Raw genomic sequence first — 57,203 nt, 5'->3', positions numbered from 1 at the left:
TATTGCCGATCGTATTGATCAGGGCGATGCCGGCCGCAGCCGCCGGCCCGGCCAGGAAGCGGGACGGAATGGCCCAGAAGTTCGGCAGGGCGGAAAAAATCGCGCAGGCTGTCAGCGTGATCATGACGATCGTCGCTTCGGGCGAGCCCATAAAGAGCGCGGCCGGAATGCTGAATGCGCCGACCAAGGCCGGAATGCCGATATGCCACGGCCGCACGCCGCGCCTGGATGCATCGCGGCTCCAGAACAACAGGGCAACGGCTGCCGGCAGATAGGGAATGGCCGTGATCAGGCCCTTGTCGAAAACGTCGAACTTGGTGCCGAACTTCGTCTCGAAACCGGCAATGATGGTCGGCAGGAAGAAGGCCAGCGCATAGAGGCCATAGATCAGGCCGAAATAGATCACCGACAGCAGCCATACGCGGCCATCCGTCAGGGCGAGACCGGTCATCTTGCCATGAGCGGCCGCCTTTGCCTTTTCCTCGCCGGCAAGCTCCCGGTTCAGCCAATCCTTCTCCGTCTGCGTCAGCCATTTGGCATCGTCGGGTCGATCCGCGAGATAGAACCATGCAACGATGCCGATGACGATGGCGGGAACCGCAACGCCGAAGAACATGACGCGCCAGCCTTCCAAGCCGAAGAGGCCGTGCATCTGTATTAGCATCGCCGCAAAAGGTGCACCGACGACTGTCGTCAGCGGCTGGGCGAGATAGAACAATGCCAGGATCTTGTTGCGATGCTTGGCGGGCACCCACATGCTTAAGAAAAGGATCGCGCCCGGAAAGAAGCCGGCTTCGGCAACCCCGAGGAGGAAACGCAGCGCGTAGAGCTCCGTCGCGCTCGACACCCAGGTGAACAACAGCGCCACAATGCCCCAGCTCACCATGATGCGGGCAAGCCAGCGACGGGCGCCATATTTGTGAAGTGCCAGATTGCTCGGGATTTCGAGCACGATATAACCGAAGAAGAAGATGCCCGCGGCGAAGCCGAACTGCGCCGCCGTCAGCGCCAGATCCGTCGTCATGCCGTTCGGGCCGGCAAACGAGATCGCGGTACGGTCAAGGAAGTTGATGAAGAACATCAAGGCGATAAACGGCACCAGCCGCTTCGACACCTTGGCGATGGCCGAACGCTCGACCTGTGACATTTCCTGATTAGCAGGCTGCAATAGAAATCCTCCCCCAGTCCTGAAACTCCAGCGCCGCAGCGATCCGCTTGCGTCGCTGACAGAACGGAAACTCCGACTTCCCTTCCAGTCCCTGCCTTTGATCGCATGCGCCTTCGAATGACCTCGATCTCTAGCGGTATGGACAAGCCGCAGGCAAACGATTTAATCTCCCCATCATGTGAGGAAAAGTCACATCATATTATCGCAGGACTGGAAAATGAGCGGCCCTCTTCCATCGTTGAATGCCCTGAAGGCTTTCGAAGCGACCGCACGGCACAGGTCGATGACGCTGGCTGCCGACGAGCTTTGCGTCACGCATGGCGCAATCAGCCGGCACATTCGTGGTCTCGAACAGACCTTGGGCGTCATTCTCGTCAACCGCCGGGCGCATTCCACCGAGCCGACGCCGGAAGGGCTGCGGCTGGCCGAGGGGCTGGCAAGCGCCTTCGGCCTGATGCAGGCGAGCGTCGAGCGTGTTCGCCCCGGCCCGCTGACGCTTTCCTGCTCCTCATCGATCATGATGGGATGGATCATTCCCCGCATCGGCCAATTCCACGAACGCCATCCGCACATCGCCCTGCAATTCAACATGAACTACGATCAGGTCGATTTCGTCCGGGACAAGATCAGCCTCGCGATCCGCTCGAGCATCATCGAACCGCCGAAGGATGCGATCATCCGCGAATTGGGCGGCGAGGCGATCGGTCCGGTCTGCTCGCCGGAATATCTGAGCCGCTCCGGCATTCTTTGCCCAAGCGACATGGAGCATGCGGCGCTCCTGTCCACACGCACGCGCCCGCAGGCCTGGAGCGACTGGCAGGCGATCGCGGGTAAGTCGGATCTGCAGCTAGGGTCCCAGTCCGCATTCGACCATTTCTACCTGCTGATCCAGGCTGCCGCCTGCGGTCTCGGTATTGCCGTTGTTCCGCAGATGCTGGTGCTCGATCAGCTGGCCTCGGGGCGGCTGGTGGCACCATTCGGCTTCCTGCCCGGGCCTAGGCGCATGGTGCTCTGGATCGCCCCGCATATTGCGGGCAGGCCGGATGCATTGGCGCTCGAGCGATGGCTGACGGCCGAAATGCACGCAAGGCCGGACACCTGACGTCCCGATCGGAACCGGCGCCGAATTGACGGTCGCCAGGGTCACGATCGGCAATTTGCCGCCGCTTCATATCGACGCGAAACATTCGTGGCGGATTCCGCCTATGTTACTTGAAATACATTGAAATCGCCGAATTTTCTCTCTGCACTTCGCCATGGGGAGTATGCTATGAATCTTTGCAAGCATGAGCGAACCGGACAATTCTCGCAGGCCCGGCCATCGCTCAAGGGAGGGTCCATCCTGAACATCGAGGCAAGTCATACCGGCGAAATGGCAGCACTCATCTCTGGCCTCGATTGGGCAGCGACCAGTCTCGGCCCTCGATCGACATGGCCTTCCTGCCTCACAGTCGCGGTCGATATCATGCTGTCGTCACAGGCCCAGATCGTCATGTTCTGGAGCAGCGACTTCGTTGCCCTTTACAACGATGCCTATGCCGCCACGATAGGCGATAAGCATCCGCGGGCCTTGGGGCGTCCCGCGCGGGAAAACTGGGCGGAGCTTTGGAGCGATCTGGAGCCACTTCTGCGCTCCGTCCTGCAGGATGGCAATACGGTCGCCGCCAAGGACCGGCTGTTCTATATCGAGCGTCACGGCTATCCCGAAACGGTCTATTTCGACATTTCCTATTCGCCCGTTCGCGATGCGGATGGCGGGGTGCTGGGTGTCTTCTGCATCGTCAATGAGACGACGGAACGCGTTCGCTCCGAACAGGCATTGCGCGAAAGCGAGGAACGGATCCGCGCCGTCATTTCCCAATCCGCGACGGGAATGGCGCAATGCGAGCTCGACGGCCGCTTCGTTCAGGTGAACGCGCGCTTCTGCGAGATCGTCGGCTACTCCGAGACGGAACTTCTCGGCATGCGGATGGACGAGATCACCTATCCGGACGACCTACCTGAGAACACGCGCCTGTTCGAGACGATGATGGCGACCGGTGAAAACTTTGAGATCGAAAAGCGCTATATCCGCAAGGATGGCAGCCTTGTATGGGTCGCAAACGCCATCTCCGGCCTGCGGGACAGTTCGGGACACATCCAGCGGGTCGCCGGGGTCGTCACTGATATCACCGAACGCAAACGGGTGCAGCAAGTGGAACGGCGTCTGGCGGCCATCATCGCCTCGTCGGACGACGCGATCCTCAGCATCGATCTCAATATGGTGATCACAAGCTGGAACACGGGGGCGGAAAGGCTTTACGGCCACTCCGCCGAAGAGGCCGTCGGCAGATCGGTCACGATGCTCCTTCCGGACGACCGCAGTGAAGAGGAATCCACGATCCTCGCCCAGATCCGCGCGGGTCAGAAGGTCGAGCCCTATGAGACGAAGCGGCGCTGCAAGAACGGCGAACTTGTCGACGTCCTGCTCAGCGTCTCCCCGATCTATGACGCCTATGGCCGGATCGTGGGGGCTTCGAAGACGGCCCATGATATCAGCGCGAAGAAGAAAGCCGAACGCCTTAAGACGCTGCTAGTCGGCGAACTCAATCATCGCGTCAAGAACGTGCTTGCAACCGTCATGGCCATATCACGTCAGACATTGGGACGCGACGAGGTCGACAAGGCGGCCGTCGAGACATTCGAGGCGCGGCTGGCTTCGATGGCACGCGCGCATGACCTGCTGATCCATGGCAAATGGGAAGAAGCAGACCTCTTGACCGTCATCGGCCAGGCACTGTCGCTCTATCCTAAGGAGAGGTTCGAAATTTCCGGTCCGGCGATCAAACTGCCGCCGCGAACCATTGTCTCCATATCGCTTGCGATGCACGAGCTTGCAACGAATGCCGCCAAATACGGCGCGCTGTCGGTGCCTGATGGCCGTGTCGCCATCCACTGGTCTCTGGAACCGGGCAAGACCGACCGGCTGAGCCTGCGCTGGCAGGAAACGGGAGGGCCGACCGTCAAACCGCCCACGCGCAAGGGGTTTGGCTCCAGGTTGATCGAAAGCCTGTTGGCGGCCGAACTGAACGGCCAGGTCAATGTCAGTTACGAGCCGAGCGGCGTGATCTGCGAGGTACATGCCGCGACAGGCATCGGCCAGGATCAGGCCTGATAGAGAACGACCTGAATATGCGCAGAGCAGACCGCTTGTTCAGCGCGGATTTTTCGGCCGCGTCGCAAGCACATTGCGGATCGAGAAGCTCGAATGGATCCGCAGCACCCCTGGCATGGTCGAAAGAATATCCTTGTGGATGCGCTCGAAATCGCCTGCTGTGGCAACCTCGACACGCAGGAGATAATCGGACCCACCCGTCATCAGGAAGCACTCCTTGATCTCAGGATGCTTGCGCACCGCGGCCTCGAAACGATCGAGGTGATCCTCCGTCTGCCGCTCGAGCGTAATGTTGATGATGACGGCGATCGTGGCTTCCGCCTGGGAGGTATCCACCAGGGCCGTATAGCCCCTGATGACACCGGCCTGCTCCATCAGTTTGATGCGTCTGAGGCAGGCCGACGGCGACAATCCCACCTCTCCCGCCAGCCTCGCATTGCTGAGGCGGGCATCGAGCCGAAGCAGGCGGAGAATATTGCGGTCGATGGCATCGAGGGCAGACATATCAATTCTTTCAAAAATTCGCAGTTCGTTTCAATATCAGCGCAATTACACAATAATCAATCGCTCTTTGATAGGCAATTTCACGATCATTTCAATAATCTGCACTTGAGAAACGAGGGCGGACATGAACGGCGGCACAGTGGATTTGCGGGCGCCAAAATTGGCGATCGACGGCACAGCTTGTGGTTATCTAACGATCGATCTGGCAGCCCTCTGCCGGAACTACGACAAACTATCTGCAATCGTTGCACCGGCGCGCGCAGCCGCGGTGGTGAAGGCCGATTCCTATGGACTCGGCGCAAACCAGATCTCCAAGGCTCTCTATGCACGCGGTTGCCGCCACTTCTTCGTCGCCCACTTCATAGAGGCACTGCGACTGCGTCCGCAATTGCCCGACGATGCGGCAATCTTCGTGCTGAACGGCCTGCTGCCCGGTAACGAGGCAGCCTGCGCCGATGGCGGCATCGTGCCGGTCGTCAACTCGCTCGATCAGCTGCAGCAATGGGCGGAGACCGCACACGCCCTCCGGTGTAGGCTGCCGGCGGTTCTGCAATTCGATACCGGCATGTCACGGCTTGGCATCCCGCCGGAAGACAGAGGCGCCGTCTTGGCTCATCTGCAAACATCGGACGATCTCGACATCCTGTTCGTCATGAGCCACCTCGCCTCCGCCGACGAAGTCGACAACGGCCAAAATGCCGATCAGCTGGCGGAAATGCGTCGCGTCGCAGCGGAATTCCCGAGCTACGACGTTTCGTTCGCGAATTCCGGCGGCATCTTCCTCAGCGCCGATTTTCACGGCGTGCTGGCGCGGCCGGGCATTGCCCTTTATGGCGGCGCCCCCACGAGCGGCGCAGCCAACCCTATGGAAGCCGTCGTCCGGCTCGATGTCGCCGTGGTGCAGACCCGAACGGTTTCGGAAGGCGCGCGCGTCGGCTATGGCGGCGTGCACGTGACGAAGACCCAAACCCGGCTTGCGACGATCGCCGCCGGCTATGCCGATGGCCTTCCGCGCAGCCTCAGCGATCGCGGCGCGGTTTTTTACGACGGTATCCGCCTGCCGATCGTCGGCCGCGTGTCGATGGACAGCGCGACAATCGATATCAGCGCTCTGCCCGAAGGCGCCCTGCCTATCGGAAACATGGTGGAGGTTCTCGGAGATCACCAGACCCTGGAGGATCTTGCGCGGGATGCCGGCTTGATTTCCTATGAGATCCTGACCAGTCTCGGCCATCGCTTCCACCGTCAATACCGCTGACCTTCCTATCTCTCATTTCTCTCTGAGGACATCATGAAAGTCGTCGTTCTGGGTGCCGGCATTATCGGCGTGACATCCGCCTATCAGCTTGCCAAGGCGGGCCACGAAGTTACGGTCGTCGACCGGCAGCAGGGTCCGGCGCTGGAAACGAGTTTTGCCAATGCCGGCGAAGTCTCCTTCGGCTATTGCTCGCCCTGGGCCGCACCCGGTATTCCCATGAAGGCGATCAAGTGGCTCTTCATGCACCACGCCCCGCTCATCCTGCGTCCGAAGGTCGATCGCGCCATGCTCTCATGGCTCGTCAAGATGCTGTCGAACTGCACCTCGGAACGCTATGCGATCAACAAAAGCCGGATGCTGCGTCTTGCCGATTACAGCCGCATTTCGCTTGCCCAGCTTCGCCAGGAAACCGGCATCGCCTATGACGAACGTATGCAGGGCACGCTGCAGTTGTTCCGCACGCAGCAGCAGCTGGATGCATCAGCCAAGGACGTCAAGGCTCTGGCAGCCGACGGCATTCCCTATGAGGTACTGGATCGCGACGGCTGCGTCCGTGTCGAACCGGCGCTCAGGCATGTCCGCGAGAAGATCGTCGGCGGCCTGCTGACGCCGAAGGACGAGACCGGCGACTGCTTCAAGTTCACCAATGCGCTCGGCGCGAAGGCGGTCGAGCTCGGCGTGAAGTTCCAATACGGCACGACGATCAACGGGCTCGACGTCGAGGGCGGGCAGGTGCGCGCCGTCATGACCGACCGCGGGCGGTTGGACGCCGATGCGATCGTCGTCGCGCTCGGCAGCTATTCGCCGCTATTGCTGAAGCCGCTCGGCATCAGCCTGTCCGTCTATCCGGTCAAGGGCTATTCGCTGACGATTCCGATTACCGACACATCACGGGCGCCGGAATCGACCGTCATGGACGAGACCTATAAGATCGCCATCACCCGGCTTGGCGATCGTATCCGCGTCGGCGGCATGGCCGAAATCTCCGGCTATACCAACGATCTCGGCCTCGCCCGGCGCCAGACGCTCGAGCATTCCGTTACCGACCTATTCCCCGGCGGCGATGTCGCCAAGGCTTCCTTCTGGTCGGGGCTGCGGCCGATGACGCCGGACGGCACGCCAGTCATCGGGCCAACGAAGATCAAGGGCCTGTACCTCAATACCGGCCACGGCACGCTTGGGTGGACGATGAGCTCCGGTTCGGCGCGCGTCGTCAGCGATCTCGTCAGTGGCCGCAAGCCTGATATCGACGCAACCGATCTCGCCATCAGCCGCTACGCCTGACGGCAACACTCGGCATATAGGTTTTCATGCAGAAAATCGGCGAGCGATACGCTCGCCGACATCGATCAATGCCGCGAGATTCGTGGCAGGAAGATCGTGAATAGGCCGAGCAGCGGCAGATACGAGCAGAGGGTGTAGACGAAGGAGATGCCGCGCTCATCGGCGAAATCGCCGAGCCAGGCCGCACCAAGTCCGCCCGCGCCGAAGGCGAAGCCGAAGAAGATGCCGCCGATCAGCCCGACGCGGCCGGGAATCAGCTCCTGCGCAAAGACGACGATCGCCGGGAAAGCCGAGGCCAGCACGAGGCCGATGATCACGGTCAGGACACAGGTCCAGAACAGGTTCGCATAGGGCATCATCAGCGCAAACGGGATGACGCCGAGGATCGAGAACCAGATGACGAAGCGTGCGCCCAGGCGGTCGCCCACCGGACCGCCCATGATCGTTCCGACGGCGACGGAGCCGAGGAAGAGGAACAGCATCAGCTGCGCATCGCGGACATCGAGATGGAACTTGTCGATGACGTAGAAGGTGAAATAGCTGGAGATGCTCGCCATGTAGACGTTCTTCGTCGCCGTCAGCAGGATGAGGATGGCAAGCGCCCACATCGCCTTGTTGCGCGCGATCGGCAAAGTGCGGCTCGGCGCGGGACGCGCCGATTGCCGGCGGCGATGATTGACGAACCAGTTGCCGACCCAGCTGAGAACGATGAAGCCGATGACGGCCAGCACCGAAAGCCACGCCACGCTCTTCTGGCCGTGCTGCAGGACAAAGAATGCGGCAATCAGCGGCCCGATTGCCGAGCCGGCATTGCCGCCAAGCTGGAAGAGCGATTGCGCCAGGCCATGGCGCCCGCCGGAGGCCAGACGCGCAACGCGCGACGCCTCCGGATGGAAGACGGCCGAGCCGAAGCCGATCAGGCTTGCGGCGATCAGGAGCACGCTGAAACTGCCGGCATAGCCGAGCAGCACGAGACCTGAAAACGTGCTAACCATGCCCATAGGCAACGAATAAGGCATCGGCCATTTGTCGGTGACGATGCCGACCACCGGCTGAAGCAGTGACGCGGTGATCTGGAACATCATCGTCAGCAACCCGATCTGCACGAAATCGAGCGCATAATTCTCTCTGAACATCGGATAGAGCGATGTCAAAAGCGACTGCATCGTATCGTTCAACAGATGGCAGGTACTGACCGCCATGACGATCGACATCGTCGTCTTTTCATATCGGGCCTGCGTACCCGAAAATGCCGCAACCATGGGAGGATTCCTTGCCTATGTCGACTGCCTAGCCGACCATATTGTTTCTTCCGCCTTTAACACGGCTTGCGTGTGTCCTTCTTTCGTGTTCTGGTCCAATAGTTTCTCGATTGGGCCAAAATGGAAAAGCTATCGAAACAGTTGCTGGCAACCCTCGACAACGATCATGTGCAGAACATGCGCTGGATGGAGGATTCGCCTGCGGATGTGCTCGTCCATAGTGCCGAACCGCCGCAGGGCTATACCGTTCCGTGGCACCGTCATCGCCGCACCCAATTGCTTTGCATCTTCGCCGGCGTCGCCCTGATCATGACGGCGCGCGGTCGCTGGATGGTGCCGCCCGGTCACGCTCTCTTCATCCCGGTCGGGCTGGAGCACTCGATCGAAATCCTGAGCGATGTCAGCATGAAATCCGTCTACGTGACACCGCGCGGCCAGCCGCCGAAGGATGAAGCTCCGCGCGTCGTCGAAGTCACGGATCTCGCCCGCAGCCTGCTGTTGGAGGCCATTCGGCTGCGGGAAGCACCGGTCAGTCACCGAAAAGCGAGGCTGGTCCTGTCTCTGCTCGTCGAGGAAATCGCGACACTGCCGGAGCGTCCCCTCGGCCTCCCCTTCCCGTCCGACCGTCGGATGGCCGCGCTCTGCCGCGACTATTTGTCCAACCCGTCGCCCAACGCCAGACTGGACGATTGGGCCGAGAAGCTTTCGGTGAGTCGCCGGACGTTCACACGGCAGTTTCGCAAGGAAACCGGCATCAGCTTCACCACCTGGCGCCAGCAGGCCAGCGTCTTTGCCTGCCTGCCGCAGCTTGCCGAAGGCCAGCCGGTCACCAATGTCGCGCTTGAAGCCGGCTATGAGAGCGTGGCGGCGTTTACCACCATGTTCCGGCGCATGCTCGGCACCTCGCCGCGCAGCTATATGGCCAGCCGCTGGACCTTTGACCGGCAATCCGCCTGAACGCTTGCCCTTGAAATGATCGGGCGCTTCCGGCAAACAGCGCTTGAGATCGAGGGCAAGTCTATGCGGCATATTCAAATCGTCGGTATCGGCACGGGAAATCCCGAACATCTGACCGTGCAGGCGATCAATGCGCTGAATGCGGCCGATGTCATATTCATCCCCAGCAAGGGGGCCGCCAAGACTGAGCTTGCCGACATCCGGCGGGAAATCTGCCAGCGCTATGTCACCAATAAAGCCACGCGTTTTGTCGATTACGACGTGCCTTCACGCCAGACGGCGGAGCGCAGCTATGTGCAGAGCGTCGACGAGTGGCATGACGCGATTTCCTCGACCTATGAGCGGCTGTTCCTGGAGCATCTGACGGAAAACCAAAGTGCGGCCTTTCTCGTCTGGGGCGATCCGGGCCTTTACGATAGCACCTTGCGCATCCTCGAGCGCGTCGTCGCGCGCGGCAAGGTCGCCATCGACTACAGCATCATTCCCGGCATCACCAGCATCCAGGCGCTGACGGCGAGCCATCGCATTCCCCTGAACCTCGTCGGCAAGCCGGTGCAGATCACCACCGGCCGGCGGCTGGCCGAAAGCTTTCCGGGACGTGCCGAAACGGCCGTCGTGATGCTCGATGGCGAGCAGGCCTTCAGCAAGATCGATGATCCCGATGCCTATATCTATTGGGGAGCCTATCTCGGCACCAAGGACGAGATTATCATCGCCGGCAGGCTGGCCGATGTTTCAGAGCGGATTCTGACAATTCGCGCCGAGGCCCGCGCCAAGCATGGATGGATCATGGATATTTATCTCATGCGCAAGGGACAGGATTTCGACGATCGCGACTAGGCGCGCGGCCAAATGCCAGGCGCCAAAATGTTTGCCCGCCGATCCGGATTGTGCAAGGAAACGTCCCTCATGAAGGGCAGCCTTATGGTTCCGGCCGATACAGAGACGATGAAGGGACAAGCGTGCCTCTCGCAGGAGGCCGATCGTCACCCTGTCGCATCGCCCCTGCACTCCATGGTTCGCGGCGCCTGCCCCTCTTTGAGCACGCCGATGCAGACGGGTGACGGACTGCTCGTGCGCCTGCGGCCATCGGCACCGGGTTTGACTGTCGAGCAGTTTCGCGCCCTGGCCGAAGCCACGCAGAAGCATGGCAACGGCCTGATCGAGATCACCGCGCGCGGCAATCTTCAGCTTCGTGGCATGATGCCGGAGAGCATGGCCGGATTGGCCGCCGATATCGACCGCGCCGGCATCGTGCCGGAGAGCGGCGTTGCCATCGAAGTCCCGCCGCTCAGCGGCCTCGATCCATCGGAGATCGCTGACGCGCGTGGGCTCGCCGAGCGCCTGCGGAGCGCCATCGATGCACTTCATCCCAAGCCGCTGCTCGCTGCCAAACTTTCCATTATCGTCGACGGCGGCGGCCGGCTCGTCCTCGACGAGCTCTCGGCGGATATCCGGCTGAAGGCCTTAAAAGTCGTTGATGGCCGGCAACTATGGACGCTCGCCATCGCAGGAACACAGGCAACGGCCACGCCGCTTGCCATCCTGTCCAACGAAGACGCGATCACCAGCGTCATCTCACTGCTCAACGCATTGGCCGCAATCGGACTTCGTGCCCGCGGCAGGGATCTGGACATCGCATCCTTGCGCGCGCAATTTCCCGCCCTGCCGGATCTTATGCGCGGCGAGACCATTCCACCGACCTCTCCTGTCGGGATCATCCCGCTGGACAAGGTACAGTCCGCAATTGGCCTGCGCCCTGCCTTCGGTCAAATTCATGCTCAAGATCTCATCCACTTTCTTGGCCTCGCGGAGACGGCGGGTGTGCGTGAAATTCGCACGGGACCGGAACACAGCCTTTTGCTGCTCGGCCTTCCGCTTGATCGGATCGAAGATGTTTTGGCCGCCGCAGCGGATTGCAACTTTCAAACGCGAGCAGGTGATCTGGCAAATTATGCCATTCCCTGCGCCGGCGCCGGCGCATGCGCTTCCGCCCATTATGCCACGAGACAAGCTGCCGCCGATCTGGTCGAAGTGGGGGCAGATCTGCTTGACGGCTCGCTCAAGGTACATCTGTCCGGCTGCACAAAAGGCTGTGCCCATCCCTCTCCGGCAATGCTCACCATCGTCGGGACTGCAACGGGCTATGCTATTGTCGTAAATGGGTCATCATCAGCTGAGCCCGTAGCTTACATCGGCAAGGAAGACCTGAAATCGGCGCTGGCAACGCTCGGGGAACTGGTACGAAACAACAAAGCTGCTGGCGAATCGGCACAGCAGTGTCTTAAACGGCTCGGCCGGGACGCAATCGCGACGGCTTTACGACAGGGATAGAAATGCCTGACTATGATTATATCCGCAAGGGCGATGCGATCTATGAGCGCTCCTTCGCGATCATCCGCAGCGAAGCCGATCTCACGCGTTTTCCCGAAGCCGAGGCCGATATCGCGGTTCGCATGATCCATGCCTGCGGACTGGTGGGAGCGGCAGAGCATTTCATGTTCTCCCCCGATTTCGTCGCATCGGCGCGTCAGGCGCTGTCTGCCGGTGCGCCGATCTTTTGCGATGCCGAGATGGTCGCGCGCGGCGTGACCCGCGCCCGCCTGCCGGCGGCAAACGAGGTGATCTGCACATTGCAGGATATGCGCACGGCGGACATCGCAAAGACCATCGGCAACACGCGCTCGGCCGCCGCCATGCATCTGTGGACCGAACGGCTTGCCGGCTCAGTCGTTGCCATCGGCAACGCGCCGACCGCCCTCTTCCACCTTCTGGAAATGCTGCGCGATGGCGCGCCGAAACCAGCCGCCATCATCGGCATGCCCGTCGGCTTCGTCGGTGCGGCGGAATCGAAGGACGCGCTTGCAGAAACCTCCTACGGCATTCCCTTTGCCATCGTGCGCGGCCGGCTCGGCGGCAGCGCCATGACAGCGGCTGCAATCAACGCTTTGGCGAGGCCAGGCCTGTGAGCGCGCCATCCAATGGAAGCCTGATCGGTGTCGGCACCGGCCCCGGCGATCCGGAGCTGCTGACAGTCAAGGCTGTCAAGGCTTTGGAGCGCGCCGATGTCGTCGCCTACTTTGCCAAACAGGGCAGAAACGGCAACGGCAAGGCCATCGTCGGCGACCTGCTGAGAGCGGACGTGACGCTCCTGCCGCTCTACTATCCCGTCACCACAGAGATCGATAAGGACGCGCCTGACTATATCGGTCAGATCACCGCCTTCTATGACGTCTCGGCCGAGATGGTGGCGGCGCATCTGCGCGAAGGTAAGACGGTTGCCGTGCTCAGCGAAGGCGATCCGCTCTTCTACGGCTCCTACATGCACCTGCATGTGCGCCTTGCCGATCGCTTCCCGACCGAAGTCATTCCCGGCGTGACGGCCATGTCCGGCTGCTGGTCTCTGGCCGGATTGCCGATGGTGCAGGGAGACGACGTTCTCTCCGTGCTGCCGGGAACGATGGCGGAGGCCGAGCTTACCCGGCGCTTGGGCGACACGCAGGCTGCCGTGATCATGAAGGTCGGCCGCAACCTGCCAAAAATCCGCCGCGCACTGGATGCCGCCGGCCGCCTGAACGAGGCCATCTATGTCGAGCGCGGCACGATGACGAACGGCGCCATGACGCCGCTTGCCAGCCGCGACGACGCCGAAGCGCCGTATTTTTCGCTGGTGCTGGTTCCCGGCTGGGAAAACAGGCCATGAGCGGGCGTCTCTATGTGATCGGAACCGGCCCCGGCAACCCCGCGCAGACGACGCCGGAGGCATTGGCGGCGGTTGCCGATGCCCATGAATTTTACGGGTATGGCCCTTATCTCGACCGCCTGACCCTTCGCAGCGATCAGATCCGCCAGGCATCCGACAACCGCGAGGAACTGGACCGCGCCAAGGTAGCGCTGCAGCGCGCCGCAGCCGGCGTCAATGTCTGCGTCGTCTCCGGCGGTGATCCCGGTGTTTTTGCCATGGCGGCGGCCGTCTGCGAGGCGATCGATCACGGACCAGTGGAATGGCGCATGGTGGACCTCGTCGTCGTGCCCGGTATTACGGCCATGCTTGCCGTCGCAGCCCGCATCGGCGCCCCTCTCGGCCACGATTTCTGCGCGATTTCTCTGTCGGACAATTTGAAACCCTGGCCGCTCATCGAGAGCCGGCTTCGCGCCGTCGCCGAGGCCGGTTTCGTGATTGCGCTTTACAATCCGATCAGCAAGGCGAGGCCCTGGCAGCTCGGCAAGGCCTTCGAAATCATCCGTGACATACTGCCAGCTGATATCCCGGTCATTTTCGGTCGCGCCGCTGGCCGGCCCGACGAGCGCATGACGGTTGCGCGGCTTGTGGATGCCGAAGCCTCCCAGGCCGATATGGCAACCTGCGTCATCATCGGCTCGGCCGAGACGCGCGTCATTGCCCGAGAAGGACGTCCGGATTTGGTCTATACGCCGCGCTTCATCAGGGAAGAGACGAAATGATCGATCCGATCGAGCGCAGCGTCCACTGTTTCGACCACCGGCAGGCCGGCGGTCTCCGCGCGCTCGACCATGATCACCTTGATGCCGAGCTGCCTTGCCGCCTCGATCTTCCCGTAGGTCGCGTCACCACCGCTGTTCTTGGCGACGACCACCTCGATTGCGTGCCGTCGCAGCACCTCCAACTCATCCTCCAGGCGGAACGGACCCCGACTATGGATATAGCTGACATGCGGCGCGGTCAGCGGCGGCTCGACGGGATCGACGCTGCGGACCCAGTAATGGTGTTGCGGCGCCGCGTTCGCCTGATGCGCCTCCTGCCGGCCGGTCGCCAGGAAAACGCGCAAGGGCACATTCCCGAGCGCGGCCACGGCCTGCGAAACGCTATGCACCGAAAGCCAGTCATCGCCTTCGACCGGCAACCAGGCCGGACGGCGCAGCGCGAAAGCCGTCACAGCGCATTGAGCAGCCGCTTGCGCGGCATTGGCGGAGATGCGGGCCGCGAAGGGATGGGTGGCATCGACCACCAGCTCGATCGCTTCATCGCGAAGATAGCGCGCAAGCCCTTCTGCGCCACCGAAACCGCCGCTGCGCACGGGAACGGGTTGCGGCGCCGGATCGGCGGTTCTGCCGGCAAGCGACAGGACAGGGTCGAGATCAGCGCGGGAGGCAAGCGCTGCCGCCAGCGCGCGAGCCTCCGTCGTACCGCCCAGGATCAGAATGCGGGCCTTACCCATGGCTGAGACACCTTCGATTCAACGCTGGCTCATTCTTATCGGCATCGGCGAAGACGGTCCAGCCGGCCTCGGCGACGAAGCCAAGCGGCTGATCGCTGAAGCGCCAATGGTCTTTGGCGGCGTACGCCATCTCGAATTGACGAGGGCACTGATAACAGGCAAAACCCATCAATGGCTTTCGCCATTCGAAAAATCCGTCGAGATGGTGCTTGCCCGGCGCAGTGAGCCGACAGTAGTTCTCGCCTCCGGCGATCCCTTCTTCTACGGGGTGGGGGTAACGCTTTCACGACGCATTCCGGCTTCTGAAATGACCGTCATTCCGGCACCCTCCTCCTTCAGCCTTGCCGCATCGCGTCTCGGTTGGGCGCTGCAGGAAACGACGGTTCTCTCGCTCCATGGCCGGCCCATCGACCTCATTCGGCCGCATCTGCATCCCCGCCGCAAGATCCTGGCGCTGACATCCGACAGTAGGGGTCCGGCCGAACTGGCCGCTTTGCTGAAAGCGTCGGGCTTCGGTCAGTCGGAGCTTACTGTTCTGGAAGCACTTGGCGGCCCGCATGAGAAGCTCACGCGGCAAAGCGCGGCCGATTTCACTCTTTCCGGCATCAACGATCTCAATATCTGCGGCGTTGAGGTCAAGGCGGAAGCCGGCGCACGGATTTTGTCACTGAGCGCAGGCCTGGCCGACGAGCTTTTCGAACATGACGGCCAGATCACCAAGCGGGAGATACGCGCAATCACGCTATCGGCGCTCGCGCCGCGCCACGGCGAGCTGCTCTGGGATATCGGCGCCGGCTCGGGTTCGATCGGCATCGAATGGATGCTGGCCGACCCGTCGCTGCGTGCAATTGCCATCGAGGCTTCGGCTGAGCGTGCGGCACGTATCCGTCGTAATGCCGCAAATTTCGGCGTGCCGGGCCTGACCGTCGTCGAGGGAGAAGCGCCGAGCGCTCTTTCTAGCCTGCCGGCACCGGATGCGATCTTCATCGGCGGCGGCGGCAGCGACGCCGGCGTGCTCGATGCCGCCATCGGCCAATTGAAAAGCAGTGGCCGGCTGGTTGCCAATGCCGTTACAACCGAGATGGAAGCGCTTCTGCTGGCCGAACAAGCACGCAGGGGCGGCTCGCTGATCCGCATCGACGTTGCGCGCGCCGCACCCGTCGGCCGCATGACCGGCTGGCGGCCGGCCATGCCGGTGACGCAATGGTGCTGGATCAAGCCATAAGTGAAAATGAGGTAGAGCGATGACAGTGCATTTCATTGGCGCAGGCCCCGGAGCGGCGGACCTGATCACCGTGCGCGGCCGGGATCTGATCGGAAAATGCCCGGTCTGCCTCTATGCCGGCTCGATCGTTTCGCCGGAACTGCTGCAATATTGCCCGCCCGGCGCCCGCATCATCGATACAGCGCCGATGTCGCTCGATGAGATCGAGGCGGAATATCTCAAAGCCGCAGCCGCCGGCAAAGATGTCGCACGCCTGCATTCCGGCGACCTCTCTGTCTGGAGCGCGGTTGCCGAGCAAATTCGCAGGCTTGAGCAGCATGGCATCGATTATACGCTGACCCCTGGCGTCCCCGCTTTCGCAGCCGCGGCCTCTGCACTCGGCCGCGAATTGACCATCCCGGCCATTGCCCAGAGCCTTGTTCTCACTCGCGTCTCCGGCCGGGCGTCGCCCATGCCGAACAACGAGACGCTGGAGAAATTCGGCGCGACCGGTGCGACGCTCGCCATCCACCTGGCGATCCATGCGCTTCAACAGGTCGTCGAGGAGCTGACGCCCCTTTATGGCGCCGATTGTCCGGTGGCGATCGTCGTCAAGGCATCCTGGCCGGACGAACGGATCGTTCGGGGCACGCTTGCCACGATCGAGGCAAAGGTCGCGGCCGAACCGATCGAGCGCACCGCGTTGATCTTCGTCGGCCCATCGCTCGGCACCAGCGATTTTCGCGAAAGCTCGCTTTACGATCCCACCTACCAGCGTCGTTTCCGCGGCCGGCAATAAAGCCGGACACCGTTGCAAAGCACCTCGAAATTTCCTCTAGTTGATACCAACCGCTGCGGGGAATGAGGATCAGGATATGCAACGCATTACCATCACCATCGATGACGATCTTCTGGAGACGATCGACAAGATCAGCGTGCAGCGGGGCTATGCCAGCCGCTCGGAAACCTTGCGCGATCTCGTTCGCGACGCCGTTACACGCGCGCAGCCGACGGTTGATCGTGAAGCCAGCTGCTATGCGGCGCTGACCTATGTCTATGAACACGAAACCCGCGACCTGTCGCGCCGGCTGACGACGGCGCAACATCACCACCACGATCTTTCAGTCTCGACGCTTCATGTCCATATCGACGCGCATGATTGCCTCGAAGTTTCCGTGCTGAAGGGCAATGCGGACGAGATAATGGCCTTTGCCGACAGCGTGGTGACGCAGCGCGGCGTACGCTTCGGCAACCTGCACATCATACCATCGGAGCACAGCACGGATCACCCCGAAACGCAGTCGCATGATTGAGCGGTGGGCCCAGTTGTCCGCGGACATGAGTTGCCCGCGGACTACCGCGTCGATCAAAGCTGACCCGCAATATAGGCCATGCTCTCCTTGAGAGCGGCAACCGGCTCCTTCAGGGCGTGGACTGCCGGGGCAAAAGGCTCAAAGGATGCCGGACCGACATAGCCGGCAGCGATCAACGCCCGCAGTTGGCCGATATTGTCGAGACGATCTTGAGCGCCGACCAGCACGCGATGCGGATCGCGCATGTCGGCAACCGAAACGTTGGGATCGGTGACGCCGGAAATATGCACGAGACCCGTCAGCTCCGGAAAAATTGCTGCCTCGCCGGCGAGATGATGGTGGAAGGTATCGTGAACCAGGCAGAAGGTGGCGTTCGCGCCGAGCTCCTCGATCGCGGCTGCCGCTTCGCTCTTCAGGCGTAGCGAGCAGATCTCGAAGCCGAGCGGTTCGACGAGGCCGATAATGCCGGCCGCTTCCAGCATCGGCTTCAAGGCCGACAGCGACTTGCGAAGATTGGCGCGGCGCACCTCCGGCTCGCGGCCGCTGCCGTCATTGACCGGAACGAGTACGAGCGCCCTGGCGCCGCAAGCATGCGCATAATCGATCAGCTCCGCCGCCTCCCGGGCGCGCTCGTCGTTCCATTCGTTGAACCGCTGCAGCGCATTGATGGAGATGATCGTCACTCCCTGGCGCGCGGCAAGCTCCTTCACGGCCGTGGCCGGCGTGCCGTCCAGGATCGCGTTGCCGGCAAGATCGTTGCGGATCTCCACATTATCGATGCCGAGCTCCTTCGCAGCGGCGAAGAACGCCTCCAGCTTCAGGGACGGCACGCACATATGATTGAGCGCGAAGCGAATGGAACTCATGATGGGCACTCCTCCTCAAGGCGTCCGGCTGCAAGAGACATTCCAAATCCGCCGCGCCTGCTTCTCGAACGACTAGCGACATTCATGTCTTTCTTCCATCGTTCCTAGCCATCATTCCTGATAGAATTCTTGGCGAAATGATGGAATTCCATCATGAATGCTAGATGTTTTCCGAGACGAATATATCAAAGGGCAAAATGCTGTGCCCGGCTACAGCTGCCTCATCGCTCTCGACGGACTTGATCATCAGGCTCATCAGTTCCTTGCAGAGCGCGGCCAGCGGCGTGCCGATCGCCATGGCGACGACGTCGTCGGCCAGTGCCGCCTTCGATTCCGGCGTCAACTCGTTGACGACGGCGATCAACTTGCCGGACAATCGCTCTTCGCGAATGGCTGAAATAGCACCCTCCATGCCGCCACCGCAAACGTAGAAGCCGATGAGGTCGGGATGCTTTTGCAGGAGATCGAGCGTCGCCTCATGGGTGATCTCCGGCGTGTCGAGATTGATGAGCGTGTCCAGCACCTCGCATTCCGGCGCGTTTTCGCGGAAGTAAGACCGAAAGCCGATTTCGCGCAGCTCGTGCCCGAGGAACCGATGGCTGCCGACGAAGCAGGCGACCTTGCCGGGACGGCGCGCCGAGCGGGCTATCACCCAGGCGGCCGTACGCCCGACTTTGCGGTTGTCGACGCCGATATAGCCCTGGCGTGCCGTGGTGGAGAAATCGGACAGCAGGGAAAAGACCGGAACGCCTTTTTCCTTGAGCTCTTCGATAGCCGTCGTGACGGCGGGATAGTCCGGCGCGACCAGTGCAACGGCCTGGCTGCGGGCAGCCATTGCCTTCAACTTCTCGACGATCGCCGTCGGCGTCGATGCCGTCACGAAGTCGACCTGAGCGTTGATCCGGGCCGATGTGACCGCCTGCGCGGCCACGACGATCTCCTTGGCGAAGGCCTGATAGAAGGCTTGTACCGGCTTCTGCAGGACGAAGCCCAATCGATATTGCGGCAGGTCCTCGGAGACGCGCTGCCGCAGGAGGCCGACAGCATGATAGCCGATTTCCTGCGCCGCCTCGTAGACCCGCCTTGCCGTCTCCTCCCGCACGCGATGGCGGCCGTTCAGCACGCGATCGATCGTCGCGACGCTGACGCCGGACGCCTTGGCAATATCCGATATGGTGGGGCGACGCATGGCTGCTCCTGAGATATGTCATCATTCATGACATCAGAGTTTGATGTGTTTTGATAGATTCCATCATTCCCGCATTGAGGCAAGCGAAAAGTCGATCTATCGTTTCCGGCATGGAAGGCGAGGCGCCGTTGCGCATCGCGGGAGGCAGGAATGACGACAATCAAGCGGGATTACGATCTGCTCGGCGCAAGCGGCAGGCTGGCGGTGGAAACGGGGCTTGCTGCCGCCGAATGGTATCATACGGATATCACGCGCAAGGACATGAAGGCGCTGATGCAGCGCTCGGATGCGCCTGGTATCCGCGACACCATCATCTGGCTCGCCAGCATGGTTGTCTTCGCCGGGTTGGGCATCTATTTCTGGGGATCCTGGATCTGCATCCCCTTCTTCCCGGCCTATGGCGTGCTCTACGGCTCGGCCTCCGACAGCCGCTGGCACGAATGCGGCCACGGCACTGCCTTCAAGACACGCTGGATGAACGATGCGGTCTATCAGATCGCCTGCTTCATGATCATGCGCAACCCAGTGACCTGGCGCTGGAGCCATGCGCGCCACCACACCGATACCGTCATCGTCGGCCGCGACCCGGAGATTGCCGTCATGCGGCCGCCGGATCTCTTCCGTCTCGTGCTGAATTTCTTCGGCATTCTCGATGCCTGGTACGCGATGGTCGACATGCTGCGCAACGCCGCTGGCGTCGTCAGCGCTGCGGAAAAGACCTTCATTCCCGAGATGGAGCAGCCGAAGGCCATTCGTATCGCCCGCATCTGGCTTGCCATTTATGTCGCGGCCATTGCAATGGCGATCGCCATGGGCTCGATCCTGCCGCTGATGCTGATCGGCCTTCCCCGGCTCTACGGCGCCTGGCACCATGTCCTGACCGGCCTGCTGCAGCATGGCGGCCTTGCCGACAACGTCATCGACCACAGGCTGAACAGCCGTACTGTGATGATGAACCCGGTCAGCCGCTTCATCTACTGGAACATGAACTACCACGTCGAACATCACATGTTCCCGATGGTCCCCTACCACTCGCTGCCGAAGCTGCATGCCATGATCAAGCACGACCTGCCGGCCGCCAACCCATCCATATGGTCCGGCTATCGCGAGATGATACCGGCATTCCTGCGGCAATTGCGCAACGAGGATTATTTCCTGAGGCGCGAGCTGCCGCCGACGGCGCGGCCTTATCGCGAAGAGTTCCACGGCGAGCTGCCGGCCGCCGCCGCTCAATAAAACCGGACATGCAAAGGGAGGACAACATGAGCAACTGGATCGAAGTCTGCGCCGCTGACGCGATCGACGAAGAGGACGTCATCCGCTTCGACCATGACGGGCGAACCTTCGCCGTCTATCGCAGCCCCGAAGACGATTATTTCGCCACCGACGGCCTGTGCACGCATGAGAAGATCCATCTCGCGGATGGCCTGGTGATGGACAACATCATCGAATGTCCCAAGCACAATGGCCGCTTCGACTATCGCACCGGCGAAGCCAAGGGTGCACCGGTCTGCGTCAACTTGCAGACCTATCCGGTCAAGGTCGAAAACGGCACCGTCTTCATCGGGCTCTGAGGAGGCTATCGTGGCGCATTTCGTCATCGTCGGGGCCGGAGAATGCGGTGCGCGTGCCGCCTTCGCGTTTCGTGAAAAGGGATTTGACGGCAACATCACCCTGATCGGCACAGAGCCGCTTGCGCCATATGAACGCCCGCCCCTTTCGAAAGGCGGATCGGATGAGGCGCCCGAGCCCAAGTTCGTCGCCGCTTCGGAGCGTTATCGTGAGCAATCGATCGACCTGAGGCTCGATACGACGGTTATAGCGATCGATCCCGCCACAAAGACGATCAGGCTCGCGGATGGAGAAACGCTCGGCTACGACAAGCTGCTGCTCGCAACCGGAGCCTCCGCGCGCAGCTTCCCCGGTGTCGACGGCGCGTCGCAACGCATCCGCGTGTTGCGCACCCATGCCGATGCGATAGCCTTGCATGCCGCTCTTCACCCCGGCCGGCACATTGCCGTCATCGGCGGCGGCTTTATCGGCCTTGAGCTGGCGGCAACGGCGCGCATGCGCGGTGCCGGCGTCACCGTCATCGAAGGCCTGCCGCGCGTATTGAAGCGGGGCGTGCCGGAGGCGATCGCTAAGGCGCTTACCGAACGACATTGCCAGGAAGGCGCGGATATTCGCTGCGGCCAGGTCATCGAAGCCGTGCAGGAACAGGCTGACAAGGCGATCGTCAGGCTCGGCAACGGCGAAATAATCTCCGCCGATCTGCTGCTCGTCGGTATCGGCGCCTTACCGAACGTCACGCTTGCAGCCGAAGCGGGCCTTGCGATCGACAATGGTATTGCCGTCAACGAGCGGCTGGAGACCTCCGTTACCGACATCTATGCGGCAGGCGACTGCTGCTCGTTTCCGTTGGCGCTATACGGCGGACGACGTGTTCGCCTCGAATCCTGGCGCAATGCGCAGGAGCAGGCCAATCTCGCCGCTGCCAACATGATGGGAGAAGGCGCGGAAATATCCGCGGTGCCCTGGTTCTGGTCCGACCAGTATGATCTGACGTTGCAGATCGCCGGACTGGCGGATGAGGCGGTCATCCATGTGCGGCGCGACCTCGATGACGGGGCGTTCATTCTCTTCCATCTCGGCGCAGACGGACGGCTGCTCGCCGCAAGTGGGATCGGACGCGGCAATGCCATCGCGCGCGATATCCGTCTCGCCGAAATGCTGATCGCCGCCCGCACGCATCCGGATCATGATGCCCTGGCGGCAAGCTGCGTCAAGCTGAAGTCATTGCTTGCGGCATAAGATCGCCCTTACAGCGGCGCGCGTCTTTCAAGACGCGGCAATGGCGCCGTAACGCTTTGAAATGCTGCATAATTTCTCCCTTATATCGAATCCGATTCAAGGAATTATGTGGTAGACTATTGACGAATGGCGGCGAACCATAAATGTCGTCCCATCACGCCAAATGGGGAAAGCGATGAAGATACTCGGCATATCGGGCAGCCTGCGCAAAGGCTCTTTCAACACGGCCCTGCTCCACGCAGCCGTCGAACTGACGCCAAGCGGCGTTGAACTGATCGCCCGCACCATCCATGGCGTGCCGCTCTATAACGCCGATCTTGAGGCTGCGGACGGCATTCCGGAAAAAGTGCAGGAGCTCAAGGAGCTGGCCATATCGGCCGATGGGCTGATCCTGTTCACGCCGGAATACAACAACTCGCTTCCCGGCGTGTTCAAGAACGCCATCGACTGGATGAGCCGCCCCTCCACCGACATTGCCCAGGTTTTCGGCGGCAAGCCGGTCGCAGTTCTAGGAGCCTCGCCCGGCAATTTCGGCACCATCCTCAGCCAGAACGCCTGGCTAACGGTCCTGCGCACGCTCGGTGCCGATGCATGGTTCGGCGGCCGTTTGATGGTGTCGCGCGCCGGCGGCGTCTTTGACGAAGAGGGTCGAATCGTCGACGAGAAGGTGAAACACAATCTTACGGCTTTCATCGAAGGTTTCAGCGCCTTTGTCGCGGATCGCAAAAAGGGGTGATGGCTGCTATCCGGCAGGACTGGAAGGCAATATGATCCTATGATTGAAACGGCGAATAGCCTAATGTGACTGCGGCGCCGGGTCCCGGCGCCTCCGGGGCCTGCACATCTTCTTCCTTCGAAAATCATGAAATCCAATAGAGCCGGTTACGTCTTCACGCTGTTGGCCATCAGCATCTTCGCCATACAGGACGGCATATCCAAGCACCTCGTCAGCGCCTATCCGCCGCTTCTGGTGGCGATGATCCGCTATTGGGCTTTCATGCTTTTCGCCATTGCGATGGCTTCCCGCGCACCGGGCGGCTTGCGACGCAACGTCAGGACCAAGCGGCCCGTGCTGCAGATCGCCCGCGGCCTGCTGCTCGCGGCACAGATCGTCGTCGCCATCTCATCCTTCGTCATCGTCGGACTGGCTCACTCTCAGGCAATCTTTTCATCCGGCCCGCTGATGGTGGCCCTGCTCTCCATACCGATCCTCGGCGAGAAGGTCGGCTGGCGGCGCTGGCTGGCAATCTGCTTCGGCTTCGTCGGCGTCCTCTTGATCCTGAAGCCGGAAAGCGGCGTCTTCGACACGCATTTCCTGGTGCCGCTATTCGGCGCGCTTTTGTTTTCGCTCTATGTCGTCCTCACCCGCTATGTCAGCCGCGAGGACGGCGCCATGACCAGCTTTTTCTATACGGGTGTCGTCGGGGCCGTCGCGATGAGCTGCATCGGGCCATTCTTCTGGACGACGCTGGCACCGCATGACTGGATCTTCATGGGCATACTCTGCCTGACGGGCGTGTCGAGCCACTATTTCCTCATTCGCGCCTACGACCTGCTCGACGCCGTGGTGATCCAACCGCTGACCTATCTGCAGCTCGTCTTCTCCGCCATTATCGGCGTCGCCATATTCGGCGAAAAATTGAGCGCGCCCATGATCCTGGGCGCACTCATCGTCGTGGCGGCAGGCATATTCACGATCTGGCGCGAACATGCCCTGGCAAGGGCACGGCTCAAGGCCGGCAAGGTATAAGTGAATTACGCATCCACCTGGGCTCGCGGTTGCGGTTCCGTGTAGTAGCTCACATATTTCTGCCGATAGCGCTCCGTTCCGCCGAAATCGCTGTAGCGCGGCAGTTCCGACATGTCGGTCTTGTTCAGGATGACGCCGAGAATACGTGAGTTGATCTGCGGCTCCTGCTCAAGAACGTCGCGGACCAGATTGGTTGGCGTCGCCCCCCACTCGGTGACGAGCAGGAACGCATCGACCTGCGGTGCGAAGGCCTTCGCATCGATGATCGGACCGAGCGGCGCCAGATCGACGACGATATAGTCGAACATCTTGCGCGCGTTTTCCATAAGCTGCTGCATGCCCTGCGACGAGAGCAACTCGCTGGTGTGCAACAGCTGATCGCGCACCACCACCGGCAGGATGGCAAGCTTGGTGCGTGGATCGACCTTCACGGCATTCGTCCAGGGAACTTCGCCGAGCACGGCTTCGATGAGCCCGGCTTGCGGCGGCGATTTCAGCGTGCGGCTGAGGCCAGGATTGCGCAAGTCGGCGTCGATCAGCAGCGTACGCTTGCCGCTGCTGGCGAGCAGTGCGGCGAAATTGGCAGCCGTCGTCGACTTGCCTTCGCCCGGCAGCGCCGAGACGACGCCGATCACGCGATCGGCTCGACCTTGCAGCATGACATCACTGGCAAGCTTGGCGTTCCTCAACGTCTCAGCGAAGATCGAGCGCGGCGCCTCGACCGAGATGCGCATCATCCGCTCGAAGGTAACGCCCTGTTCCGTCTCCTCGGCGGCCGCAGGCTCCTGACCGATATTCCCCTTGCGCCGCTTCTTCTTGCCGCTCACCTGTTGGCCGAGCAATGGCAGATAGCCAAGGAACTTCAATCCAAGCGCGGAGCGCACGTCGGCTTCGACGCGGAAGAACCGATCACGGAACTCCTGGAATGCGGCCACGCCGCAGCCAACCATCAGGCCGAGGATTACGGAAAGCGCCATCACAAGCGTCTTCTTCGGGCTCGACGGCGCTGTCGGCACGCCGGCAACCGAGATGACGCGCGCCTTGGCGATCGGGAAGGATCGCTGCTGGCTCGCCTGCTCGAAACGGCCAAGGTAGGATTCATAAAGGCCTTTCAGCGCCGTCGCCTTCTGGTTCAGCTCGTTCAGATGAACTAGCGACTTGTTGGCTTCGGAATTCTTGCCGACGACATTTTCGATGCTTTCGCGCAGCGATGCCGCCCGCGATTGCGCTACATCATACTCGTTCTTGTAGCTGGCCGTGAGCTGCTGAAGTTCCTGGTAGATCTGCCGCGTGATGTCCTTCCGTTCGGTGTGAAGCGCAACGGCCTGCGGATGGTCGGCGCCGAAATTCTGCGTGACGTCCTGCTCGCGTTTTTCGACAGCGAGGTAGCGCGTCTTTAGATCCTGCAACACCGAATTGTCTGTCGAACTCGACGAGATGGTGGCATTCTTGACGGCGTTGTCGGGACCCTGGTCGATGATCGACTTATATTGATTATAACGCGCGGCTGCGCTGGCCGTGTCGGCCTGGGCGATGATCAGCTGCTTGTTTAAATCGGAGATCTGCTGTTCCGACATCAGTTCGCCGCCGGTCGAGGTCAGGCCATTGTCGGCCTTGTATTTCTCGACTTCGAGCGAAGCCTCCTGCGCGCGCTGGCGCAGGTCGTTCAGACGTTCCTGCAGCCAGACGGATGCGCGTTCGGTCGCATCGAAATTGGCGTTCAATTGATCGGTCAGATAGGCGTTCGCATAGGCGCTCGTGACGCTGGCGGCGAGCCGCTTGTCGGTCGAGCTGAAGGAGACGGCGACGACCGAGCTTCGCGTCACGCGCTCGACCTTAAGACTCTCCTGCAGGACAGCCGCGACTTTCTGGCGCTGGGCCTCGCGTTGCTGTTCGGGCGTCATCGGCGGACGGGCCGGCGTAAAGACGCTGACGATCAGGCTGACGCCGGATTTGAGCAGCGCGGCTGGCGACATCGGCGGATTGAGCAGCGTATTATTGTCGGCAAGACCGGCCGTATCGACGACACGCAGCGCCATCTCATTCGATTTCAGGATTTCGACCGCGCTCGCGATTTCCATGTCCGCCTGCTGGCTGCTGGCCGCCGGCGGCTGATCCTCGGCATATTTCGTCATGTTCTCGTCGAGCAATATCTGCGTCATCGAGGTGTAGCTCGAGGTGGCGGTCAGCAGGTAGGCGACAGCCAGAATGACGAAAGCGGCCACAGTAAAAATGATGGTGCGGATGCGGCGGCCAATGACAGCCATCAACCGATCGAGATCGATGAAGCCATCCTGCGATTCCGCTTGCGGAAGAGCGCTGTGGAAAGTGAAGTTCTTCTGATGCATGGCGACCACCTTGTCGGAGAAGCCTGAATGAAAATAAGCCAAGCCTGCGGCCTTCTCGGCCGCAGGCCATGATGTAAACAGGCTTAAGCGGCGGTCATCTGCGCTTCGTGCGAGATGACCAGGTTGCGGATCGAGTCATAGACCAAGCCGCCGATATCGGCGCGAGCGAGCGCAAAGGCGACGTTCGCTTCGATGAAGCCGTGCTTGGACCCGCAGTCGAATGTGCGTCCGTTATAGACTTGGGCATGGAAGGACTGCGTCTCGGAGAGGCGCAGCATGCCGTCGGTCAGCTGGATCTCATTGCCGGCGCCGCGCTCCTGACGGGCCAGGATGTCGAAAATCTCAGGCTGGAGAATATAACGGCCATTGAGGTAAAAGTTTGAAGGCGCCTCGGACGGATGCGGCTTCTCGACCATTTTGGTCACGGCAAAGCCATGCCGCACCGCCGTGCCCTTGCCGATGATGCCGTATTTCGACGTCTCTTCCGGAGCGCATTCCTCGACGGCGACGATGTTGCCGCCAACCTCGTTATAGAGTTCCATCAGGCCGGCCATGCAGCCGCGCATGCCGTAGCACAGCATGTCGGGCAAAAGCAGCGCGAAGGGCTCGTTGCCGATCAGGTCGCGGGCGCACCAGACGGCGTGTCCGAGGCCGAGCGGAGCCTGCTGGCGGGTGAAGCTGACGGCACCCGGACGCGGCAGGAGGCGTTCAAGTTCGGTAACCTGATGGCTCTTGCCAGCACGCTGCAGCGAGGAAATCAGCTCCGGCGTGTCGTCGAAATGATCTTCGATCGCCGACTTGTTGCGGCTGGTGACGAAGACGATGTGCTCGATGCCGGCTTCGATGGCTTCATCGACGGCATATTGCACGACCGGACGATCGACGATCGTCAGCATTTCCTTCGGCATTGCCTTGGTGGCGGGCAGGAAACGTGTTCCGTTGCCGGCAACCGGAATGACTGCTTTTCTCACACGATGCTTGGGGTCCATGGCTCTATCCTTTGTTAGAGTGAGGGCCTGTGCCCATACTGGGCAGGGGCGAGGTAAGTTGGGAGGTAGGCGCCGCCTGGCCGCCGCTCCGCAGAGAGGCAGCCAGCCGACGAAAACGGGCGGCAATCGGCATGCTGAGATGACGCACGGCGCGCGGATTGAGGCAGGCGATCTTCAGCATGGTTTGCAGTTCGCGCTCCTTGATGCTGTCGACCAGTTTCAGGAATGCGATGACATCCTTCAGATTGCGCGTGCGCCGCCGCTGCGCGGCAAGGGCGGCCGCACCGAAGGGATGTTCGGCGAAGAACCTTGTATCGGCGGCAAGCATGGCCTCTACATGTTCCTTTTTAAGAACACGCGAGATCGAACCGTCGCGAATGTAGTAGAGGTAGCCGATCATCGGCTCGACGACACAGATCCCGCCCCGGGCAAGGGCGGAAGCAAGGAAAATATAGTCCTCGCCGATCCGCAGGGTTTCATCGAAGCGCAGGCGATGCTTCTCGATGAAGGCACGCTCGAAGACCGGCTTCATATAGCCGAAATTGTGCTCCGAACGGAAAAGCATGTTCGAAGCGATGAACGTCGCCAGCGGCAGCACCGGAATGCGCGCCAGCATCGCCTCCGGAAACATGGGAAGGGTCGTTCCGGCGTCCTCGCGAATGACGTCGAGATTGTCGACCGCGATCTGCGCCTCTGCTTTTTCCGCCCGAGCGATCAGGCGTGCCATGCGATCCGGCCGCAGGGCGTCATCGGAATCGAGCACGGCCACCCAGCGGCCGCGAGCTGCATCCAGGCCGGCGTTGCGGGCAGCGCCCGGCCCGCCGTTGCGTGCCATGGCAACGAGACGAACGCGCGGATCGGGATGGTTGCCGGCGATTTCGCGCGTTCCATCCGTCGAGCAATCGTCGACGACGATGACTTCCATGCTGACGGCACCTTGCGCCAGCGCGCTGTCGATGGCGCGCTCAAGGGTTTCCGCGGCATTGTAGGCAGCGATGACGAAACTGACATCGGGGATGAAATCCGTCATTGCGGTGCCTTCTCCAGATTTCCATATTGCTCGATTTCGCGGACCCCGAAGAGGCCGCTGACGACACCGGCATGCATGATGCCGCGCAGGCCGTAGCGATGCCGCTTGACAGGAGAGGCGGCGAGCAGGGCGGCGGCGGCAAAGCAATAGGCGGATTTCGAGCCGGCGAGCGCAATCGCGCGCCAGCGTCCGAAGCCGCTCGCAGCCTCCAGCAACATGCGTCCGTGTGTCTGGCCCATGCGATACCGGCGCTTCGACAGCCAGGAAACGGTGGCGCGCTTGTCGGGAACGGGTTCGTAGATCAGCGCGTCCTCGGCATAGGCGATCCTGCCGCCCGCCTTGTGCATATGGATGAAAAATTCAGTGTCCTCACCGCCGCTGCGGCCGAGCGCGATATTGAAACGCCGGCCGGCAAGCGAAGGCGCGCCGCGGCGCAGCAACACATTGCAGGTGTAACCGGTGAGGATCTCTCCCGCGACCCAGACAGGCAAGGTCGAATGGAAATCGCCGCGCTGCATCCAGGCGGGCGCGGCATTCGCATAGACCGCCTGGACGGGACCGAGAACGGCATCGGCGCCGGTCGTGTCGGCCATGATGAGCAGTTCCGCCAGCCAATCTTCCGATGCCGTCTCGTCGTCATCGATGAAAGCGAGGAAATCGCCGCTCGCATGATCCAGGCAGGCATTGCGTGCGATCGAGATGTTGGACGCCGGGCAATGGACATAGACGATCTCGAAGGGCACGGCTGAACGCATGGCATCGACACGACCGCGCGCGCTCGGCGTAACATCATTGTCGGCGACGATGATGCGGACAATCGCGCCGGCAGGAATGGCAAGCACGGCGAGCGACAGCAACGTCTGGTCAAGCTCTGCCCGGCGGTAGGTGCAGACCGCGATATCGATCTTTATCGGGCGCCGATGGACTTGTGTCATGACGCTACCCTGCGATTGCGGAAGCTGAGGACTTCCATCCAGAACCCCATCGACCAGGCGAAATGCATGACCATGGCGGATATGGCGGCAAGCGGGCCATAAGGATTCTTCTGACCGAGAGCGATCCAGAAGCCGTAAGCGATGCAGGCCACGGCCCATAGGCCGACGGGAATAACGGCAATCCAGTTGAGCACGGCCAGGAAGGCGCCGATGAAGATCGGCACGACCGCCAGCGGCAGCATCTGGCGCGGGCTCGGCATGCTGCGATGCTTGAGGATGTTGCGCGCGCGGCCGCGGCCGTAGCCGAGATATTGCTTGAAGAGCGTCGGCACGCTGGCGCGCGGATAATAGGTCATGGCCGTCTTGTCCGTGAGCCAGATCCGGAACCCTGCCTTGTGCAGCCGGTAGTCCAGTTCGGCATCCTCGTTGTGGCTGAAGGTCTCGTCGTAGCCGCCGACGGCGCGAAAGGCCGCAACACGCATCAACGCGTGGTGCCCATGCTCGGCCCAATGGCCCTTGGCGCCTTCGCGATGCTTCGAGCCGCCATTGCCGAGCTTGGAATTCTGCGCCACGGCCGTCGCCTTCTGGAAGGCACTGAAGCCCATCGTGCGCATCGCGACGACGACGGAATCCGCGCCCGTGGCGCCGGCTTCCTGAACCAGCGTCTGGCAGTAATCGTCCGGATAGTCGCCATGAGCGTCGATACGGATGAAATAATCATAGTCCTCGCCGAAGGTTTCCATGGCGAGATTGATGGCAGCGCTCTGCAGCCGCTTGGGATTGTCAAGCAGCAGGATGCGCGGATCCCTCGCGGCAATCTCCCTGACGATTTCGCGCGTGCGATCGGTGCTGCCGCCATCGGCCACCACGATCCTGGCATCGAGTTCGTCCAGAGCCTGCCCGAGCTTGCCGATCAGCGGCTCGATGTGTTTTTCCTCGTTGAGGCAGGGAATAACGATTATGCAACGCATGTCCGCTGAACTTCCGTTCGTCATTGCAATCCACCTCTATTGCGATGCAGTTGTGGGAGGGCCTTCAATTCGGCGATCTCGTTGGCACGCGTCAGCGACGCCAGCCGCTGCACCAGACCATGACAGTCGGCGCGATCGATCATCCATTGCGTGCGATCCTGCGACGCCACGGCATCGAAGGCGGCAACGTAGCGCTGCTCGTCCATCTCGCCCAAGAGCGCCGTCAGCCGCGTAGCGTCGGCCGCATCGAGCGTGAGCCCGATCTTTCGGCTTGCCAGAAACCGTGCCGTCTCGGTGCCCTCCATGGCGATGGGCACGGCACCGTACAGGCCGCCTTCGTAAAGCCGGTTCGGCAGCAGCCAGCTCGAATTCAGACCTTCTTCGAAGAAGTCGATCGCCCAGGAAAACTGGACATCGTTGTAGATCGCCTGGAGGTCCTCGGGGTTCTTGTAGGCGCCGGCAAAGTGCATGAATGGCGCCTTGCGCACGAAGCCATCGAAATCGTCGAATTCCGAGTAAGCGGGCCGGCCGCGCAGCACGACCTCGAAACGCCCCTCCATCCGGCGGGAAAATTCATCGAGCAAGGTCAGCGACTTCCGGCAGCGAAGCGCGCCGAACCAACCGATCTTCCACGGCTTGCCCGCAGCCGGCGGACGGACAATCGGCACGACGGCGCTTGCCACGGGTTCAAGTGTGAGCACCTTGTTTTCAAGCAGCATGACCGGCAGATGCAGGCCGGAGCGCGGCCGGAAGTAGCGCTCGACGAAGGCGGGGGAACTGGTGATGAGCAATGCCGCCTGCGAACCGAAGTGGCGCTCGGCACTGCGAAGCGCGCCGCCCACCACATCATTGCGCAGCAGCAACCGATGAATATCGAGGCATTCATAGACGATCGGCATATCGCCGCCGAACACGGATTTGGCGCGATTGGCCAGCGTCAGCATCTCGAGATTGCGGCCGATGATGACATCCGGCCTCGCAACGAAGCGCAATGCGCTGCGCAGTTTCGCCGCCGATCTGGCTACCGCGGCGACACGTTGCGCAAACTGGGCGTCCTGCGTCTTGCCAAGCTCGATCGGTTCGACGCCGTGGATGGCGGCAAGCGCGTTGTCGTCGCGCCGGAAGCCCGCCAGCGTCACGAGTGCCCCGCCGGCCTGCAGCATCAGCACCCGCCTGCGCACAGCCGGATCGGCAAGATCGTGAACGAAATAAAGAATATGCAGCATCAAAGTTTCCGCTTTTGCGCCCGGCCGAGACCGGGCGCCTGGTGTGGTTGGTGTTGCATCCTGGCATCGCAACCGACCGCGCAAGGCACTGCGCGACCGGTCAGGTTCAGTCGATCTTGCAAGTGATCGATTCCGGGAAGAGGCACTTCTCGCCCGCTGCGGTAAAGGCAACGCGCTTGATCTGCATGGCTGCCGGCTGGCCGGCATAGGCAAACTTGCCCATCCAGGCGCCCAGCGTATCCGTGCCCCACAGGCTGAAGAAAATCTTCTGGGCATTGGTCGGGATCTTCGAAGGATCGGTGACCTCCTGAACCAGCTTGCCGTTCACATAGTAACGCAGGCGATCCTTTTCCCAGACGAAGGCATAATCGTTGAAACCCTGATCGGCACCGCCGGCAACCGGTACCAGTTTCTCGTTGCCGCCCTTGGCCGAGATATATTGGTTGACCTGGACTTGACCGGGATTCTTGCCGAGCACTTCGAAATCGATCTCGTCATGCGGCTTTTTGTCGGTCGGGCCGATATAGGTGAAGAAGGCGGAGTTGAGGCCAGACCCAGTGGCGGTACGATAACGCGCCTCGTAGGTGCCGTATCCATAGCGCTTGGTGGTCTGAATCTCACCGCAGGCGTAGTTTCGCTGACCGGTCTTGGACTGGATGAACTGCAGTTGCAGCATTCCGTCCGTGATAGTCACCTGCTTGCGCGACCAGGTGCAATTCTGAAACGGCCCATTGTTCCAGCCGTCCGAGATGTACCAGCGACTGGTGTCCAGCCGCTCGAAATTGTCGACGAAGGATCCCGCCGTTGGCTGATCATCCTGCGCGGACGCAGCCTGGGGCAGGAAGCAGGCCTCCATAAGGGCGATTGAGACAAGACCAAGTCTTTGCATGTAGCTCTTCGATGTCGTCATGGCATCACCTTTGCTCGGAACGCGCACGCCGATCTTCGGCGGCGCGGATCTGGCCGGCACGGGCTTCGGCCAGCGGGCGCGTCCGGCTGCCGGTCAGCAGGTTGTAGAGACTTGGCAGGGCGGAACGCGCCACGCCGTTCGTCAGGGGCAGCAGCAGCAAGGCAAGCGCCGCCGCCACAAGATAGAAAATCGGATAGAGTTCGCTGCCGCCACGCTTCCAAAGAACCCAGAGACAGAAAAGCAGCGGATAATGGGCACAGAAGATCCAGAAGCTGAGGCTGCCAGTTTCCGCCAGTCTCTGCCCGATGCGGCTGCGGATGAAGATCGACGATAGCGCCCAGAACCCTGGAATGCCGACGATCACCATCAGATTGCGGCAAACCTCGAGCCACAAGGGCAAGCCGGGTCCTACCATAAAGGCGGCGGTTGCCAAAAGCGCTGCAAGCGCAATAAAGCCAGGGCCGATCAGCGCGACATAGCGATCCATGACCGTCACGTCGACGCGGTAGAGGCTGAGATAAATCCCGAAGCTGAAGCTGAAGAGGATCGAGTTCCGCAGCACGATGCCGATCGATACCGGCCAGGCCGCGAGTAGAAGCAGGAAAACCAGTGTCAGCAATGGCGCACGGCTGATGAGAAGCGCAAGAATTGGCGACAGCAGGATGCAGACGAAAAGATCGCGCAGGAAGTAAAGCGGCAGATTGATCGGCGCTCCGTCGATCGCGAACAGAAGAGTCGATAGCGTATGCGGAGTAGATTCCGAGAGATCAGGCAGATATCCATCGCTAACTCCGTAATACTGGAGGACCAGGACGGAGGCAAAGAACGCACTGTTCCACAGGATGAACGGCAGAATAACTGTCTTTGTCTTTCGACGAATAATCTTTCCATAGTTCAGCGATGTCGTCCCCTGACGAAACAACAGGTAACCGGAAATCGCGCTCAGGCAGGGTACGCCGACGCGAAACAGGCTGTCACGAAGGAACACCCGAAGCCAGTCGAAAAGTCCATATGCGCCGTTGAACGGGCTGGTACGCGTATCGAACGGTATATGGACAAAGATGATGCCCGAGATGAGGACGATACGCATGAGGTTTATCCGCGAAGACACGTTGGCAGTCACATTCACGATGTCTGTCACCCTTTCTTCGTGCCGCATCCCCCCGTGCAGCTATTGCGTTCAGAGCAGAGCAGAGCTCGCAAACGTAACCTAGGGCAATCTTAGGAAAGGGAATATGGCGGCGCAGCAAAAATGGCCGAAAATTGCTATTTCACACCGCGTCCGAGCAGTCCTTCCGTACCGCTCGAAAGCTGAAACAATTGCTTTGTGCGGGAGAAAAATCGTGCGGGGAAAAGAGCTTAAGGGAAACAGGCCATTTTTTCATGCCGACTTCACGAAAGGTTTTCAGCGTGGCTAGATTTTTACCGGAGGGTGAAGATTTTTTGCAGCGCAGCAGACTTCAGGGTGCGAAGCATGACCAAAATACGACACTATTGCAATCGATATGGGAATATCGATCCGCACCGCTCCTCCCATGGGTGCAATGCCGCCCAATCGTGAGAACCGATGTGTCACAATAGATCACCGGAGAGGCAGTTCGCATCGCGCATCTGGCAGGGATAAAGTTTGAGAAATCTCCGCCTTTGACATTGCTCCCTACCGAATGGACGCTACCTGTTGGCGTCGCGGCAGCATCCAACATAGGGCAAACAGCCGAAGATTGGCGATGGATGCGACCGCGAAGCCGATGGTTACGTCCCCGGGGATGAGGCCGCAAATTCTTGGATTGAAACCGTAAAGGCGGGAAAATGGCGTCTCTCACGATTGTGATTCCGTTCTACCAGAAGCAACCGGGCGTTCTGCAGCGCGCCTTGAGATCGATATCCCGGCAGACGTTTCAGGATTTCGATATTCTCATCATCGATGACGCATCGCCGCTTCCGGCGGAAAAAGAGCTGCAATCGCTGAGCGCCGATGAGCGCGCGCGCATCCGCGTCATTCGCCAGACCAATGCCGGACCGGGTGGGGCGCGCAACACCGGTCTCGACAATGTGCCGGCCGCCAGCCGCTTTGTCGCATTTCTCGATTCCGACGACGAATGGGCGCCCGAGCATCTGAGCAATGCATTCGAGACGCTGACACGTTACGACGCCGATTGCTTTTGGGACTCCATCGAGGGAGGTGAGGAGTTCTACTATCACTTCAGCATCGCGGAACTCGCGAAATCAGCCGACATCGTACGGCTGTCGGACAACCCGGCCGTCGTCGAGATCCCCAATGTCGCCAGCGTCATGCTGCAGGACTGGAGCTTCCTGCACATGTCCTGCATGGTGATCGGCAGATCTCTCTTCGAAAAGGTGCGCTTTGAACCGACATTACGGCTGGCCGCGGAGGATGTCCTCTATTTCTGCGACTGCATCCTGGCGGCCAAGCGTGTGCTGTTATGCGAAAACGCCGGCGCGCTGCGTGGCGAGGGCGTGAACATCTTTCACAGTATCGACAACGATTCTCCGCAATTCCTGCGTCAGCAGTTCAACACCTGGACGGCGCTCGACACGCTGGAACAGAGATTCTCGCGCCGGCCTCAGGATGTCGCCGCCATCCGCCTCTATAAAAACCGCGCCCGTCGCCAGGCACTTTGGAGCCAGGCGCGGCAGCTAAAGCAACGGCGCCTGCCGCAATTCGGATTGCTGGCAAAATGGGCCTTGCGCGATCCCGCGATTTTGCAAAGTGCGATGCAGCTTGCCGTCGGCAAGCTTGCGCCCTAGATTTTGCACCGCAGCATAAGCTGTGCATGCCGCATCCAAGAGCCACCGGCGTGCCCCGTTATCATTTGGATCAGCAAGGAGTCCTGCATGAAGCCGTTCCACTGGGAATCCACCCATGGCAATTTCGGTGATGATCTCAATCTCTGGCTCTGGGACTTCCTGCTTCCCGGCCTTCGCAACGTTCATGACGAAACGATGCTGGTCGGCGTCGGAACGGTCCTCAACACGGAAATCCTGCCAGCCGAGGGACACAAGCTCGTCATCGGCAGCGGCTTCGGCTACGGTTCCCTTCCCGACATGCGCGACAGGTCGCAATGGGATGTCCGAAGCGTTCGCGGCCCCCTGACGGCTGAGAAGGTCGGCTTACCGGTCGAAATGGGTATCGTCGATCCTGCCGTGCTGGTGACGGAAATGCCGGAATTCCAGAACATTTCCAAGAATGGCAGGCGCACCTTCATACCGCATTGGGAATCGGCTGCCGCCGGCCTCTGGCCCGAGATCTGCAAGACCGTCGGCCTTTCCTATCTCGATCCCCGTGGCGAGGCGAAGGCCGTAATCCGAGAAATCGCAGCCTCCGAACTGATCGTGGCGGAATCGATGCATGGCGCGATCCTTGCCGATGCCTTCCGCGTTCCGTGGATCGCGGTCAGCTCCTCGCGTTCCATCAACAGCTTCAAATGGAACGACTGGGCGCGTTCACTCGGCGTGACTTACGCGCCGAAACACATCCCGGTTTCCACCCGCGCCGAAGCGATCGCCAAGGGTGCCAAGTTCTGGGGCGTTGGCTTCGAACGCAGCAAGGAAGCTGCCGCCGAACTCGAAAAGCAGCGCTACGGGGAAAATGTCATGCTTGCCGATCCCGAGCAGACCACGTTCCGGGTCATGGCAAAGCAGGCGCTTGCCGTGCCTTCGGCTCTGGCTCTGTGGCAGGCCAGCAAGGCAAAGCCGCAGCTGAGCAAAGACAGCACGCTCGCGGCCTGCAAGGAACGCCTTCTGGGCGTAATCGAAGGCGTGCGGCGCGATTATCTCTGAAGCAATTCCAGGAAAAGTACTGAGCGGTTTTCCGTCCGGAATTGCGAGACGACCAAGAATTAGAGCGGTTTGGCGATTCCGTGTAACGCGGAACCTAAGTTTCCGAGAGATCCCTATTTTGGAGCGGCCTGCAGAAGATAGCGCAGGCCGTTCGCGCCGGAATGGGCGATGGGCGCACCGCCGCGCTTGCGGAAGCGCTCCGTCTTGTCCGCCAGGACGCCGCCGGCGATCGCCGGAGCGGCGAAGGGATGCGACAGCGCATAGGCCGCAGCCGAGAGCAGGCCGGACTGCGACTTGATATCGAGAAAATGCCGCAGCTCGTAGCGGTCGCGAATATGCTGCTCGTGGCGGCGGATCACGGCTGCGTCCGCCGAAGAAAGTCCGCCCTTTGCAAGGATGGCCCGGTCGGCCTCATAGAGCCGCCGTAGATCCTCGGTCCTGTGCCGGCCGCTCAGGGAATCGCTGCGCACGACCGCGCCATAACCGCAGCTATGGATAATCTTGTAGCGCGCGGCTTTGGCCAGCGCACGCACATAGAGATCGTAGTCCTCGCCGAGGCGCAACGTTTCGTTATAGCGCAGGCCATGGGCATCCAGAAAAGACCGCCGCATCAAAGGCTTGAGAAAACCGATCTCGCCACGGCGCACGCCCCGCTTGGAAATATTGCCCTCGACGAAGGCAACGAGATCGAGAAAGCGCGGCCTCGCATCGAAGTGATCGAGCCGTGCATGGGCATCCGGAACCGTATCGGCGCTGACAAAAGCGATATTATCGGCGACGAAATCCCAATCGTCGGCGGCAAGCAACGCGGCGAAACGACCCGGGAAGAAGAAATCATCGGCATCGAGGATGCCGATCAACGGGGCCTTGGATATCTCGATCGCGTGATTGCGCGCTGCGGCGGGACCGCGGTTCTTCTCGAACTCCCGGATCGTTAGCCTGCCGCTGCCATCGTCGGCGCTGGCGGCGGCTGCGGCGGTTCCATCCCTCGAACCATCGTCTATGACGACGACTTCCGCCACTTCCGGCTCCCGAAGAGCCGAGGCAACAGCCAGCCCGATGGTGTCACTGGCATTTTTTGCCGCGATGATGACGCAGACGCCTTTTTCTGCACTGTCGGTCACGTTAGTCTCCAATGGTTCTGCCGGAGACTTAGGACATGGCTCCGATCCGGCAACCGCCCGACCGGCAAAAGATCTGCCTGACAATCCGACTTGAGGCCGGCTTAAGGGTTGAAGGGCTCGGAGCGCTTGAAATTGGATGTTGAGAGACCGCCGATCTTCGTATCCTCCTGGCCCGACGTCAGCACGCTGTCTTCGCTCAGGAGTGCATGGCGCGACTTGCGCTCCTTCCAGACGAGATAGAGCACGCCCAGAAAATAACCGGTCTGCAGGAGGACGGCACAGATGATCGTCTCGATGAATGTGGTCCAAAGAGAATCGGTCAAAAAGTATGTTGCGACAGCAAATACGATCAGCGTGCCCAACATACTGATAAAAACGCGCGGCGCGTACATAATCTTACCTCGCCCGCTGAGCTGTCATGTAAAAAGCGATCAAGGTCTTTCCTCCCTTATCAGACCTGAAAGTCAAATATATTTTATGATTCATTGAGATTCAACCAAGTCACAGTAATCCGTTGCGATTTGAGACGATCCTAATGCCGCGCCCGTTAAAACTACGCCTCGATTATAATTACAATTGAATTTGTTCATCTTTCTCTTTGCAATTATACGGATACATGATGACAACATACAACTATCGCTACATGTTCGGCCAGCGACGGACCTCTGGCTTCCTCATCAATTCAATCAACTTTTATTACAAAGTCCTGGAAAAGCCGCCATCAGTATGTGCACCGCAAAATATTGCTGCACTGCAATATATCCTGTGAAGAAGTCAGGATGGCACCAAGATAGCATGTAGCTGAAGGAAGAGCGATCAGAAGCTTTTGAAACCAATGATAATGAACAACTTACTGTACACCGCCTATAATATCCTTAGAAACTGTCGACTAAGAGGGGGCAGAGCTATCAACCCTGCCATTATACGAGGTTTGATACAGTACAACCCATCCATTCCCGATCACTGATTTATACCAAGTCACCATCAATGCGGTAAATATATACCGCTATGCCATATCGCTACAAAAATTTGGCTTAAAAAGTCCAATTCCCAACCTACACTCCGTTCGTCCCGGCACTAATTACGCGTCCGAGAATTTCCGACCAATCGTCAACATGAATGGAGTTTTCTCTATGAAGTCTGCGACGAGATCGGCCACATCGGCTTTTTTCAGCGCCGCGGGAAGCGACGTCTTTCCGCCAACTGGTGGAGTACTGAAACGCATTTTCGACGTCTCCGCCGCAATGACCGCTCTAGTTCTCATCAGCCCGCTCTTCCTGATGCTGATGCTGCTGGTGAAACTTACAGATCAGGGGCCTGCCTTCTACGGCCATCGCCGCATCGGCCATAATGGCAAGAGCTTCCGCTGCCTGAAGTTCCGCACCATGGTCGTCAACGGCGACAAGGTTCTGCAGGCCCATCTGCAAGCCAATCCGAAGGCGATGGAAGAGTGGCGTGCAACGCGCAAGCTGCAGGACGACCCGCGCGTCACCGTCGTCGGCGCAGTGCTGCGCAAGCTCAGCCTCGACGAACTGCCGCAGTTGATCAACATCATCCGCGGCGAAATGAGCATCGTCGGCCCGCGGCCGGTCGTGGAGGACGAGCTCGAGCTCTATGAGACCGCCGCGATCTATTATCTGCAGTCCCGCCCCGGCCTGACCGGTCTATGGCAGGTCAGCGGCCGCAACGACGTCTCCTATGCCAGCCGTGTCGCCTTCGACACGCATTATGTGAAGAACTGGTCGCTCAGCAGCGACATGATGATCATCGCCAAAACCATTCCTGCGGTCTGCCTCTCGCGCGGCAGCTATTGATGATGACCGGCAGATACCGCGGGGCGTTTCCTGCGGTTTTTCCCGCGCTCGGCGGGCTGCCAACCACTAACAGGGAAGATCCTGCATGATTGAATTTCGGCCTTTCAAGAGGCTTGTTCGCGTGAATACATCTCTTCGATGCGCAGCTTTCGTCGCGCTCAGCCTTTGCGCAGCGTCAGTTTCGGCTTCAGCCGACAATCTCCCCGGATATCATCTGGGCGTCATGGACAAGCTGCATGTGCGCGTTGCCGAATGGCAGACCGCAGAAGGCGCCGTTCGCGACTGGTCCTCGATTTCAGGCGACTACACAGTTGGCCCCTCGGGTTCGATCTCCGTTCCTTTCATCGGCGACATGCCTGCGATGGGCAAGACCACGGATCAGATCGCCGAAGCCATCGGCCTCGGATTGCAGAAGCAGTTCGGCCTGCGTGATCGCCCCTCGGCCTCCGTCGAACTCTCCCAGTTCCGCCCGATCTATCTTTCAGGCGAGGTGCAGAATCCTGGCGAATATCCCTTTGCGCCCAATCTCACCGTACTCAAGGCCGTCAGCCTTGGCGGCGGCATGCGTCGCGCCGATGCCGGGCAGCGTTTCGCACGGGATTTCATCAATGCAAAGGGCGACGCCGTCGTCTACATGGCCGAGCGCGGCCGCCTTCTGATGCGCAAGGCGCGCCTGCTGGCCGAATTGGCTGGCAAGGACGAAATCGAGGTTCCTCCGGAACTCAAGCAAACGCCGCAAGCGGAAAGTGTGCTTGCAAGCGAGCGGGCGCTGATGCAGACCCGCAGCGAGCGCATGAGGAACCAGCTGCAGACCCTGGAAGATCTGAAAACCCTTCTGCAGAACGAGGTCGAAGCGCTTTCGAAAAAGAACGATACGCAGAGCCGTCAGCTGGAATTGGCAAAGGCCGACCGCGACAAGGTCGAAAGCCTGGCCGAACGGGGGCTTGAACTTGCCTCCCGCCGGATCTCCGCGGAACAGCGCGCATCCGATCTGGAGGCCACCCTTCTCGATACGGAAACGGCGTCGCTGAAAGCCAAGCAGGACATCAACAAGGCCACCCAGGACGAGAATACGGTGCATAACGACTGGCAGAGCTCGCTGGCGAAAGATATGCAGGATACCGATACACAGCTGGAAACCCTGCAGCTGAAGCTCTCGACCAGCCAGTCGCTGATGCAGGAAGCGCTTGCCCAATCCTCGGATGCAAGCAACCTCGATCCCAGCGGCCAGAGTGTGAGCATCACCTACACGATCATTCGCGACGAGAACGGGCAGTCGAAGGAAATCCAGGCCCAGGAAAATACGCAGGTATTGCCCGGTGACCTCATCAAGGTCAGCACCGGTCTTGCCATGCGATAAGGGAAATCGATGCGGATAGCCAAATCGATCTTCGTCCGTCCAGGCAGCAACGTCACCTATGGCACGGTGGCGATTGCTCTGTCCTTCTTCGTCTTCGCCTACTCCTCGCGTTTCGGCCAGCCTTCGATCCTGCTCTATTACCTGCTCTGGTTCCCGCTGGTCATGATCGACTATCGCAACGTGCTCGGCAGCTACCAGAGGCAGCTCTGGCTTTTCGCCTTCGGCATCTTCACCTGCCTGTCGATCTTCTGGTCGGTCGTGCCCTCCGTGACGGCGCGCGCGGCGATCCAGTATATGACGCATATCTTCTGCGCCCTGGTCGCCATGCGCACGCTCGATATCCGCACGCTGGCGCGCGGCGCGATCGCCGGCACCGGCATCGTGCTCATCTATTCGATCCTGTTCGGCTATTACGCTTATGATCCGATCGACGGAACCTACAGCTTCGTCGGCGCCTTCGACTCCAAGAACCAGCTCGGCTTTTATGCCTCGATCGGCATCTATTTCGCCTTTACCGCCGTCTTCGTTCTTGGCGAACGGCGAATCTGGCTGCTGGGCGCGGGAATTGCCGGCCTACTATCCGCCTATTGCCTGCTTGCCTCGCAATCGGCGACTTCGGTGCTGACGACCGGGCTGGTCGTGGCCTTGTGCATGAGCCTGCGCGCCATCCTGTTCCTGTCGCCCAAGCAACGCAAAAGGCTGTTTGTGACCGTGGCCATCTCCGGCGTCGTCCTCGCAGTCGCCGGCGTCTATCTCGGCGCGGTCGACCTTGTACTCGGCGCCTTCGGCAAGGATTCCACGCTCACAGGACGCACCTATCTTTGGCAGCAGGGCATCGCCGCCGCACAGCAGAACCTCTTCTTCGGGGTGGGCTATCAGGCCTATTGGGTCCAGGGCTTCTCCGAGCCCGAGCGGCTTTGGGATGAGTTTTTCATCGCCTCACGCGCAGGCTTCCATTTCCACAATACCTATATCGAAACCGCGGTGGAAACTGGGCTCATCGGCGTGTTCCTGCTCGCCTCGATCCTGCTGACCGCCTTCATCGGCCATATCAGCCGCTTCCTCAGCGATATCAGAAACGATGAATCCTACATCCTCCTGGGTGTCGCTACCCTGTTGCTGATCCGCTCTTTCGTGGAGATCGATATTCTCAATCCGTACCATGTCGGCTCCTTCCTGTTCTATTTCACGGCAGGGAAGCTCTCCATGCGAGCGCGTGTAAACGCACCACTGCCTGCCAGTGATGACCCGATGCAGTTCGCGACGCCTGTAAACTGGGAGCCGCGCACGGGCCCATGAAGACACTCTACGGTATCCAGTATCTCCGTGCCTTTGCCGCGCTCGCCGTGGTGTTCTTTCACGCCGCCGAGCGCAGCGGCGGCCATTTTCGCATCGGAGCCGCCGGCGTCGACGTCTTCTTCGTCATCAGCGGCTTCATCATGTGGACCATGAGCGAACGCCGTCCGGTCACGCCACTGCGCTTCGTGCTGGATCGCCTGCAGCGCATCGCGCCGTCCTACTGGATCGTCACGGCCATCATGATCGGCGGGGCAGCCGTCGGCCTGTTTCCGAACCTGAAGCTGACGGCAAGCCATATTCTCGGCTCGCTGCTGTTCATTCCGGTCCGCTCGCCAAACGATAGCAACGAGATCTGGCCGGTCCTGGTTCAGGGATGGACCTTGAACTTCGAGATGTTCTTTTATGTCATCTTCGCGGCCTGCCTGTTCCTGCCGCGGCGCCTGCGTCTCGGCAGCCTGATCGGCGTCTTTCTCGCCTTCGTCATCGTCGGCGCGGTCATCCACCCGCAATCACCGTTGCTCGTTACCTATACGAGGCCGATCATTCTCGAATTCGTAGCCGGTGCGGTTCTCGGACAGCTCTGGCTGAAGGGAAATATCCCCGGATTCCGCCTCGGCCTTGCGCTCATGGTCGCCGCGATTGGCGGTTTTGCAGCCATTGAAATTCTCAGCCTCGAATTCAACGAGATAACCTGCGGTCCGCTTGCCGTGGCGCTGGTACTTGGCATGGTTTCGGTCGAGCGCGGCGGCAGGCTGCCGCAGATTGCGCCGCTCACCTATCTCGGCAACGGCTCCTACTCCATCTATCTGTGGCATACGCTGGCAATCTCTGTCGTGGTAAAGCTCGCGACATCGACACCGATCCCTTCCGATGTGGTCGCTTTCGTGGGCGCTATTGCGGGCACCGTGCTCGGCATATGTGCCTACGAGCTGGTCGAAAAGCCCCTGCGCAATCTGTTGAGGAACTTCAGCTGGCGAAGGGTCCGCCCCTCGCCAGCCTGATAGCGGCCTAGATGTGATGCTGAAAAGTGTAGGCGGTTTTCGGACGACATCACGCTCTCCTTCTTTGATTCTAGAGCGGATTCAGATTTTAGGTCGAACAGACCTAAAATCATCCGGCTCTAGCCTCCGGACCGGCGGCAACAAATTAAAGTCGCCGGCGGCGTAACTGATCGAAATAGACGATAACGATGATCAGGGCACCGGTGATGATGCGCTGCCAGAAGGAATTCAGGTTCAGGAGGTTGGCGCCGTTGTTGATGGTCGCCAGGATGAAGGCGCCGATCAGCGGGCCATAGACGGAGCCGACCGCGCCGAACAGGCTGGTTCCGCCGATGACCGACGAAGCGATCGCCTGCAGTTCCCAGCCATCGGCCTGGGTGGCATTGCCGATCGCGATGCGCGAGGCAAGCAGAACGCCGACGAAGGCGGCGCAGGTACCCGACAGGATATAGGCGAGGTAGATCATGCCGTTGACGTTGACACCGGAAAGCCGGGCTGCTTCGCGATTGGAGCCGACGGCGAAAAGGTAGCGGCCCCAGCGGCTCAGATGCAGGAAAATCACGGCTGGAATCGCCACCAGGATCACCATCCAGAATAGACTGGGAATCCCCAGGAAGTCCGAAACGGCGAAATTGGTGAAATCGTCATTGACGATATTGATGGTCGCACCGTTGGTAATGAGCAGGCCGATGCCGCGCAGCGACGTCAGTGTCGCCAGCGTGATGATGAATGGCGGCAAGCCCATCCGCACGATACCGAAGCCGTGGAATGCCCCGATCAGGACCCCGAACAGCAGGGTAATGAGGATGGCGGCCCAGACCGGAAACCCGGCCTGCAGCAGCCAGGCGATGATGACGGTGCAAAAGCCGACGATCGCGCCGACGGATAGGTCGATGCCCGCAGTGATAATGACGAAGGTCTGCCCCAGGGCAAGAATGGCCGTCATCGACCCCTGACGCGCCAGGTTGGTGATGTTGAGCGGCGTCCAGAACTTGTCTGTCCAGAAGCCCAGGAGAACCCAGAGCGCCAGCAGGAGCAGGATCAGCGTCAGGCTGAAGAGGATGTTCATCTTGCGCCGCGGCGCAACCGTGGGGCCTTCTGTCGTATTCGCGGCCATTTTGTTGTTCTCCCTCTTTCGACTTGCTTGTTGTTCAGACGCCGATCGCCTCGCCGAGGACTTCCTCATGCGTTGCCGCATGGAAATCATGGCTGGCGACCAGCTGGCCGTGGCGGAAGACGTGCAGGCGATCGGCGAGCTCGTAGACCTCCGGCAGATAGGATGAGATGACGATGATACCCGCGCCATCGCGAAGCAGCTTGGCGAACAGCCGGTAGATCTCCGCCTTGGTCCCGACATCGACGCCGACCGTGGGCTCGTCGAAGATAAACAGCTTGGCGCCGTAGCTTAGCCATTTGCCGATGACGACCTTCTGCTGGTTGCCGCCCGACATGGCGGAGACCAGAACCCGCCTGCTCGGTGTCTTGATGCTGAGATCGCGGATCTGCTTGTCGGCGTTCGCAGCTTCGCTCTTGTTGTTGATGATCGGCCCGTGGCTCAACCGCCTAAACACCGGCAGATTGATATTGAGGCCAATCGGCAGGTTGAGGCAGAGCCCCTGATCGCGGCGGCTTTCCGGCGCAAGAGCGATACCGAGTTCCATTGCGTCGCGTTCGCTGCGGATATTGACTTTGCGCCCCTGCCAATGGATTTCCCCCGCCGAGACGGGCTGGCGGCCATAGAGCCCGAGGGCAAACTCGCTGCGCCCGGCACCGATCAGCCCGTAGAGCCCGACGATCTCGCCGGCGCGGACAGTCAGCGAGACATCCTCGAAACCCGGACCGGAAAGACCCCGCGTTTCCAGGATGGTTTCGCCGATCGGGATGTCTTCCTTGTGGTAGATCTGCTCGATGGAACGATTGATCATCAGCTTGATCAATTCGTCGTCGTTGGTTTCGGCAATCGTGCGGGTGCCGACATGCGTGCCGTCGCGCAGGACGGAAACGCGATCGGCCAGCTCGAACACCTCTTCCATGCGATGGCTGATATAGACGATCGTCACGCCCTCGCCCTGCAAGCGGCGGATCAGCTTGAACAATTGCGCCGATTCCTGGCGGGTGAGATAGGCGGTCGGCTCGTCGAAAATCAGGAACTGCGTGCCGCGCATCGCAGCCCTTGCGGTCGCGACCAGCTGCTGCTGGCCGATCGTGAGCGAGCTCAAGAGTTCGCCGGCCGGCAATCCGAAGCCGAGATCGTCGAGCACGGTCTGCGCCATGGCCACCATCTGCTTCTTGCGCATGAGGCCGAAGCGATTGACTTCATCGCCCAGGAACAGATTGGCCGCGACCGTCAAGTGCGGGCAAAGCACCACTTCCTGATGCACGGCATTGATGCCGCGGGCGATCGCCTCATTGGGCGTTGCGAGCGCGACGGGATGGCCGCACCAGAAGATTTCGCCAGACGTTCTCGTGATCACTCCGGTCAGGAGCTTGATGAGCGTCGATTTGCCGGCACCGTTTTCGCCGACGATGGCATGAATTTCGCCGGCCAGAAACGTGACGGTCGCGGGCTTCAGCGCCTCGACGAAGCCGTAGCGTTTCTGCAGCCCTTTAAGTTCAAGGATGGGCGAGCCGGCCGGAATGCGGTTTGCTTCCGTTTTGACGGTGTCATCGTGCCGATGGCTGATTTCTTCAAGGCTCGTCATAACGTCTCCTCCCTCTCGCATCGCGGCCGCCTCCGCGCGGCCAGACGAAAAGGCCGCGCCCGATCCCTCGGGCGCGGCCTCAAAGCTTACTTGACCTTCGGGTTCAACAGGGCGTCGATCTTCGGATCGCTCATGTTCGCCTTGGTGACGAGGTTGGCGCCGGTATCGACATTGGCCGCGACCTTTTCCTTCTTGGAAGCGGCGAGCGCCGTCTTGATGCCGTCATAGCCCATACGATAGGGGTCCTGCACCACGAGACCGGCAAGAACGCCTGACTTCAGGAAGCCGACGGTCTTGTCGTCATTGTCGAAGCCGATGACCTTGATCTTGTCGCCGAGCTTGTTTTCGGCGATCGCCTGGCCCACACCCTGTGCCATGATCAGGTTGGAGGCGAAGACGCCGACGAGCTTCGGATTGGCGGTGATCAAGTCGGTCATGATGTTGAGGCCGGTGGTTGCCTGACCATCGGCATACTTGTCGGCAACGACCTTGAGGCCAGGATACTTGCTCTTGACCTCTTCCAGGAAGCCCTGACGACGCTGATCGAGAGAGCCGACGCCGGGCAAGCTGGTGATGATGGCGATCTCACCCTCTTCCTTGCCGGTCATGCCCTTGATTGCGGCGGCAAGGCCATCAGCGGCGATGCGGCCGCCCTGGACGTTGTCGGTGGTCAGGAACGAGACGAAGGACTTGGAATCGGCGCCGGAGTCGATGCCGACGACCGGCACGGACTTGGCGGCTTCATCCACGGGCTTGCCGAGCGCCTTGAACTCGGTCGGCGAGATAACCACGGCGGCCGGCTTGCCGGCCACTGCGTTTTCGAGAATGCTGATCTGACCGTTAATGTCGGATTCCGATTGAGCGCCCAGCTCCGGCACCTTCACGCCGAGATCCTTGCCTGCCTGGCGAGCGCCGGCAAGAACGATCTGCCAGTAGAAGGATGTCGTATCCTTGACGATGATCGGGATGGTCACGTCGGCCGCGAAGGACTGCATGGGCATCGCCATGGCGATGACGGCAGCACCGGCAAGTCCGGCAAAGCTGCGGCGGGACAAAAGTGACTTGGCAATTTTCATCTGCTTCTCCTCTCAACGCGCTCTCTTTCCTGCACACCTGCCGCTGAACGCTTACGGCTGGTATCGCGACGCCTTGGGCGTCACGCATCGCGCGGCGGAAAAGCCACCAACGCCAAAACAGGCTTTCCTCCTGCTCGAGCCCTCTCCCGACGGCTCGATAGCTCCCAATCTGCTAGACCCGGACCGCCTCGTCTCCCAACGGAGGCGCAACCACTGTCAATCCTTCGAACTCCGCATAAAGGCTGTCGGGAAGCCTTGGCTCCACGAGCTGCATGTTGCGGACAAGACTTTCCGGCTTTGCCGTCCCGATCAGCACCGAGGCCACGCAAGGACTGCGCAGCGGGAACTGAAGCGCCGGCTGGGCAAGCGGTACACCGTGCTTGCGGGCGATCTCTTCCATCGCCCCAACCTTGGCAAGGATGTCCGGCGTTGCCGGCAGATAGTCGAAATGCGCGCCGGGCACGGGGCCGGTCGCCAGAATGCCGGAATTGAAGACACCACCGACGACCAGCGATGTCCCTTTCTTCTCGCAAAGCGGCAACAGCTCGGCAACGGCCGAGCGGTCTAGCAGTGTATAACGGCCGGCCAGCAGAATGCAGTCGATATCGGCCGCATGCATCACGTCCAGGCAGACCGGCACCTCGTTGACCCCAAGACCATAGGCCTTGATCGCGCCGGACGATTTCAACTCCTCCAGAGCCCTCAACCCGGATCCGAGGAACTGCCCTAGGTAGCGCTCGTTGAGAGCCTTGCCATGGGTATAGCCGCCGATGTCGTGGACGTAGAGAATATCGATGCGGTTGAGCCCAAGGCGAGCATAGCTGAACTCGACTGAGCGCATGATGCCGTCATAGGAATAATCATAGTCGGCATCGAAGGGCAGCGGGTCGACATAGCCGTAATTCGGCACCTTGTCGCTCGGCACCGGTCGCATGAGGCGACCGACCTTGGTCGACAGCACGTAACTGTCTGCAGGCTGGTCGCGCAGGAAATCACCGACATGGCGCTCGCCAAGGCCGAAGCCATACCAGGGTGCCGCGTCGAAATAGCGGATGCCGCTATCCCAGGCTGCCTGCAAGGTCTTCATCGCCTGATCGCGAGGGCAGGCACGATAGAGGCCACCCAGCGCCGCCGCGCCAAAGCTGATCTCCGTGACCTCAAGGCCCGTCCTGCCGATTGTTCTTGTCTTCATCACCTCTCCCTTGTGATGACGGTCATTTCAATTTCGGTGGCGTTAACGGAAGCTCTCGACATCCATCGCCATTGATTTTGTTTTTTATCTACAATAAACATTTTGGTGTCAACGAGGAAATCATGGGGGACCGTCACGGGAGACGGCGGAAACAGTGGTTTCGACATAACTCCTGCAATTGACTGCCATCGGGACATGGTCCAGACAGCGCCGCCGGCAAAGAGCGGCGACGATACGCGAGGGGGAAATGGCAAGGCAAAACACGCTGTTCAAGGAGGCCTACAATCGCTATGCGGCCCGCCTGAAGCTAGATACCGAGCTGCCGAGCGAGCCTGAAATCGCAGCCGAACTCGGCGTTAGTCGCAGCACGGCGCGGGCGATCCTGATGCGTCTCAGCGACGCCGGCATCATTCTCTGGAACAAGCGGCAGAAGACGGTGCTGCGCCTGCCGACGGAGGACGATTTCTTCCCCAAGGAAGAAACCGATTCACTGCACGATATCATCGAGCGCAGCTTCATGGTGCGCATCATGTCCGACGAAGCCCAACCGGGCATGCAGATCAACGAGCTGGAACTGGCGCGCGAAATCGGCACCGGCACCTCCGTCGTTCGTGAATTTCTTATCCGTTTCAGCCGTTTCGGCCTGATCGAGAAGCGGCCGAACAGCCATTGGATTCTCAAAGGCTTCACCAGCGAATTCGCGCTCGAACTTGCTGACGTGCGGGAAATGTTCGAGCTGCATTCCGCAGCCGAGTTCGGCCGCCTGCCTGCCAATCATCGCGCCTGGGAGGATCTCAAGACGATCGAGCAGGAACACCGCGAGCTGCTCAAAGATTTCGACGCGCATTACCGCGACTTCTCGCGCCTCGACGAAAAATTTCACCTTCTCATCCATCGCGCCTCGAAGAACCGCTTCATCACCGAGTTCTACGACGTCATCGCCATCATTTTTCACTATCACTATCAGTGGAACAAGGCTTTCGCACGCGAGCGCAATGCCCGCGCCGTAGTAGAACATCTCGACTATATCGAAGCGCTGCAATCGCGCGACCAGCAAAGAATCGACGCCGCCTGCCGCCGGCATCTCGCCTCGGCACGACAGACGCTGCTGCAGTCGATCCCGCAAATCCCGGGAGAAATTGCCGGCTCCGCCGCCTGACGACGGGAGCCGGCCGTTCGCTTATTTCACGGTGAAGCTCAGGCTTTGGCTGGCAAAGCGCGGTGAGGCAACATCAAGCTTGATGGTGCCTGCCCTGCCCGTCGCCTGCAGCCAAAAGCCCGTGGTCCCGCCCTGGAATACCACCGTTTCCGGCCCGATAACCTTCGCCGGACCGTCGACCTTGATCGTGACGGCCTCATTGAGGAAGGGCAAACGCGAGCCGGCCTGATCGAGCGCACGCACGATGACGCGCACCGTATCGCGCTCGCCTGCGCGCAAGGTATCGGCGTCGGCTTCGACCTGAAGCGACGTCGGCAGCGGATTGGCGACCATATGCTGCTCCGTCACCGGTTTGCCATCGATATAGCCGGTGAAATGCGCGTCCTCCCACTCCATCCCCCATACGCCGAGCTCGTCCGGCGTGAAGGAACGGTGATCGAAGACGACGGGAGGATGCGGCAGATGCGGGAAAGTCTCCCGGTCCGGGCCGAGGCGCTTGGTGAGCGAGCCGTAACGCAGTTCGATCTCATCGCAATTGGTGAGCACGATCAGCGGCAGGGCGCCGCCGATATTGCGTTCGCCGCGCGCCCAGATCGTCACTGGCTTCATGACGATCTCTTCGGCGGGCTCGCACTGGCTGGCATAGACATAAGCGGCGAATTTCGGCTCGCGGAACATGTCCATGACGCCATGGTAGCAGATCCGGTCACCCGAGCCGAAATCGCTATGCGTGTTATAGTCGAACATGCACCATCCGATGGCGCCCGATATCGACGGATCACCATAGGCGGCATTCAGGACCTCCAGATGCCGGCGCACATGTTCGGCCTGACGCTGCTCCTGATCGTAGATTTTCGTCGGATACATATGGCCGCCGAATTCGGTGATGAGATAGGGCACGTCCTTGGGAAGGCCGGTATTTTCCTGCTGCGGCCTGAGCGGCGTGCGCGGCCGGTTGGCACCCGGCAGCTCCTCGTTGCCGAGGATGAAATCATTCATCGTATAGACGTCTTCGAGCATCTCGCTTTCGGTAATGTAACGAACGCCGCCGGTCTGGCGCGTCGGATCGAGCTCGCGCGCAAGCCGGTTCGTCTCAACGTAGAAATCGTGAGAATCCTGGGATTCGTTGATGCGCACGCCCCAGATGACGATCGAGGGATGGTTCCAGTCACGCTCGATCATGCGGCGCACGTTGCGGATCGATTCCTGCTGCCATTCCTTATCGCCGATATGCTGCCAGCCGGGGATTTCCTCGAAAACCAAAAGCCCGATACGATCGCAATGCTCGAGGAGCCACTTCGACTGGGGATAATGCGAGGTGCGCACGATGTTGCATTTCAGCGTGCTCTTCATAATCTCCGCGTCACGCTCCTGGGCGGAACGACCCATGGCGTAACCGACATAGGGAAAGGCCTGATGCCGGTTGAGCCCACGCAGCTTCAGCTTCTTGCCGTTCAACAGGAAGCCTTCCGCGGTGAAGCTCGCGGTGCGAAAGCCGAACGTCGTGGCGTGACGGTCCGACCCGTAATCGCTCGTAAGCTCCACTTCCGCCGAATAGAGGACGGGATTGTCGAGCTCCCAAAGCGAAAGGCCGGAAAGGCCGGCGAAGTTGAGCTTCATGCTTTCACCTGACGTGTCGGCCTGACCCGAAGCGATCACCGCACTATCGGCGGACCGCAGCGTCACTTTCACGTTGCCCTTGAAAGCAAGATCTTGCGGATTGGAGATGTCGCAACGCACCGTCGCGGATTTGCGATCGGAAAGGACATCGGCGGTCTCGACCTTGATGTTGGCGACCGAGACGGGAGCGGCAACCTTCAACCAGACATCGCGATAGATGCCCGCATAGGTGAGATAATCGATCCGGCCGCCGAAAGGCGGGATCTCCAGGTTCTCGCTGCCGTCGATCTTGACCGTGATCAGGTTCTCGCCTTGGCGCAGGCGGCCGGTCAGGCGCGCCTCGAAGGGCGTATAGCCGTCCTTGTGGGCAATAATCTCCTCGCCGTTCAGATAGACGACGGCGTCGGCCATGGCCGCATCGAAGATCAGCGATATCTCGCGCCCGGCGAACGTCTCGTCCCAGTTCACGATCTTCTGATAAGTGAAGGCGCGCTGATAGGATTTCTCATCGAAATAGTTGAAGGGCAGTTCGACGGCCGTATGCGGCAACGTGACGCTCTGCCCTTCCTGCGGGCGGCCGACATCTGCGGGCGAAAATCCTTCATGAAACGTCCAGGATTCGTTGAAGGCGACAACAGAACGCATATTCAATCCTATCGATTAAGCCCGTCGCATCGGGGGACGAACAAATGTTGCTTGGAAATCAGGCGCGCGGCAAGGGAGGCGCAAGCGCCGCGGGGCGATATGTATACAGGCTCGCCACGGAGGCGCAATGCGACCGGTTGGCGGATTTCCATTTTCCTGAGTTCGACGTTCCCGGGCAGGCAAACGGCGGCGATCCCAGCCAGCGCGCGACCTATCTGCTTCGCCCGTTCTTCGCCTCCTCGACCGGGCTGCGCACTGCGGCATACATGCCTGTTGTGCGGAACTCCGTCGGATTGATGCCGTAGATGCGGCGAAACACCTTGGAGAAATAATTGGCATCATCGAAGCCCGTCATGATCGCCACCTCCTTGACGGGAATGAACGCAGCCTTCGTCAGCAGTTTCGCCGCACGCTGCATGCGTTGCTGCAGTACGAATTCCGCCGGCGGCAGGCCCTCGCTTTCGGCAAAGACCCGCGAGAAATGCGCGCGGCTGAGGCCACTCACCTGCGCAAGCTCGTCGACGGGAAGCGGCTTGTCGAGATTGGCATCGATATGGTCGATGACGATCTGCATGGCGGAGCGATCGGCGGCAAAGGCATGCGAACCGAAGACGTCATCATAGAGAGCCATAGCCGCCTCATAGGCGATGGCCGAAGCCGAGGCGGGTGTTTTGGCGCCCTTGACGAGCCTGAGGCTGCAATCGGCAAGATGATCGATGGTTGTCGGCTGCAGCTTCAAGACGGGGCCGGCCGCGGCCAGGATCAGGCGATGGATGCGCAACGCCTCCTCGCCATTCATGGAGATCCAGAAATACTCCCAGCGCTCCCCCTTCTCCAGCCAGTAGCGATGATTGTGCGGCACGAGCACCAGCAGCGTATCGCCTGAATTCACACGATAGTTGCGGCTTTCGTAGCGCAATCGGCCGGTGCCGCTAATCGTGTGCTGGAGCACGGTAAACGGCGTCTGGCCGCGCCGGCGCCCGTCCCAATCATAGGCTTCGTCGTGCCGGATTTCGTATCCGGCACTGGTCGGCATGGCATGCAGCCGGTGGCGTCCACGCGGCAATGAAACCGTCCGCATGGCCTGTGCGTTATCGATCAATTCCTGCAGCACAAAATTACCCTTGAAAGCATAATAGTTCTCTGTTCGGCTGGGTGATTATAGGCATAATCCCCGCCAGAAGACAGCGCTTGATCGCCGTTGAGGATCGGCGATTGGAGGGAAAACCACGATTTCGGCCTGTTTCGCAACCGTTGCGATCATAGGGCGAAAATGCCGTTGTCTCCCCTGCCGCTGCTCGTTCGATCGACTTGAAGGTGAGGATCATGAGTTTCAAAATCGCTATTATCGGCGCCGGCAGCGTCGGCTTCACGAAAAAGCTGTTTACCGACATTCTCTGTGTGCCGGAATTCCGCGACGTCGAATTCGCGCTGACTGACATGAGTGAGCACAATCTGACGATGATCAAGGCGATCCTCGATCGGATCGTCGAGGCCAACAAGCTGCCGACACGTGTCACCGCAACGACGGATCGCCGCAAGGCGCTGGAGGGCGCGCGTTATATCATCAGCTGCGTGCGTGTCGGCGGACTGGAGGCCTATGCCGAGGATATCCGCATCCCGCTGAAATACGGCATCGATCAGTGCGTCGGCGATACCATCTGCGCCGGCGGTATTCTCTATGGCCAACGCAACATTCCGGTCATTCTCGATTTCTGCAAGGATATCCGCGAGGTTGCCGAGAGCGGTGCCAAGTTCCTGAACTATGCCAACCCGATGGCGATGAACACCTGGGCGGCGATCGAATACGGCAAGGTCGATACGATCGGCCTGTGCCATGGCGTCCAGCACGGCGCTGAACAGATCGCCGAGGTGCTCGGTGCTAAGGACAAGCGCGAACTCGATTATATTTGCTCGGGCATCAACCACCAGACCTGGTTCGTCGACCTGCGTCTCAACGGCCGCAAGATCGGCAAGGACGAGCTGATCGCTGCCTTCGAGGCGCATCCGGTCTATTCGCAGCAGGAAAAGCTGCGCATCGACGTGCTCAAGCGTTTCGGCGTCTATTCGACCGAGAGCAATGGGCACCTGTCCGAATACCTGCCCTGGTATCGCAAGCGCCCGGGCGAGATCAACAAATGGATCGACATGTCGGACTGGATCCATGGCGAGACCGGCGGCTATCTGCGCCACTCCACCGAGACCCGCAACTGGTTCGAGACGGAATTCCCGCAGATCCTCGACAGCGCCTCGCAGCCGATTGATCCCGCGCGCCGCTCCAATGAGCATGCCAGCCATATTCTCGAAGCGCTGGAAACTAACCGCGTCTATCGCGGCCATTTCAACGTCAAGAACAATGGCGTCATCACCAATCTGCCAAGCGACGCGATCATCGAGTCGCCCGGCTTCGTCGATCGCTTCGGCATCAACATGGTGGCGGGTATCACGCTGCCGGAGGCGTGTGCCGCGACCTGCATTTCCTCCATCAACGTCCAGCGCATGTCGGTCCATGCCGCCATCAGCGGTGATATCGACCTCTTGAAGCTTGCCGTTCTGCACGACCCGCTGGTCGGTGCCATCGCCACACCGGAGGAGGTCTGGCAGATGGTCGACGAAATGGTCGTCGCCGAGGCACGCTGGCTGCCGCAATACGCGCATGCCGTTGATGGGGCGACGGAGCGCCTGTCGCGCGGAAAGGTCAAGACGCGCGATTGGAAGGGTGCCGCAAGCCGCAATGTCCGCTCGATCGAGGAATTGCGGGCGGAGAAAGCCGCGCTGAAGCAGGCCGGCTAACGAATATGCAGATCGGAAGATAGGCACCGCGGCGGGGATTTCAGGGGAGATTTTCCGCCGCATGTCGATCCTCTTCCGTTTTACTGGAGGAGCGCGACGCCTCGAACGGAACGGTCGCGATATTGGGAGAGAGAACAAGATGAGACATTTTCGACCGATCGGCCTTCTAGCCGCATTGACGATCGCCACATCGGCGATCGCCATCAGCGCCTACGCGGCCGAACCGACAGTACCGCCCGTTCCGCCAGTCTTTCCGGCGGAAGGAAAGATCAAATATGTCGAGCGCAACTCCATTCTGGAATTCAAGGCGCTGCCGGAATACCACGAGCCCGCCTGGATGACGGAGAAGTTCGTCAAGACCGGCAAGCTGCCACCCGTCAAGGATCGCCTGCCGAAGGAGCCGCTGGTCTTCAAGACCGGCAACATGCCCGACGGCATCGGCGTCTATGGCGATACGCTGCGCCATGTCATCGGCGGCCGGCCCGAAGGCTGGAACTATGGCGCCGGTCAGACCCAGGGCTGGGGCGGCATCGATATCGCCTTGTCCGAGTGCTTGACGCGCACCGCGCCGCTGTTCCAGGTCGAGGCGAAGGACACCGAACCGCTGCCGAACCTCGCTAAAGGCTGGGAATGGTCACCGGATGGTCATAAGCTCACCATGCATCTGATCGAAGGCGCGAAATGGTCCGACGGCGTTCCCTTCAATGCCGACGATATCATGTTTTATTGGGAAGACGAGGTTATCGACCCGAACGTCTCGCCGCTTGGCGGCGGCGCATCGCCGGAAGCTTTCGGCGAGGGAACGACGCTGAAGAAGATCGACGATTATACGATCGAGTGGACCTTCAAGGACGCCTTCCCGAAACAATATCTCTATACGATGGCCTATCCCAGTTTCTGCCCGGGTCCGTCGCATATCCTGAAGCCGCAGCATCCGAAATACTCCAAGAACACCTACGACCAGTTCAAGAACGCTTTCCCGCCGGAATATATGAACATACCGGTCATGGGCGGCTGGGTGCCGGTCGAATATCGTTCCGACGACATCATCGTCATGCGCCGCAACCCCTATTATTGGAAGGTTGACGAGAAGGGCAATCAGCTGCCTTATCTCAACGAGCTGCATTACAAGCTCTCGACCTGGGCGGACCGCGACGTGCAGGCGGTTGCCGGCTCCGGCGACCTGTCGAACCTCGAGCAGCCGGAAAACTTCGTCGCCTCGCTGAAACGCGCCGCACAGCCGGATGCACCGGCCCGTCTTGCCTTCGGTCCGCGGCTCATCGGCTATAACCTGCAGATGAACTTCTCCGCCAATGGCTGGGGCAACCCGGACGAGCGTGCCCAAGCGGTCCGTGACTTGAACCGCAACGAGGATTTCCGCAAGGCCGTGACCACGGCGCTCGATCGCAAGGCGCTCGGCGAATCGCTGGTCAAGGGACCGTTCACGGCGATCTATCCCGGCGGCCTGTCTTCCGGCAGCAGCTTCTACGATCGCAACTCCACCGTCTATTATCCTTTCGATCTCACTGCGGCGAAGGCCGAACTGGCAAAAGCCGGACTGAAGGACACCGACGGCAACGGCATCGTCAACTTCCCGGCCGGCGTCAATGGCGGCAAGGATGTCGAGAGCACCCTCCTGGTCAGCAGCGATTACACCACCGACAAGAGCCTTGCCGAGGGTGTCGTCAGCCAGATGGAAAAGCTCGGGCTGCGCGTCATCATCAATGCGCTGGTCGGCCCCAAACGCGACGATGCCAACTACAGCGGCCGCTTCGACTGGATGGTGCGACGCAACACCACGGAGCTTGCCTCAGTGGTGCAGAACACCGAGCAGCTGGCACCCGTCGGCCCGCGCACGAGCTGGAATCACCGCGCGCCGGAAAGCGGACAGCTGGATCTGATGCCCTTCGAAAAGGACATGGTCGATGTCGTCAACAAGTTCACCGCCTCGAAGGACAATGACGAGCGCGTGGCCCTGATGAAAAAGTTCCAGAAGCTTTCGACGGAGCATCTCTACAATATCGGCCTGACCGAATATCCGGGTGCGCTCATCATCAACAAGCGCTTCTCCAACGTTCCGCCGGGTACGCCGATCTTCCTGTTCAACTGGGCCGAAGATTCCATCATCCGCGAGCGGCTTTGGGTAGCGGCTGACAAGCAGGGCAAGTACGAGCTGTTCCCCCAGGAACTGCCCGGCGCCCCGGGCAGCGCCGGCCCGATCAAATAAGGTTCCAACCGACCCCATGGCAGCAGGCATGACGCCGGCTGCCATGGAAACTCGAAGCATTCCAGCGATCAGCCATCGCCGGGCAAACATGAACCGCTGGCGCATATCGTCCTCACCGGATCGAGATCGTCGACAGCATCAAGAGAAGCGAACCGTCCGATGTTACGATTCCTGCTCGTTCGCATAGCCTCCGCCATTCCCGTGCTCCTGATCCTGAGCGTGGTGACCTTCGCCATCATACAGGCGCCGCCGGGTGATTATGCCGATTACATCCGCTCGCAGCTGATAAACCAGGGCGGCGCATCCTTCGAACAGGCCGATGCGCAGGCGCAGGCCTACCGCAAGGAACATGGCCTCGATAAGCCGATGATCGTCCAATATTTCAACTGGATCGGCGGCATCGTCACCAAAGGCGATTTCGGCTACAGCATGGTCTACAACAAGCCGGTGGCCGATGTCGTCGGCGAACGCCTGCCGCGCACCCTGGCATTGGCGCTGGTATGCCACATCCTCGCATCCATTCTCGGCATCGGTTTCGGCATATGGGCCGCAACGCGGCAATATAGCTGGATCGATAATCTGCTTGCCGGCATCTCCTTCCTCGGCATGACCGTGCCGCGCTTTCTGATGGCGCTGATCATCGTCTATATCCTCGTCTTCCAGCTCAACGTCTCGGAGATCGGCAGTTTCTTCTCGCCGCAATATGGCGGAGCGCCATGGTCCTGGGCCAAATTCGCCGATCTCGTCAAGCATGTCTGGCCGGTCGTCGCGATCGCCACGTTCGGCGGCCTCGCCTACAATATGCGCATCATGCGCGGCAACCTGCTCGACACGCTGAATGCCCAATATGTGGAGACGGCGCGCGCCAAGGGCCTTTCCGGCGGCGCCGTCGTCATGCGCCATGCCGTGCCGAATGCGCTGCACCCCCTGATCATGTATCAGGGCGTCGTCCTGCCCTATATGCTGACCGGCGAAATCGAGACCGCGATCATCTTCACGCTGCCGACCGTCGGGCCGGCGATCGTCGGCTCGATGGCGGTCGGCGACGTCTACGTGACCGCAA

General features: G+C 60.5%; 51 protein-coding genes (2 of these 51 running past the window's edge). 29 read left to right on the top strand and 22 right to left on the bottom strand.

From position 1 onward, the window contains the following. Nucleotides 1-1,147, bottom strand: the 5' portion of a protein-coding gene (locus HGP16_RS07965; RefSeq protein WP_168839654.1) for an MFS transporter. 173 nt of this gene lie to the left of the window's left edge; only the first 1,147 of its 1,320 coding nucleotides appear in the window; it begins with the start codon at nt 1,145-1,147; the stop codon falls past the left edge of the window. Between the two features lie 238 nt (nt 1,148-1,385). Here HGP16_RS07965 and HGP16_RS07960 point away from each other — a divergent pair, with 238 nt between their 5' ends. Next, nucleotides 1,386-2,270 carry a LysR substrate-binding domain-containing protein gene (locus HGP16_RS07960; protein ID WP_168839467.1) on the top strand — a complete coding sequence of 295 codons (885 nt, stop codon included), beginning with the start codon at nt 1,386-1,388 and terminating at the stop codon, nt 2,268-2,270. A 270-nt stretch (nt 2,271-2,540) separates the two neighbouring features. After that, nucleotides 2,541-4,322: a PAS domain S-box protein gene (locus HGP16_RS07955; protein WP_168839653.1), complete on the top strand. Its 1,782-nt coding sequence runs from the start codon at nt 2,541-2,543 to the stop codon at nt 4,320-4,322. 39 nt (nt 4,323-4,361) lie between these two features. Here HGP16_RS07955 and HGP16_RS07950 read toward each other — a convergent pair whose 3' ends face one another. Further along, complete coding sequence (locus HGP16_RS07950) at nt 4,362-4,826, bottom strand: Lrp/AsnC family transcriptional regulator (protein ID WP_168839466.1); 465 nt, start codon at nt 4,824-4,826, stop codon at nt 4,362-4,364. Nucleotides 4,827-4,950: 124 nt separating this feature from the next. Between HGP16_RS07950 and alr the strand changes: the two genes are divergently transcribed. Beyond that, nucleotides 4,951-6,084 (top strand): alanine racemase, encoded by a 1,134-nt coding sequence (gene alr, locus HGP16_RS07945; RefSeq protein WP_168839465.1) that lies wholly within the window; start codon nt 4,951-4,953, stop codon nt 6,082-6,084. A 33-nt stretch (nt 6,085-6,117) separates the two neighbouring features. Next, nucleotides 6,118-7,368, top strand: a complete 1,251-nt coding sequence (locus tag HGP16_RS07940; protein WP_168839464.1) for a D-amino acid dehydrogenase — start codon at nt 6,118-6,120, stop codon at nt 7,366-7,368. A 65-nt stretch (nt 7,369-7,433) separates the two neighbouring features. Here HGP16_RS07940 and HGP16_RS07935 read toward each other — a convergent pair whose 3' ends face one another. Then, on the bottom strand, nt 7,434-8,630 hold the full coding sequence (locus tag HGP16_RS07935) for an MFS transporter (RefSeq protein ID WP_168839463.1): 1,197 nt from the start codon (nt 8,628-8,630) through the stop codon (nt 7,434-7,436). 120 nt (nt 8,631-8,750) lie between these two features. On the opposite strand from HGP16_RS07935, the gene HGP16_RS07930 reads away from it, so the two are divergent. The 6 genes from HGP16_RS07930 (at nt 8,751) to HGP16_RS07905 (ending at nt 14,051) form a co-directional block, all read left to right on the top strand. Further along, on the top strand, nt 8,751-9,587 hold the full coding sequence (locus tag HGP16_RS07930; protein WP_168839462.1) for a helix-turn-helix domain-containing protein: 837 nt from the start codon (nt 8,751-8,753) through the stop codon (nt 9,585-9,587). A 63-nt stretch (nt 9,588-9,650) separates the two neighbouring features. Next, nucleotides 9,651-10,427 (top strand): precorrin-6A synthase (deacetylating), encoded by a 777-nt coding sequence (gene cobF / locus HGP16_RS07925; RefSeq protein WP_168839461.1) that lies wholly within the window; start codon nt 9,651-9,653, stop codon nt 10,425-10,427. A gap of 69 nt (nt 10,428-10,496) precedes the next feature. Then, nucleotides 10,497-11,921 (top strand): precorrin-3B synthase, encoded by a 1,425-nt coding sequence (gene cobG, locus HGP16_RS07920; RefSeq protein WP_246703283.1) that lies wholly within the window; start codon nt 10,497-10,499, stop codon nt 11,919-11,921. Nucleotides 11,922-11,923: 2 nt separating this feature from the next. Beyond that, nucleotides 11,924-12,556 (top strand): precorrin-8X methylmutase, encoded by a 633-nt coding sequence (locus tag HGP16_RS07915; protein WP_168839459.1) that lies wholly within the window; start codon nt 11,924-11,926, stop codon nt 12,554-12,556. Then, entirely contained in the window at nt 12,553-13,290 is a 738-nt protein-coding gene (locus HGP16_RS07910; RefSeq protein ID WP_168839458.1) for a precorrin-2 C(20)-methyltransferase, read from the top strand. The genes HGP16_RS07915 and HGP16_RS07910 overlap by 4 nt, the downstream gene beginning before the upstream one ends. Further along, complete coding sequence (locus tag HGP16_RS07905) at nt 13,287-14,051, top strand: precorrin-3B C(17)-methyltransferase (RefSeq protein WP_168839457.1); 765 nt, start codon at nt 13,287-13,289, stop codon at nt 14,049-14,051. Before HGP16_RS07910 ends, HGP16_RS07905 begins: the two co-directional genes overlap by 4 nt. On the opposite strand, the gene HGP16_RS07900 is transcribed toward HGP16_RS07905, so the two are convergent. Continuing rightward, nucleotides 14,015-14,785, bottom strand: a complete 771-nt coding sequence (locus HGP16_RS07900) for a cobalt-precorrin-6A reductase (protein ID WP_168839456.1) — start codon at nt 14,783-14,785, stop codon at nt 14,015-14,017. The genes HGP16_RS07905 and HGP16_RS07900 overlap by 37 nt on opposite strands. Here HGP16_RS07900 and cbiE point away from each other — a divergent pair. The 3 genes from cbiE (at nt 14,769) to nikR (ending at nt 17,302) form a co-directional block, all read left to right on the top strand. Next, a complete protein-coding gene (gene cbiE, locus HGP16_RS07895; RefSeq protein ID WP_168839455.1) occupies nt 14,769-16,010 on the top strand; it encodes a precorrin-6y C5,15-methyltransferase (decarboxylating) subunit CbiE in 1,242 nt (413 codons plus the stop codon). The two genes, HGP16_RS07900 and cbiE, sit on opposite strands and share 17 nt — an antisense overlap. Nucleotides 16,011-16,029: 19 nt before the next feature. Further along, on the top strand, nt 16,030-16,788 hold the full coding sequence (gene cobM / locus HGP16_RS07890; RefSeq protein WP_168839454.1) for a precorrin-4 C(11)-methyltransferase: 759 nt from the start codon (nt 16,030-16,032) through the stop codon (nt 16,786-16,788). Between the two features lie 76 nt (nt 16,789-16,864). Next, nucleotides 16,865-17,302, top strand: a complete 438-nt coding sequence (gene nikR / locus HGP16_RS07885; RefSeq protein WP_168839453.1) for a nickel-responsive transcriptional regulator NikR — start codon at nt 16,865-16,867, stop codon at nt 17,300-17,302. A 53-nt stretch (nt 17,303-17,355) separates the two neighbouring features. Here the strand turns inward: nikR and HGP16_RS07880 are convergent, their stop codons facing one another. Both HGP16_RS07880 and HGP16_RS07875 read right to left on the bottom strand, forming a co-directional pair. Beyond that, nucleotides 17,356-18,168 (bottom strand): TIM barrel protein, encoded by an 813-nt coding sequence (locus HGP16_RS07880; protein ID WP_168839452.1) that lies wholly within the window; start codon nt 18,166-18,168, stop codon nt 17,356-17,358. Between the two features lie 160 nt (nt 18,169-18,328). Continuing rightward, nucleotides 18,329-19,357 carry a LacI family DNA-binding transcriptional regulator gene (locus HGP16_RS07875; protein ID WP_168839451.1) on the bottom strand — a complete coding sequence of 343 codons (1,029 nt, stop codon included), beginning with the start codon at nt 19,355-19,357 and terminating at the stop codon, nt 18,329-18,331. Nucleotides 19,358-19,507: 150 nt separating this feature from the next. On the opposite strand from HGP16_RS07875, the gene HGP16_RS07870 reads away from it, so the two are divergent. The 5 genes from HGP16_RS07870 (at nt 19,508) to HGP16_RS07850 (ending at nt 23,918) form a co-directional block, all read left to right on the top strand. Then, a complete protein-coding gene (locus HGP16_RS07870) occupies nt 19,508-20,593 on the top strand; it encodes a fatty acid desaturase family protein (protein ID WP_168839450.1) in 1,086 nt (361 codons plus the stop codon). Nucleotides 20,594-20,619: 26 nt separating this feature from the next. Continuing rightward, on the top strand, nt 20,620-20,931 hold the full coding sequence (locus tag HGP16_RS07865) for a MocE family 2Fe-2S type ferredoxin (protein WP_075855758.1): 312 nt from the start codon (nt 20,620-20,622) through the stop codon (nt 20,929-20,931). A gap of 10 nt (nt 20,932-20,941) precedes the next feature. After that, nucleotides 20,942-22,168 carry an FAD-dependent oxidoreductase gene (locus HGP16_RS07860; RefSeq protein ID WP_168839449.1) on the top strand — a complete coding sequence of 409 codons (1,227 nt, stop codon included), beginning with the start codon at nt 20,942-20,944 and terminating at the stop codon, nt 22,166-22,168. A gap of 175 nt (nt 22,169-22,343) precedes the next feature. Next, the gene (locus HGP16_RS07855) at nt 22,344-22,904 is read left to right on the top strand and encodes an NADPH-dependent FMN reductase (RefSeq protein WP_168839448.1); all 561 of its coding nucleotides are present in this window, start codon (nt 22,344-22,346) and stop codon (nt 22,902-22,904) included. Nucleotides 22,905-23,030: 126 nt separating this feature from the next. Next, nucleotides 23,031-23,918 carry a DMT family transporter gene (locus HGP16_RS07850; protein ID WP_168839447.1) on the top strand — a complete coding sequence of 296 codons (888 nt, stop codon included), beginning with the start codon at nt 23,031-23,033 and terminating at the stop codon, nt 23,916-23,918. A 5-nt stretch (nt 23,919-23,923) separates the two neighbouring features. Here the strand turns inward: HGP16_RS07850 and HGP16_RS07845 are convergent, their stop codons facing one another. The 8 genes from HGP16_RS07845 to HGP16_RS07810 all read right to left on the bottom strand — a co-directional run bounded on the left by HGP16_RS07845 (nt 23,924) and on the right by HGP16_RS07810 (nt 33,417). Next, the gene (locus HGP16_RS07845; RefSeq protein ID WP_168839652.1) at nt 23,924-26,266 is read right to left on the bottom strand and encodes a polysaccharide biosynthesis tyrosine autokinase; all 2,343 of its coding nucleotides are present in this window, start codon (nt 26,264-26,266) and stop codon (nt 23,924-23,926) included. 83 nt (nt 26,267-26,349) lie between these two features. Next, nucleotides 26,350-27,255: a UTP--glucose-1-phosphate uridylyltransferase GalU gene (gene galU / locus HGP16_RS07840; protein WP_168839446.1), complete on the bottom strand. Its 906-nt coding sequence runs from the start codon at nt 27,253-27,255 to the stop codon at nt 26,350-26,352. A 4-nt stretch (nt 27,256-27,259) separates the two neighbouring features. Continuing rightward, nucleotides 27,260-28,285 carry a glycosyltransferase family 2 protein gene (locus tag HGP16_RS07835; RefSeq protein WP_168839445.1) on the bottom strand — a complete coding sequence of 342 codons (1,026 nt, stop codon included), beginning with the start codon at nt 28,283-28,285 and terminating at the stop codon, nt 27,260-27,262. Next, nucleotides 28,282-29,220: a glycosyltransferase family 2 protein gene (locus HGP16_RS07830; protein ID WP_168839444.1), complete on the bottom strand. Its 939-nt coding sequence runs from the start codon at nt 29,218-29,220 to the stop codon at nt 28,282-28,284. Before HGP16_RS07830 ends, HGP16_RS07835 begins: the two co-directional genes overlap by 4 nt. Next, on the bottom strand, nt 29,217-30,215 hold the full coding sequence (locus HGP16_RS07825) for a glycosyltransferase family 2 protein (RefSeq protein WP_168839443.1): 999 nt from the start codon (nt 30,213-30,215) through the stop codon (nt 29,217-29,219). Before HGP16_RS07825 ends, HGP16_RS07830 begins: the two co-directional genes overlap by 4 nt. Next, nucleotides 30,212-31,417 (bottom strand): glycosyltransferase family 4 protein, encoded by a 1,206-nt coding sequence (locus HGP16_RS07820; RefSeq protein WP_168839442.1) that lies wholly within the window; start codon nt 31,415-31,417, stop codon nt 30,212-30,214. Before HGP16_RS07820 ends, HGP16_RS07825 begins: the two co-directional genes overlap by 4 nt. Before the next feature lie 106 nt (nt 31,418-31,523). Next, entirely contained in the window at nt 31,524-32,327 is an 804-nt protein-coding gene (locus HGP16_RS07815) for a family 16 glycosylhydrolase (RefSeq protein ID WP_168839441.1), read from the bottom strand. A 4-nt stretch (nt 32,328-32,331) separates the two neighbouring features. Then, nucleotides 32,332-33,417, bottom strand: a complete 1,086-nt coding sequence (locus tag HGP16_RS07810) for an acyltransferase (protein ID WP_205926374.1) — start codon at nt 33,415-33,417, stop codon at nt 32,332-32,334. Nucleotides 33,418-33,562: 145 nt separating this feature from the next. On the opposite strand from HGP16_RS07810, the gene HGP16_RS07805 reads away from it, so the two are divergent. The 3 genes from HGP16_RS07805 (at nt 33,563) to HGP16_RS07795 (ending at nt 36,128) form a co-directional block, all read left to right on the top strand. Next, nucleotides 33,563-33,745, top strand: a complete 183-nt coding sequence (locus tag HGP16_RS07805; protein ID WP_168839440.1) for a hypothetical protein — start codon at nt 33,563-33,565, stop codon at nt 33,743-33,745. Nucleotides 33,746-34,136: 391 nt separating this feature from the next. Further along, complete coding sequence (locus tag HGP16_RS07800; RefSeq protein ID WP_168839439.1) at nt 34,137-35,096, top strand: glycosyltransferase family 2 protein; 960 nt, start codon at nt 34,137-34,139, stop codon at nt 35,094-35,096. Nucleotides 35,097-35,183: 87 nt separating this feature from the next. Beyond that, a complete protein-coding gene (locus HGP16_RS07795; RefSeq protein ID WP_168839438.1) occupies nt 35,184-36,128 on the top strand; it encodes a polysaccharide pyruvyl transferase family protein in 945 nt (314 codons plus the stop codon). A 113-nt stretch (nt 36,129-36,241) separates the two neighbouring features. Here the strand turns inward: HGP16_RS07795 and HGP16_RS07790 are convergent, their stop codons facing one another. Then, complete coding sequence (locus HGP16_RS07790) at nt 36,242-37,252, bottom strand: glycosyltransferase family 2 protein (RefSeq protein WP_168839437.1); 1,011 nt, start codon at nt 37,250-37,252, stop codon at nt 36,242-36,244. A gap of 101 nt (nt 37,253-37,353) precedes the next feature. Beyond that, nucleotides 37,354-37,644, bottom strand: coding sequence for an exopolysaccharide production repressor protein (locus tag HGP16_RS07785; RefSeq protein ID WP_168839436.1), 291 nt, complete (start codon nt 37,642-37,644; stop codon nt 37,354-37,356). A 741-nt stretch (nt 37,645-38,385) separates the two neighbouring features. On the opposite strand from HGP16_RS07785, the gene HGP16_RS07780 reads away from it, so the two are divergent. The 4 genes from HGP16_RS07780 (at nt 38,386) to HGP16_RS07765 (ending at nt 42,726) form a co-directional block, all read left to right on the top strand. Further along, nucleotides 38,386-39,066, top strand: a complete 681-nt coding sequence (locus HGP16_RS07780) for a sugar transferase (protein ID WP_168839435.1) — start codon at nt 38,386-38,388, stop codon at nt 39,064-39,066. Between the two features lie 85 nt (nt 39,067-39,151). After that, nucleotides 39,152-40,426 carry a polysaccharide biosynthesis/export family protein gene (locus HGP16_RS07775; RefSeq protein WP_168839434.1) on the top strand — a complete coding sequence of 425 codons (1,275 nt, stop codon included), beginning with the start codon at nt 39,152-39,154 and terminating at the stop codon, nt 40,424-40,426. A gap of 9 nt (nt 40,427-40,435) precedes the next feature. Then, entirely contained in the window at nt 40,436-41,725 is a 1,290-nt protein-coding gene (locus HGP16_RS07770) for an O-antigen ligase family protein (protein WP_168839433.1), read from the top strand. Next, on the top strand, nt 41,722-42,726 hold the full coding sequence (locus tag HGP16_RS07765; RefSeq protein WP_168839432.1) for an acyltransferase family protein: 1,005 nt from the start codon (nt 41,722-41,724) through the stop codon (nt 42,724-42,726). Before HGP16_RS07770 ends, HGP16_RS07765 begins: the two co-directional genes overlap by 4 nt. A gap of 145 nt (nt 42,727-42,871) precedes the next feature. Here HGP16_RS07765 and HGP16_RS07760 read toward each other — a convergent pair whose 3' ends face one another. The 4 genes from HGP16_RS07760 to HGP16_RS07745 all read right to left on the bottom strand — a co-directional run bounded on the left by HGP16_RS07760 (nt 42,872) and on the right by HGP16_RS07745 (nt 47,696). Continuing rightward, complete coding sequence (locus tag HGP16_RS07760) at nt 42,872-43,843, bottom strand: ABC transporter permease (RefSeq protein ID WP_168839431.1); 972 nt, start codon at nt 43,841-43,843, stop codon at nt 42,872-42,874. 34 nt (nt 43,844-43,877) lie between these two features. Continuing rightward, nucleotides 43,878-45,428: a sugar ABC transporter ATP-binding protein gene (locus HGP16_RS07755; RefSeq protein WP_168839430.1), complete on the bottom strand. Its 1,551-nt coding sequence runs from the start codon at nt 45,426-45,428 to the stop codon at nt 43,878-43,880. A gap of 86 nt (nt 45,429-45,514) precedes the next feature. Beyond that, nucleotides 45,515-46,504 (bottom strand): ABC transporter substrate-binding protein, encoded by a 990-nt coding sequence (locus tag HGP16_RS07750; protein ID WP_168839429.1) that lies wholly within the window; start codon nt 46,502-46,504, stop codon nt 45,515-45,517. A 172-nt stretch (nt 46,505-46,676) separates the two neighbouring features. Continuing rightward, nucleotides 46,677-47,696 (bottom strand): aldo/keto reductase, encoded by a 1,020-nt coding sequence (locus HGP16_RS07745; RefSeq protein ID WP_168839428.1) that lies wholly within the window; start codon nt 47,694-47,696, stop codon nt 46,677-46,679. Nucleotides 47,697-47,943: 247 nt separating this feature from the next. On the opposite strand from HGP16_RS07745, the gene HGP16_RS07740 reads away from it, so the two are divergent. Next, a complete protein-coding gene (locus tag HGP16_RS07740; RefSeq protein WP_168839427.1) occupies nt 47,944-48,855 on the top strand; it encodes a GntR family transcriptional regulator in 912 nt (303 codons plus the stop codon). 21 nt (nt 48,856-48,876) lie between these two features. On the opposite strand, the gene HGP16_RS07735 is transcribed toward HGP16_RS07740, so the two are convergent. Next, the gene (locus tag HGP16_RS07735; protein WP_168839426.1) at nt 48,877-51,120 is read right to left on the bottom strand and encodes a glycoside hydrolase family 2 protein; all 2,244 of its coding nucleotides are present in this window, start codon (nt 51,118-51,120) and stop codon (nt 48,877-48,879) included. Nucleotides 51,121-51,331: 211 nt separating this feature from the next. Continuing rightward, on the bottom strand, nt 51,332-52,201 hold the full coding sequence (locus tag HGP16_RS07730; RefSeq protein ID WP_205926391.1) for an AraC family transcriptional regulator: 870 nt from the start codon (nt 52,199-52,201) through the stop codon (nt 51,332-51,334). A 245-nt stretch (nt 52,202-52,446) separates the two neighbouring features. On the opposite strand from HGP16_RS07730, the gene HGP16_RS07725 reads away from it, so the two are divergent. The 3 genes from HGP16_RS07725 to HGP16_RS07715 form a co-directional block, all read left to right on the top strand. Further along, entirely contained in the window at nt 52,447-53,913 is a 1,467-nt protein-coding gene (locus HGP16_RS07725; protein ID WP_168839424.1) for an alpha-glucosidase/alpha-galactosidase, read from the top strand. Between the two features lie 139 nt (nt 53,914-54,052). Then, nucleotides 54,053-56,140 (top strand): ABC transporter substrate-binding protein, encoded by a 2,088-nt coding sequence (locus HGP16_RS07720; RefSeq protein ID WP_168839423.1) that lies wholly within the window; start codon nt 54,053-54,055, stop codon nt 56,138-56,140. A gap of 159 nt (nt 56,141-56,299) precedes the next feature. Continuing rightward, nucleotides 56,300-57,203: the 5' portion of an ABC transporter permease gene (locus HGP16_RS07715; protein WP_168839422.1), read on the top strand. It continues 107 nt past the right edge of the window; the window shows 904 of its 1,011 coding nt (coding positions 1-904); it begins with the start codon at nt 56,300-56,302; its stop codon lies beyond the right edge, outside the window.

Origin of the sequence: Rhizobium sp. P40RR-XXII (assembly GCF_012641405.1) — a bacterium.
In the GTDB taxonomy this organism is placed as follows: Bacteria; Pseudomonadota; Alphaproteobacteria; order Rhizobiales; family Rhizobiaceae; genus Rhizobium.
The sequence above is the reverse complement of the archived record's forward strand: the minus strand, read 5'-3'. Positions and strand labels throughout refer to the sequence as shown.

What these genes read in the sequence shown, in the direction of transcription:
- HGP16_RS07960 (WP_168839467.1), top strand. Translation starts at nt 1,386, where the DNA reads ATGAGCGGCCCTCTTCCATCGTTGAATGCCCTGAAGGCTTTCGAAGCG.
- HGP16_RS07955 (WP_168839653.1), top strand. Translation starts at nt 2,541, where the DNA reads ATGGCAGCACTCATCTCTGGCCTCGATTGGGCAGCGACCAGTCTCGGC.
- HGP16_RS07950 (WP_168839466.1), bottom strand. Translation starts at nt 4,826, where the DNA reads ATGTCTGCCCTCGATGCCATCGACCGCAATATTCTCCGCCTGCTTCGG.
- alr (WP_168839465.1), top strand. Translation starts at nt 4,951, where the DNA reads ATGAACGGCGGCACAGTGGATTTGCGGGCGCCAAAATTGGCGATCGAC.
- HGP16_RS07940 (WP_168839464.1), top strand. Translation starts at nt 6,118, where the DNA reads ATGAAAGTCGTCGTTCTGGGTGCCGGCATTATCGGCGTGACATCCGCC.
- HGP16_RS07935 (WP_168839463.1), bottom strand. Translation starts at nt 8,630, where the DNA reads ATGGTTGCGGCATTTTCGGGTACGCAGGCCCGATATGAAAAGACGACG.
- HGP16_RS07930 (WP_168839462.1), top strand. Translation starts at nt 8,751, where the DNA reads ATGGAAAAGCTATCGAAACAGTTGCTGGCAACCCTCGACAACGATCAT.
- cobF (WP_168839461.1), top strand. Translation starts at nt 9,651, where the DNA reads ATGCGGCATATTCAAATCGTCGGTATCGGCACGGGAAATCCCGAACAT.
- cobG (WP_246703283.1), top strand. Translation starts at nt 10,497, where the DNA reads ATGAAGGGCAGCCTTATGGTTCCGGCCGATACAGAGACGATGAAGGGA.
- HGP16_RS07915 (WP_168839459.1), top strand. Translation starts at nt 11,924, where the DNA reads ATGCCTGACTATGATTATATCCGCAAGGGCGATGCGATCTATGAGCGC.
- HGP16_RS07905 (WP_168839457.1), top strand. Translation starts at nt 13,287, where the DNA reads ATGAGCGGGCGTCTCTATGTGATCGGAACCGGCCCCGGCAACCCCGCG.
- cbiE (WP_168839455.1), top strand. Translation starts at nt 14,769, where the DNA reads ATGCGGGCCTTACCCATGGCTGAGACACCTTCGATTCAACGCTGGCTC.
- HGP16_RS07900 (WP_168839456.1), bottom strand. Translation starts at nt 14,785, where the DNA reads ATGGGTAAGGCCCGCATTCTGATCCTGGGCGGTACGACGGAGGCTCGC.
- cobM (WP_168839454.1), top strand. Translation starts at nt 16,030, where the DNA reads ATGACAGTGCATTTCATTGGCGCAGGCCCCGGAGCGGCGGACCTGATC.
- nikR (WP_168839453.1), top strand. Translation starts at nt 16,865, where the DNA reads ATGCAACGCATTACCATCACCATCGATGACGATCTTCTGGAGACGATC.
- HGP16_RS07880 (WP_168839452.1), bottom strand. Translation starts at nt 18,168, where the DNA reads ATGAGTTCCATTCGCTTCGCGCTCAATCATATGTGCGTGCCGTCCCTG.
- HGP16_RS07875 (WP_168839451.1), bottom strand. Translation starts at nt 19,357, where the DNA reads ATGCGTCGCCCCACCATATCGGATATTGCCAAGGCGTCCGGCGTCAGC.
- HGP16_RS07870 (WP_168839450.1), top strand. Translation starts at nt 19,508, where the DNA reads ATGACGACAATCAAGCGGGATTACGATCTGCTCGGCGCAAGCGGCAGG.
- HGP16_RS07865 (WP_075855758.1), top strand. Translation starts at nt 20,620, where the DNA reads ATGAGCAACTGGATCGAAGTCTGCGCCGCTGACGCGATCGACGAAGAG.
- HGP16_RS07855 (WP_168839448.1), top strand. Translation starts at nt 22,344, where the DNA reads ATGAAGATACTCGGCATATCGGGCAGCCTGCGCAAAGGCTCTTTCAAC.
- HGP16_RS07850 (WP_168839447.1), top strand. Translation starts at nt 23,031, where the DNA reads ATGAAATCCAATAGAGCCGGTTACGTCTTCACGCTGTTGGCCATCAGC.
- HGP16_RS07845 (WP_168839652.1), bottom strand. Translation starts at nt 26,266, where the DNA reads ATGCATCAGAAGAACTTCACTTTCCACAGCGCTCTTCCGCAAGCGGAA.
- galU (WP_168839446.1), bottom strand. Translation starts at nt 27,255, where the DNA reads ATGGACCCCAAGCATCGTGTGAGAAAAGCAGTCATTCCGGTTGCCGGC.
- HGP16_RS07835 (WP_168839445.1), bottom strand. Translation starts at nt 28,285, where the DNA reads ATGACGGATTTCATCCCCGATGTCAGTTTCGTCATCGCTGCCTACAAT.
- HGP16_RS07830 (WP_168839444.1), bottom strand. Translation starts at nt 29,220, where the DNA reads ATGACACAAGTCCATCGGCGCCCGATAAAGATCGATATCGCGGTCTGC.
- HGP16_RS07825 (WP_168839443.1), bottom strand. Translation starts at nt 30,215, where the DNA reads ATGACGAACGGAAGTTCAGCGGACATGCGTTGCATAATCGTTATTCCC.
- HGP16_RS07820 (WP_168839442.1), bottom strand. Translation starts at nt 31,417, where the DNA reads ATGCTGCATATTCTTTATTTCGTTCACGATCTTGCCGATCCGGCTGTG.
- HGP16_RS07815 (WP_168839441.1), bottom strand. Translation starts at nt 32,327, where the DNA reads ATGACGACATCGAAGAGCTACATGCAAAGACTTGGTCTTGTCTCAATC.
- HGP16_RS07810 (WP_205926374.1), bottom strand. Translation starts at nt 33,417, where the DNA reads ATGCGTATCGTCCTCATCTCGGGCATCATCTTTGTCCATATACCGTTC.
- HGP16_RS07805 (WP_168839440.1), top strand. Translation starts at nt 33,563, where the DNA reads ATGGCGGCGCAGCAAAAATGGCCGAAAATTGCTATTTCACACCGCGTC.
- HGP16_RS07800 (WP_168839439.1), top strand. Translation starts at nt 34,137, where the DNA reads ATGGCGTCTCTCACGATTGTGATTCCGTTCTACCAGAAGCAACCGGGC.
- HGP16_RS07795 (WP_168839438.1), top strand. Translation starts at nt 35,184, where the DNA reads ATGAAGCCGTTCCACTGGGAATCCACCCATGGCAATTTCGGTGATGAT.
- HGP16_RS07785 (WP_168839436.1), bottom strand. Translation starts at nt 37,644, where the DNA reads ATGTACGCGCCGCGCGTTTTTATCAGTATGTTGGGCACGCTGATCGTA.
- HGP16_RS07780 (WP_168839435.1), top strand. Translation starts at nt 38,386, where the DNA reads ATGAAGTCTGCGACGAGATCGGCCACATCGGCTTTTTTCAGCGCCGCG.
- HGP16_RS07775 (WP_168839434.1), top strand. Translation starts at nt 39,152, where the DNA reads ATGATTGAATTTCGGCCTTTCAAGAGGCTTGTTCGCGTGAATACATCT.
- HGP16_RS07770 (WP_168839433.1), top strand. Translation starts at nt 40,436, where the DNA reads ATGCGGATAGCCAAATCGATCTTCGTCCGTCCAGGCAGCAACGTCACC.
- HGP16_RS07765 (WP_168839432.1), top strand. Translation starts at nt 41,722, where the DNA reads ATGAAGACACTCTACGGTATCCAGTATCTCCGTGCCTTTGCCGCGCTC.
- HGP16_RS07760 (WP_168839431.1), bottom strand. Translation starts at nt 43,843, where the DNA reads ATGGCCGCGAATACGACAGAAGGCCCCACGGTTGCGCCGCGGCGCAAG.
- HGP16_RS07755 (WP_168839430.1), bottom strand. Translation starts at nt 45,428, where the DNA reads ATGACGAGCCTTGAAGAAATCAGCCATCGGCACGATGACACCGTCAAA.
- HGP16_RS07750 (WP_168839429.1), bottom strand. Translation starts at nt 46,504, where the DNA reads ATGAAAATTGCCAAGTCACTTTTGTCCCGCCGCAGCTTTGCCGGACTT.
- HGP16_RS07745 (WP_168839428.1), bottom strand. Translation starts at nt 47,696, where the DNA reads ATGAAGACAAGAACAATCGGCAGGACGGGCCTTGAGGTCACGGAGATC.
- HGP16_RS07740 (WP_168839427.1), top strand. Translation starts at nt 47,944, where the DNA reads ATGGCAAGGCAAAACACGCTGTTCAAGGAGGCCTACAATCGCTATGCG.
- HGP16_RS07735 (WP_168839426.1), bottom strand. Translation starts at nt 51,120, where the DNA reads ATGCGTTCTGTTGTCGCCTTCAACGAATCCTGGACGTTTCATGAAGGA.
- HGP16_RS07730 (WP_205926391.1), bottom strand. Translation starts at nt 52,201, where the DNA reads ATGCGGACGGTTTCATTGCCGCGTGGACGCCACCGGCTGCATGCCATG.
- HGP16_RS07725 (WP_168839424.1), top strand. Translation starts at nt 52,447, where the DNA reads ATGAGTTTCAAAATCGCTATTATCGGCGCCGGCAGCGTCGGCTTCACG.
- HGP16_RS07720 (WP_168839423.1), top strand. Translation starts at nt 54,053, where the DNA reads ATGAGACATTTTCGACCGATCGGCCTTCTAGCCGCATTGACGATCGCC.